The sequence below is a fragment of the Cupriavidus sp. 22TCCZM04-2 genome (assembly GCF_057798895.1).
The window spans coordinates 115175-171144 of the sequence record NZ_JBYOJS010000012.1; the positions used below are offsets into that span (position 1 = coordinate 115175).

The 55970-nt window shown below is 67.7% G+C and carries 50 protein-coding genes (1 of these 50 cut by a window edge); 17 read left to right on the forward strand and 33 right to left on the reverse strand.

Features of this window, described 5'->3' with window-relative positions; translation table 11 throughout:
- Positions 1-96: 96 nt before the first annotated feature.
- From AC3FKG_RS18565 to AC3FKG_RS18575, 3 genes are read right to left on the reverse strand one after another with little or no spacing between them, the layout of a single operon-like run.
- Positions 97-492, reverse strand: coding sequence for a hypothetical protein (locus tag AC3FKG_RS18565; protein ID WP_483714256.1), 396 nt, complete (start codon positions 490-492; stop codon positions 97-99).
- Positions 493-525: 33 nt separating this feature from the next.
- Positions 526-744 carry a hypothetical protein gene (locus AC3FKG_RS18570; RefSeq protein ID WP_483714257.1) on the reverse strand — a complete coding sequence of 73 codons (219 nt, stop codon included), beginning with the start codon at positions 742-744 and terminating at the stop codon, positions 526-528.
- A gap of 14 nt (positions 745-758) precedes the next feature.
- Positions 759-1136 (reverse strand): BON domain-containing protein, encoded by a 378-nt coding sequence (locus AC3FKG_RS18575; RefSeq protein WP_483714258.1) that lies wholly within the window; start codon positions 1134-1136, stop codon positions 759-761.
- Positions 1137-1521: 385 nt separating this feature from the next.
- Here AC3FKG_RS18575 and AC3FKG_RS18580 point away from each other — a divergent pair, with 385 nt between their 5' ends.
- Entirely contained in the window at positions 1522-2100 is a 579-nt protein-coding gene (locus tag AC3FKG_RS18580; protein WP_488743817.1) for a malto-oligosyltrehalose synthase, read from the forward strand.
- 9 nt (positions 2101-2109) lie between these two features.
- Here AC3FKG_RS18580 and treY read toward each other — a convergent pair whose 3' ends face one another.
- The 8 genes from treY to AC3FKG_RS18620 form a co-directional block, all read right to left on the reverse strand.
- Positions 2110-4803, reverse strand: a complete 2694-nt coding sequence (gene treY, locus AC3FKG_RS18585; protein ID WP_488743818.1) for a malto-oligosyltrehalose synthase — start codon at positions 4801-4803, stop codon at positions 2110-2112.
- Positions 4778-6754 (reverse strand): malto-oligosyltrehalose trehalohydrolase, encoded by a 1977-nt coding sequence (gene treZ, locus AC3FKG_RS18590; RefSeq protein WP_488743819.1) that lies wholly within the window; start codon positions 6752-6754, stop codon positions 4778-4780. The genes treY and treZ overlap by 26 nt, the downstream gene beginning before the upstream one ends.
- A 185-nt stretch (positions 6755-6939) precedes the next feature.
- Positions 6940-9486: a glycogen/starch/alpha-glucan phosphorylase gene (locus AC3FKG_RS18595; protein WP_483714263.1), complete on the reverse strand. Its 2547-nt coding sequence runs from the start codon at positions 9484-9486 to the stop codon at positions 6940-6942.
- A gap of 25 nt (positions 9487-9511) precedes the next feature.
- Positions 9512-11731, reverse strand: coding sequence for a 4-alpha-glucanotransferase (malQ, locus tag AC3FKG_RS18600; RefSeq protein ID WP_483714264.1), 2220 nt, complete (start codon positions 11729-11731; stop codon positions 9512-9514).
- The gene (gene glgX / locus AC3FKG_RS18605; RefSeq protein WP_483714266.1) at positions 11728-13938 is read right to left on the reverse strand and encodes a glycogen debranching protein GlgX; all 2211 of its coding nucleotides are present in this window, start codon (positions 13936-13938) and stop codon (positions 11728-11730) included. Before glgX ends, malQ begins: the two co-directional genes overlap by 4 nt.
- Positions 13939-13940: 2 nt before the next feature.
- On the reverse strand, positions 13941-16193 hold the full coding sequence (glgB, locus tag AC3FKG_RS18610; RefSeq protein WP_483714267.1) for a 1,4-alpha-glucan branching protein GlgB: 2253 nt from the start codon (positions 16191-16193) through the stop codon (positions 13941-13943).
- Complete coding sequence (treS, locus tag AC3FKG_RS18615; protein ID WP_488743820.1) at positions 16190-19567, reverse strand: maltose alpha-D-glucosyltransferase; 3378 nt, start codon at positions 19565-19567, stop codon at positions 16190-16192. The genes glgB and treS overlap by 4 nt, the downstream gene beginning before the upstream one ends.
- 51 nt (positions 19568-19618) lie before the next feature.
- Positions 19619-22969, reverse strand: a complete 3351-nt coding sequence (locus AC3FKG_RS18620; RefSeq protein ID WP_483714270.1) for an alpha-1,4-glucan--maltose-1-phosphate maltosyltransferase — start codon at positions 22967-22969, stop codon at positions 19619-19621.
- Positions 22970-23364: 395 nt separating this feature from the next.
- Here AC3FKG_RS18620 and AC3FKG_RS18625 point away from each other — a divergent pair, with 395 nt between their 5' ends.
- Positions 23365-23640 carry a hypothetical protein gene (locus AC3FKG_RS18625; RefSeq protein ID WP_483714271.1) on the forward strand — a complete coding sequence of 92 codons (276 nt, stop codon included), beginning with the start codon at positions 23365-23367 and terminating at the stop codon, positions 23638-23640.
- A gap of 60 nt (positions 23641-23700) precedes the next feature.
- On the opposite strand, the gene AC3FKG_RS18630 is transcribed toward AC3FKG_RS18625, so the two are convergent.
- Both AC3FKG_RS18630 and AC3FKG_RS18635 read right to left on the reverse strand, forming a co-directional pair.
- Positions 23701-24063, reverse strand: coding sequence for a hypothetical protein (locus tag AC3FKG_RS18630; protein ID WP_483714272.1), 363 nt, complete (start codon positions 24061-24063; stop codon positions 23701-23703).
- A 229-nt stretch (positions 24064-24292) separates the two neighbouring features.
- Positions 24293-24925 carry a DUF421 domain-containing protein gene (locus AC3FKG_RS18635; RefSeq protein ID WP_488743821.1) on the reverse strand — a complete coding sequence of 211 codons (633 nt, stop codon included), beginning with the start codon at positions 24923-24925 and terminating at the stop codon, positions 24293-24295.
- 247 nt (positions 24926-25172) lie between these two features.
- On the opposite strand from AC3FKG_RS18635, the gene AC3FKG_RS18640 reads away from it, so the two are divergent.
- Positions 25173-25730: a BON domain-containing protein gene (locus AC3FKG_RS18640; RefSeq protein ID WP_483714274.1), complete on the forward strand. Its 558-nt coding sequence runs from the start codon at positions 25173-25175 to the stop codon at positions 25728-25730.
- Between the two features lie 60 nt (positions 25731-25790).
- On the opposite strand, the gene AC3FKG_RS18645 is transcribed toward AC3FKG_RS18640, so the two are convergent.
- Positions 25791-26015: a DUF2188 domain-containing protein gene (locus tag AC3FKG_RS18645; RefSeq protein WP_483714275.1), complete on the reverse strand. Its 225-nt coding sequence runs from the start codon at positions 26013-26015 to the stop codon at positions 25791-25793.
- A 184-nt stretch (positions 26016-26199) separates the two neighbouring features.
- Between AC3FKG_RS18645 and AC3FKG_RS18650 the strand changes: the two genes are divergently transcribed.
- Positions 26200-26508: a hypothetical protein gene (locus AC3FKG_RS18650; protein WP_483714276.1), complete on the forward strand. Its 309-nt coding sequence runs from the start codon at positions 26200-26202 to the stop codon at positions 26506-26508.
- A 53-nt stretch (positions 26509-26561) separates the two neighbouring features.
- Here the strand turns inward: AC3FKG_RS18650 and AC3FKG_RS18655 are convergent, their stop codons facing one another.
- From AC3FKG_RS18655 to AC3FKG_RS18670, 4 genes are all read right to left on the reverse strand, one after another.
- Positions 26562-27884 carry an MFS transporter gene (locus AC3FKG_RS18655; protein ID WP_488743822.1) on the reverse strand — a complete coding sequence of 441 codons (1323 nt, stop codon included), beginning with the start codon at positions 27882-27884 and terminating at the stop codon, positions 26562-26564.
- Between the two features lie 103 nt (positions 27885-27987).
- Positions 27988-28224 carry a DUF2783 domain-containing protein gene (locus AC3FKG_RS18660; protein WP_483714278.1) on the reverse strand — a complete coding sequence of 79 codons (237 nt, stop codon included), beginning with the start codon at positions 28222-28224 and terminating at the stop codon, positions 27988-27990.
- Positions 28225-28255: 31 nt separating this feature from the next.
- On the reverse strand, positions 28256-29980 hold the full coding sequence (locus AC3FKG_RS18665) for an FAD-dependent oxidoreductase (protein WP_488743823.1): 1725 nt from the start codon (positions 29978-29980) through the stop codon (positions 28256-28258).
- A 56-nt stretch (positions 29981-30036) separates the two neighbouring features.
- A complete protein-coding gene (locus tag AC3FKG_RS18670) occupies positions 30037-30996 on the reverse strand; it encodes an MBL fold metallo-hydrolase (RefSeq protein ID WP_483714281.1) in 960 nt (319 codons plus the stop codon).
- A gap of 289 nt (positions 30997-31285) precedes the next feature.
- Here AC3FKG_RS18670 and AC3FKG_RS18675 point away from each other — a divergent pair, with 289 nt between their 5' ends.
- Both AC3FKG_RS18675 and AC3FKG_RS18680 read left to right on the forward strand, forming a co-directional pair.
- A complete protein-coding gene (locus tag AC3FKG_RS18675; RefSeq protein ID WP_483714282.1) occupies positions 31286-32080 on the forward strand; it encodes an IclR family transcriptional regulator in 795 nt (264 codons plus the stop codon).
- Complete coding sequence (locus AC3FKG_RS18680) at positions 32077-32916, forward strand: IclR family transcriptional regulator (protein WP_483714283.1); 840 nt, start codon at positions 32077-32079, stop codon at positions 32914-32916. Before AC3FKG_RS18675 ends, AC3FKG_RS18680 begins: the two co-directional genes overlap by 4 nt.
- Positions 32917-32937: 21 nt before the next feature.
- On the opposite strand, the gene AC3FKG_RS18685 is transcribed toward AC3FKG_RS18680, so the two are convergent.
- Together AC3FKG_RS18685 and AC3FKG_RS18690 are read right to left on the reverse strand one after the other, a co-directional pair.
- A complete protein-coding gene (locus tag AC3FKG_RS18685; RefSeq protein ID WP_483714284.1) occupies positions 32938-33912 on the reverse strand; it encodes a Bug family tripartite tricarboxylate transporter substrate binding protein in 975 nt (324 codons plus the stop codon).
- A gap of 139 nt (positions 33913-34051) precedes the next feature.
- Positions 34052-35260, reverse strand: a complete 1209-nt coding sequence (locus tag AC3FKG_RS18690; RefSeq protein ID WP_488743824.1) for an EAL and HDOD domain-containing protein — start codon at positions 35258-35260, stop codon at positions 34052-34054.
- Positions 35261-35692: 432 nt separating this feature from the next.
- Here AC3FKG_RS18690 and AC3FKG_RS18695 point away from each other — a divergent pair, with 432 nt between their 5' ends.
- The 4 genes from AC3FKG_RS18695 to AC3FKG_RS18710 all read left to right on the forward strand — a co-directional run bounded on the left by AC3FKG_RS18695 (position 35693) and on the right by AC3FKG_RS18710 (position 38498).
- Positions 35693-36616 (forward strand): helix-turn-helix domain-containing protein, encoded by a 924-nt coding sequence (locus tag AC3FKG_RS18695; protein ID WP_488743825.1) that lies wholly within the window; start codon positions 35693-35695, stop codon positions 36614-36616.
- Positions 36603-36920, forward strand: coding sequence for a flagellar transcriptional regulator FlhD (gene flhD / locus AC3FKG_RS18700; protein WP_483714287.1), 318 nt, complete (start codon positions 36603-36605; stop codon positions 36918-36920). The genes AC3FKG_RS18695 and flhD overlap by 14 nt, the downstream gene beginning before the upstream one ends.
- Entirely contained in the window at positions 36917-37549 is a 633-nt protein-coding gene (gene flhC / locus AC3FKG_RS18705; protein WP_483714288.1) for a flagellar transcriptional regulator FlhC, read from the forward strand. The genes flhD and flhC overlap by 4 nt, the downstream gene beginning before the upstream one ends.
- Positions 37550-37640: 91 nt before the next feature.
- Complete coding sequence (locus AC3FKG_RS18710; protein WP_483714289.1) at positions 37641-38498, forward strand: hypothetical protein; 858 nt, start codon at positions 37641-37643, stop codon at positions 38496-38498.
- 21 nt (positions 38499-38519) lie between these two features.
- Here the strand turns inward: AC3FKG_RS18710 and gabD are convergent, their stop codons facing one another.
- From gabD to AC3FKG_RS18725, 3 genes are all read right to left on the reverse strand, one after another.
- Positions 38520-39968 (reverse strand): NADP-dependent succinate-semialdehyde dehydrogenase, encoded by a 1449-nt coding sequence (gabD, locus tag AC3FKG_RS18715; RefSeq protein WP_488743826.1) that lies wholly within the window; start codon positions 39966-39968, stop codon positions 38520-38522.
- A gap of 283 nt (positions 39969-40251) precedes the next feature.
- On the reverse strand, positions 40252-40455 hold the full coding sequence (locus AC3FKG_RS18720; RefSeq protein WP_483714291.1) for a DUF3079 domain-containing protein: 204 nt from the start codon (positions 40453-40455) through the stop codon (positions 40252-40254).
- Between the two features lie 229 nt (positions 40456-40684).
- The gene (locus AC3FKG_RS18725; RefSeq protein WP_483714292.1) at positions 40685-42928 is read right to left on the reverse strand and encodes an NADP-dependent isocitrate dehydrogenase; all 2244 of its coding nucleotides are present in this window, start codon (positions 42926-42928) and stop codon (positions 40685-40687) included.
- A 357-nt stretch (positions 42929-43285) separates the two neighbouring features.
- Here AC3FKG_RS18725 and AC3FKG_RS18730 point away from each other — a divergent pair, with 357 nt between their 5' ends.
- The 3 genes from AC3FKG_RS18730 (at position 43286) to ppk2 (ending at position 45133) form a co-directional block, all read left to right on the forward strand.
- Entirely contained in the window at positions 43286-43801 is a 516-nt protein-coding gene (locus tag AC3FKG_RS18730) for a hypothetical protein (protein WP_483714294.1), read from the forward strand.
- A 177-nt stretch (positions 43802-43978) separates the two neighbouring features.
- Positions 43979-44131 (forward strand): hypothetical protein, encoded by a 153-nt coding sequence (locus AC3FKG_RS18735; protein ID WP_483714295.1) that lies wholly within the window; start codon positions 43979-43981, stop codon positions 44129-44131.
- Positions 44132-44305: 174 nt separating this feature from the next.
- The gene (gene ppk2, locus AC3FKG_RS18740) at positions 44306-45133 is read left to right on the forward strand and encodes a polyphosphate kinase 2 (RefSeq protein ID WP_488743827.1); all 828 of its coding nucleotides are present in this window, start codon (positions 44306-44308) and stop codon (positions 45131-45133) included.
- Positions 45134-45198: 65 nt separating this feature from the next.
- On the opposite strand, the gene AC3FKG_RS18745 is transcribed toward ppk2, so the two are convergent.
- Genes AC3FKG_RS18745 through phnG form a run of 7 tightly spaced genes read right to left on the reverse strand, consistent with a single transcriptional unit; the run spans position 45199 to position 51104 of the window.
- Positions 45199-46422 (reverse strand): alpha-D-ribose 1-methylphosphonate 5-triphosphate diphosphatase, encoded by a 1224-nt coding sequence (locus AC3FKG_RS18745; RefSeq protein WP_488743828.1) that lies wholly within the window; start codon positions 46420-46422, stop codon positions 45199-45201.
- Between the two features lie 42 nt (positions 46423-46464).
- On the reverse strand, positions 46465-47193 hold the full coding sequence (gene phnL / locus AC3FKG_RS18750) for a phosphonate C-P lyase system protein PhnL (protein WP_488743829.1): 729 nt from the start codon (positions 47191-47193) through the stop codon (positions 46465-46467).
- A gap of 2 nt (positions 47194-47195) precedes the next feature.
- Positions 47196-47972 carry a phosphonate C-P lyase system protein PhnK gene (gene phnK / locus AC3FKG_RS18755; protein ID WP_488743830.1) on the reverse strand — a complete coding sequence of 259 codons (777 nt, stop codon included), beginning with the start codon at positions 47970-47972 and terminating at the stop codon, positions 47196-47198.
- Complete coding sequence (locus AC3FKG_RS18760; protein WP_488743831.1) at positions 47969-48865, reverse strand: alpha-D-ribose 1-methylphosphonate 5-phosphate C-P-lyase PhnJ; 897 nt, start codon at positions 48863-48865, stop codon at positions 47969-47971. Before AC3FKG_RS18760 ends, phnK begins: the two co-directional genes overlap by 4 nt.
- The gene (locus AC3FKG_RS18765; RefSeq protein ID WP_483714301.1) at positions 48862-49998 is read right to left on the reverse strand and encodes a carbon-phosphorus lyase complex subunit; all 1137 of its coding nucleotides are present in this window, start codon (positions 49996-49998) and stop codon (positions 48862-48864) included. The genes AC3FKG_RS18760 and AC3FKG_RS18765 overlap by 4 nt, the downstream gene beginning before the upstream one ends.
- Position 49999: 1 nt before the next feature.
- Positions 50000-50617, reverse strand: coding sequence for a phosphonate C-P lyase system protein PhnH (gene phnH / locus AC3FKG_RS18770; protein WP_483714303.1), 618 nt, complete (start codon positions 50615-50617; stop codon positions 50000-50002).
- A 1-nt stretch (position 50618) separates the two neighbouring features.
- Positions 50619-51104 (reverse strand): phosphonate C-P lyase system protein PhnG, encoded by a 486-nt coding sequence (gene phnG / locus AC3FKG_RS18775; RefSeq protein WP_483714304.1) that lies wholly within the window; start codon positions 51102-51104, stop codon positions 50619-50621.
- A 234-nt stretch (positions 51105-51338) separates the two neighbouring features.
- Between phnG and phnF the strand changes: the two genes are divergently transcribed.
- The 4 genes from phnF (at position 51339) to phnN (ending at position 54681) form a co-directional block, all read left to right on the forward strand.
- A complete protein-coding gene (gene phnF / locus AC3FKG_RS18780) occupies positions 51339-52073 on the forward strand; it encodes a phosphonate metabolism transcriptional regulator PhnF (RefSeq protein WP_488743832.1) in 735 nt (244 codons plus the stop codon).
- 111 nt (positions 52074-52184) lie between these two features.
- On the forward strand, positions 52185-53402 hold the full coding sequence (locus tag AC3FKG_RS18785; protein ID WP_488743833.1) for an alpha-D-ribose 1-methylphosphonate 5-triphosphate diphosphatase: 1218 nt from the start codon (positions 52185-52187) through the stop codon (positions 53400-53402).
- The gene (locus tag AC3FKG_RS18790) at positions 53399-54118 is read left to right on the forward strand and encodes a DUF1045 domain-containing protein (protein ID WP_488743851.1); all 720 of its coding nucleotides are present in this window, start codon (positions 53399-53401) and stop codon (positions 54116-54118) included. The genes AC3FKG_RS18785 and AC3FKG_RS18790 overlap by 4 nt, the downstream gene beginning before the upstream one ends.
- Complete coding sequence (gene phnN, locus AC3FKG_RS18795; RefSeq protein ID WP_483714308.1) at positions 54115-54681, forward strand: phosphonate metabolism protein/1,5-bisphosphokinase (PRPP-forming) PhnN; 567 nt, start codon at positions 54115-54117, stop codon at positions 54679-54681. The genes AC3FKG_RS18790 and phnN overlap by 4 nt, the downstream gene beginning before the upstream one ends.
- Positions 54682-54699: 18 nt before the next feature.
- Here phnN and AC3FKG_RS18800 read toward each other — a convergent pair whose 3' ends face one another.
- The 3 genes in view from AC3FKG_RS18800 to phnE are tightly spaced (at most 36 nt apart) and all read right to left on the reverse strand, a layout consistent with a single transcriptional unit that may run on beyond the window.
- Positions 54700-55155, reverse strand: a complete 456-nt coding sequence (locus tag AC3FKG_RS18800; protein ID WP_488743834.1) for a GNAT family N-acetyltransferase — start codon at positions 55153-55155, stop codon at positions 54700-54702.
- Positions 55152-55688 carry a phosphonate degradation HD-domain oxygenase gene (locus AC3FKG_RS18805; RefSeq protein WP_488743835.1) on the reverse strand — a complete coding sequence of 179 codons (537 nt, stop codon included), beginning with the start codon at positions 55686-55688 and terminating at the stop codon, positions 55152-55154. The genes AC3FKG_RS18800 and AC3FKG_RS18805 overlap by 4 nt, the downstream gene beginning before the upstream one ends.
- A gap of 36 nt (positions 55689-55724) precedes the next feature.
- On the reverse strand, positions 55725-55970 hold the final stretch of the coding sequence (gene phnE / locus AC3FKG_RS18810; protein ID WP_483714311.1) for a phosphonate ABC transporter, permease protein PhnE. The gene runs 567 nt beyond the window's last position; only the last 246 of its 813 coding nucleotides appear in the window; the start codon falls outside the window, past its right edge — the gene reads right to left on this strand; the stop codon is at positions 55725-55727.

The following is a 55970-nucleotide window of genomic DNA, read 5'->3' on the forward strand; positions in this document are numbered from 1 at the left end:
CCGCGGCGGAGGCGAAGACAACCCCGCGGACATCACTCAACACTGACGCCCCCCGGCGCGGCCGGGGCGCTTCGTGTTTATGGGATCGATCTGGATCTAGCCGATTTTCGGCGGGGAAGGCGGACGCTCCTCGCGCTCATCGGTGCGGTCCGCCTTGTCGACCGGTACGTCAGCGGGCAGGCGCTCCGCCGCGCGCTCGACGTCTTCGCTGATCAGTTCCTCGGGAAGCGCTTCTTCGTCGGGCGGCTCATGGCGCTCATGGTCGACCTGCTTCAGTTCGGCGTCGATATCCTCGGCCGGCTCGGTCAGGTCAGGGTCGAGCGTGCTGGGCACATTGCCGCCAGTCGCCTCCCGGGAACTGCGCGCATCGCTGCGCTTGCGTTCCTCCTTGCGCGGGCGGGCGGGGGCGCTGGGCGCGCTGCCGGGTTGCGGGCGTGACGCCGCGGACGCCCGCTTGTCGGCGCGTCCTCCGGTTCGTACGGTCTTGCTCATCCTGCTCTCCGGTTGCTTTCAGATTTCAGATGTTCAGGTGTTCTCGACCGGCGGCTCCTTGGCTTCGGGATTGCCACCGCGACGCACTGATGGCGGCTCGCCGTTTTCGTCGGGAACGTCGTGCTCGCGTTCCACGCTGCGGCGGCGCTCGCGGCCGGGCTTGCCGCGCTCATGGTCGACATCGGGCCCCTTGTGGGTGGTCCGCTTCAGGTCCTGCTGGTTGTCGTGCTCGTGCTGACGGTGCGTATGCATTGTCGCTGGCCTCCTCAAAAGTGGTCGGTGCGGGCTTTCATTTCATCGGATACCGCGGTGACGCCGCGCACGCCGCGAGCCATGTCCATCACCCGCGCGCGTTGCGCGTCGTCGCGCACCGTGCCCTCGAGCCGCACCACGCCGTCGGTCGTGCTGACGCGGATATTGGCCGGGTCGATGGCCCGGCTCGACGCCAGGCGCGCCCGGACTTCCGTGGTGATGTCACGGTCAGTGCTGGCCTGGGTGTCGCGCGGCTCGGCCGTCCGGCCAGGCGATGATGGCGCCGCGACCGGATCGGTTGGCGCGGCATGGATAGCGCTGCCGGCGAACAGCAGCGCGGCTGCCACGGCTGGCGTGGTCAAGGCGAGCTTGGCGCGCAGGCATGTGTTCATGGCGAGTCCTCCGGATGACGGCCAGCCGTGCTCCAGGCGATATGCAGCGACAGCCGCGGCCACGGCCGCATGGCCCGGAGCCTGGCCGGCCCTGCCTGTATCTCTGCAAGCTTCATTCCTGCGCCAGCAACATATGCAGGCGCTGGGCCGGGCGGCGCGAACGCTGCAGCGCTGCAGTACTTTTTACCGTGGCTGAAGAAACTGCATGGGAGGCGGTCACGGCGGGAAGGTGGTGGCGCCGCCGCGTGGCGGCTACGTGTGTGGCGCGGCAATTGCGTCCAGCCACGTCTATAGTGAAGAACGATGCCGGCCTTGGAACGCTCGCGGGGTGACGTCCAGGCAGCCGGCCCGGGGGAAAAAGCGGCTCACCGAGTGGGAGGAAGCTATGCATCTGGCCGCCGTCCTGTCTTCCCTGGTTCTCGCCTCGTCCGTGGCGGTGTCGTCGACTCCCGTCGAACGGCAACTGCTCGCCATGACGCCTTCGGCCTTCTCGCAGCGCTTCAATACCGTCGCCCACGACACTGGCTCGGGGCTGACGCTTCCTTCCTTCAAGGTCAAGCCGGGTTGGCACCGGGCCGCGCCAAGCACCGGTGTCTCGGTGCTGGTGCGCGCGAGCCAGTCCGGCTATGCGCTCGACGAGGTCGTGGTGGTCTGCCAGGAAGTGGAGCGCTGCTTCCTGACCATCTGCACGGCGGCCCTGGCGATCGACAACTCGATCGATCCGCGCTTGCTGCAACGCTTCATCGTCGCACGCATTTCCACCGAGCTCGGCGAGGTCGGCCTGGTGATGTCGGGCCTGGCGTACATCGTCGTCACGCCGAAGGAAGACGACTACGTGGCACTGGTGATCCGGCCGTATCTGCCACAGCAGCAGGGTGCGTCGGCCACGGAGGCGCGGGCGGATCCACCGCCGCTGACGCCCCTCGCTCGCCAGCGCACCGCTGGCATCGCGCGCTCCTTGTGACAGGCAGCGCTAAGCCTGCAGCAGCAGAGCGACAGGCAGCCCGGCAAGCACTTCGCGCAGCGGCAACGTGCCGTCCTTCCCGGCGGTGAAAGTTCGCGCTGTCAGGGCATCCACCCAGCTTGCAGATTCCTGCTTGCCCACGTCGAGCGTGGTGTGGCCCCAGCGGGCCGGCGGGACGCGGGGCAGGTCATTGCCGATGACCGCGGCGCCAAGGCGTGACACCACGGTCAATGCTTCGAGGCTGCCTAGCCTGCGCGCAAAGGCGAGTACATGGTCCGCCAGCGGACCATGCGCCAGGCGCGGCTGGTAGTCGCCCTGCAGGAACAGCGCTGGCTGCGCACGGCGTGCAGCCAGCACGTGCCGCAACAGCTGCTGTTTCACACGCCCGTCCCGCCAGTGCGGCAGCCATGCGTCCCATCCCGGGCCGCCGTGGTCCAGTTGCGCCTGCAGGCGGCCATAGTCGGGCGGCCGGCGGTTGTCCGGATCGACCAGGCTCAGGTCCCAGTCTTCGCAACCCTGGTAGCGGTCTGGCACGCCCGGCGCCGTGAGCTGGATCAAGGCCTGCGCAAGGCTGTTCATGGCGCCGGCCGCGGCAGCGCGTGCCGCGAACCGGCCGATTGACACCAGCGGGCCGCCATGCGGCCAGTCCGCGGCTAGCCCGTGGAGGAAGGCGTCGCAAGCGTCTTCGTAGCCGGGGTCCGGTTGGGTCCAGTTGCCATGCAGCTTGGCTTCGCGAATGGCTTTGCGCTGCCACTGCCCGATGCGCTGCAGGAAAGCCGCCATCGCCTCAGGGCGCGCCAGGGCATCGGCCTGCATGGGCCAGGCGCCGACCAGCGTCTGGTACAGCATCAGCCGGTCGGCGGGGTCCGGAGCGTGAGGCAGCGACGCCAGCAGCCGCGCGCCATCGGCCTCGCAGCCGTGCACGACTGCGGCCCACTCTTGCGGCAGCTCGCTCAACACGGCCAGGCGCATGCGCGCGTCTTCGCCACGCTTGTGATCATGGGTCGCGGTTGCCAGCATCGCATGCGGAAACGTCCGGCGCCGCACGGCCATGGCGGCATGGAAGTCTGCCGGCGAGAGGGCCAGCACAGATGGATGGCTGCCGACCTCGTTGCGCGACAGCAGCGGCCCGTAGCGGTAGAACGCCGTGTCTTCGCCGGCCTTGGCGGCCAGCGCCGGCATCAGTTGCTGCACACGGCGCCGCGCCTGCGCCGGCGCGCTCGCGCCTGGCTCCGCAGTGTGCAGGCAGGCCAGGATGAAGTCGAGCGCCGCTGCCTGTTCCGGTGCGAGGGCGGCCCGGGCGCTACGGGCTGCCGCGTCGAGCATGGCCTGTTCGGCATGGAGGGCGGCAGCGTCACGGCACGAAGGTGCGCCGTCGAGGTACGTCCGATAGACGGGGATGAGTTCCAGCAGCCCGGCCAATGCCTGCCGCAGCGCCGGCCGGGTCAGGTCACGCGTGGAGGGTTCGCCAGCCGCGCAAGCGCGCAGACGCGCGCAGGCGCCTTCGAGCTCCGCGACCAGGTGATGCTGCAGGATCTGGCGGCGCGCATCGGCGAAGGCGGCCGGATAGCTTGTGGGCCGGCCGCCGGCCCGTTGCCACAAAGCCGCAAGCGGGACGGCGCCGGCCTCGGTGTGCAGCACGCCGCTGACCTGATCCATGAAGTCATAGCCGGTGGTGCCGTCGACTTCCCAGTCGGCGGGCAGGATCTCGCCCGGGGCCAGGATTTTCTCCACCACCAGCCATGGGCGCGCGCGGGCGGGCGCGGAGGGCCGACGGGCCGCATGCGCATCCAGGCATGCACGCAGCTGGCGGCAATAGGCCGCGGGATCGGCGAGTCCGTCGACGTGGTCGACCCGTACGCCATCGATCAGGCCTTCGCGCAGCAAGCGGAAGACCAATGCATGCGTAGCGGCGAAAACGGCCTCGTCTTCCTGCCGGATGCCGACCAGGTCGCTGATCTCGAAAAAACGCCGCCGGTTGAGCGCCGTTGCCGCCGTGCGCCACCAGGCCAGGCGGTAGTGCTGGCGCTCCAGCAAGGCATGCAGGCGGTCGCGGCCGGCATCGTGCGTGGCATCGAACCAGTCCGGACGGTTCGCGGCATTGTTGAGGGCGTCGTCGGGGGCCAACGGAAAATCGTGCTCGAAGTAGCGCAGCGTTGGCGTATCGCTCCCGCGAGACGGGATCACGCGCAGCTCGCCGCGCGAGAGCGTTTCCCAGTATGGCTGCCCCAGCACGGGCACCAGTACCTTGCCATGAAGCGTCAGATCGGGCGGCTGCCAGTCGATATCGAAGCAGTCGGCGTGTGGACTGTCCTGCCCGTGCGCCAGCACGTCGCGCCACCACGCGTTGTGCGTCGCGTCGGCGGCCATGTGGTTGGGCACGATGTCGAGGATCAGCCCGAGACCGGCAGCCCGCGCGCGATGGGCCAGCGCGCGCAGCGCGGTCTCGCCGCCAAGCTCGGCGCGCACACGCGTGAAATCGGTCACGTCATAGCCGTGCGAGGAGCCAGGCCGCGCCTGGCACACCGGCGAAAGATAGAGATGGCTGACGCCGAGCGCCGCGTAGTAGCCGACCACGCCCGCCGCGTCCGCGAGCGTGAAGCCAGGGTGCAGTTGCAGGCGCGCTGTGGCGCGCGGCGCTAACGGCGCACCTGGCGCGCCTGGCTCCGCAGTCCGGTCAGCGGACGCTGACGTCGACGCCATGGCCTGGCTTGCCGTGGCCGGACAGCACGGCGACGCAGCTCAGCGCGGGCAGCGATCCGCTGGCCAGCGCATCGGCGTGGCCGGCTGCGGTTTCGTGAAGCATGGCATAGCCGGGCGCCGGCGGCTGGCAGGTCACGGCCTGCCGGCCCAGGTTCAGCCAGATCGACAGGCATGCGCCGTCGCCCAGGCGCCAGCGTGCGCGCAGCGCGGCGTGTCCCAGCACGTCGACGCCCGCGCTGCGGGCGCGCGGCAGCCGGTGCATGAGCCATTCCTGGCGGATCGCAAGCAGCCGGCGGTAGTAGCGGGACCAGTCGTTCTCGATGTCCATCGGCGGTCGCGAGGCTTCGAACGTTGCCGGGTCGTTGGGATCGGGGATCGCCTGCGCCCGCGCCTCGTCGCCGAACGCCGCCACGCTGGCGAACTCCCGCCTGCGCCCCTGGCGCACGGCCTCGGCCAGTGCCGGCGGATGGCTGGTGAAGTAGTAGAACGGCGTCTGCGCCCCGCCTTCCTCGCCCATGAACACCAGTGGCACCTGCGGGCAGAGCAGCTGCAGCGCCACCGCGGCGCTCAGCGCATCGGCGTCGGCCAGCGTGGCCAGCCGCTCGCCGAAGGCGCGGTTGCCGATCTGGTCGTGGTTCTGCAGGAACGAGACAAAGGCCGCGGGCGGCAGGTGGCCGCTGGGCTGGCCGCGCCGGACCGGCGCGCGCGAATCGCCGGCGGCCGAGCGGAACGGCGACACTTCGCCCTGGTAGGCGAAGCCTTCGGCCAGTACGCGGGCCAGGTGCCGCAGCGGCGAAGACAGGCTCGGCGCGCGGCCGCTGCCGGGCTCCGCCGCGTAGTCGCGATAGTAGCCATCGTGCTCGCCGGTCAGCAGCACATGCAGTGCATGGTGCGCGTCATCATTCCACTGGGCATCGAACCCGGCCGAAAGGCGCGACGCGTCGTTGTGGTCATTCTCCAGCACCAGATGGACATGGCGACCGGCCACGCCCGGCGACGCGCGCAGGTCTGACGGCAGCGTCGTCAGCCAGCCTTCGTCGTCGATGGCATGCACGGCGTCCAGGCGCAGGCCGTCAAAGCGGAATTCTTCCAGCCAGTAGCGCGCGTTCTCGGTAAAGAAGCGGCGCACTTCCGGACGTCGGAAATCGATCGCGGGTCCCCACGGCGTCGTCCGGTCGTCCCGGAAGAAGGCGCTCGCATAGTGGTGCAGGTAGTTGCCTTCAGGTCCGAAGTGGTTATAGACCACGTCGAGCAGCACCATCATGCCAAGGCTGTGCGCATGATCCACCAGCGCGCGCAGCTGGTCCGGCGTGCCATAGCCGGATTCGGGCGCAAACGGCAGCACGCCGTCATAGCCCCAGTTGCGTGCACCGGGAAACTCGGCGATCGGCATCAGTTCCACGGCGGTGAACCCGAGTGCCGATAGCCGCTGCAGTTGCTGCATGGCGCCCGTGTAGCCGCCGCACAGGCCCACGTGAAGCTCGTAAATCACGGCCTCGTGCCACGGCCGCCCGCGCCAGTCCGGGCAGGTCCATGGATAGGTGTCGGCCTTGGGCTGGCACGCGACACTGGGGCCATGCACGTCGCCGGGCTGCCATCGCGAAGCCGGATCGGGAAAAGCGGTGCCGTCATCGAGCCGGAACCAGTAGCGGGTGCCATTGCCGCACGGCACGACGGCGCTGAACCAGCCGTCACCGCCCGGCGTCATGTGCACCGGCCCCATGCCCGCGATCTCCAGCCGCACCGACTCGCCACGCTGGGCAGCGTCCGGCGCCCACAGCCGGAAGCCGATGCGCCCCTCGGGCAGCCATACCGGGCCAAACGCATAGCCGTGCGGATCGTCGTTGGCCGCGGGCACCTGCGGCGCGCCAGCCGAAAAGCTGTCCAGCGGCGACAGCCGGGGCGTTGCCGAGGTGGCACCGGTTCCGAAGAAAAACGAATGCGGGTTCAAGATCAGCTCCAGACAGTGGTGGCCGGAAGGGCGCGGACAGTTTGTGGCAGGCGGCAGGCGCCGGGCATCGTTTCGGCGTTGCGAAGTCCATGCCAGGCCACGGGCCGCGGCACGCCGCGCCGCGGTCTTGCCGTTGCATGGTCGGGAGGCGTATCTGCGCGCGGCCTTGTAGAACATGCATGGCGCTAACGGTCCTTGTCCGCGGCATGCACGCGGCTGTCCGTATGCGGCCGCGTGCCGCTGGCGCGGTGCAGCAAGTGGACCGGCACGGGCCTGACCTTCCAGATCCGTTCGCAGTACTCGCGGATGGCACGGTCCGACGAAAAGTGCCCCGAGCGCGCACACGACAGCACCGACATGCGCTGCCAGCGCTGCGGCTGCAAATAGGTTTCGCAGACGCGCTGCTGGCAGGCGATATAGGCGTCGAAATCCGCCAGCAGCAGGTAAGGGTCATGCCGCGGATTCCCGTCGAACAGGGGACGGAAGACCGCGGGATCGCCATGCGAGAAGAAGCCTTGCTCGATCAGGTCGATCACCGCGCGCAGTTCAGGGTTGTGGTGGTAGTAAAGCGCCGGATCGTAGCCCGCAGCGCGCAGGGCGTAGACCTCGGGGGCGGTCAGCCCGAAGCCGAAGAAATTGTCGGCGCCGACGGCATTGCACAACTCGATATTGGCGCCGTCCATGGTGCCGATGGTCAGCGCACCGTTCATGGCGAGCTTCATGTTGCCGGTGCCCGACGCTTCCTTGCCGGCCAGCGAAATCTGCTCCGACAGGTCCGCGGCCGGGTAGATGCGTTGACCGTAGGTGACGTTGAAGTTGGGCAGGAACACCACCTTGAGCCGGTCACGCACCTGCGGGTCGCGGTTGACGACGTCGGCTACGCTGGTGATGAAGCGGATCATCAGCTTGGCGTACTGGTAGCCCGGCGCCGCCTTGCCGGCGAACAGGAACGTGCGTGGCGCCAGGTCGAGGTTCGGTGCGGATTTGATCCTGTGATAGAGCGCGATGATGTGCAGCACGGCCAGGTGCTGGCGCTTGTACTCGTGGATGCGCTTGACCATGACGTCGAACATCGACGACGGATCGATGACCACGCCCGTGCTGTCGCGCACCAGTTCCGCGAGAGTCATCTTGTTGGCGTGCCGCACGGCCTGCCATTGCTCGCGGAACCCGGCGTCGTCGGCGAAGGGCTCCAGCACGCGCAGCCGCTCCAGGTCGGTGACCCAGCCCTCGCCGATGGCATCGGTCACCAGCCGCGACAGGCGCGGGTTCGACAATGCCAGCCAGCGACGCGGCGTGACACCGTTGGTGATGCTGGTGAATTTCTCCGGCCACATGTCGTGGAAGTCCCTGAGCACGTCTTCGCGCATCAGGCGCGAGTGCAGTTCCGCCACGCCATTGATGGCGTGGCTGCCGACGCATGCCAGGTGCGCCATGCGCACATGCCGCTCGCCGTGCTCGTTGATCAGCGACAGGCGCGCCAGGCGCGAGTCGTCGCCATAAAAGCGGATGCGGACCGCCTCCAGGAAGCGCGTGTTGATCTCGAAGATGATTTCGAGATGGCGCGGCAGCACGCGGCCGAACAATGGCAGCGGCCATTGCTCCAGTGCTTCGGGCAACAGCGTGTGGTTCGTATACGCGAAGGCGCGTCGCGTGACGTCCCAGGCCTCTTCCCATGGCAGGTCATGCTCGTCCACGAGCAGGCGCATCAGCTCGGCAATGCCGACCGCCGGGTGCGTGTCGTTGAGCTGTACCGCGAACTTATCGTGGAAGCGCGACACCGGCATGCGGTCGGCCGCCAACAGGCGCAGCATGTCCTGAAGCGAGCACGCGACGAAGAAGTACTGCTGTTCCAGCCGCAGTTCCTTGCCCTGTTCGGTCTCGTCGTTCGGATAAAGCACCTTGGTCAGGTTTTCCGAGGTGATTTTCTTGCTGACCGCGCCAAGGTAGTCGCCGCGATTGAAGGTCGGGAAGTCGAACGCCTCGGTGGCATCGGCGCGCCACAGCCGCAGCGTGTTCACGGTATTGACGCGGTACCCCAGGATCGGCGAATCGAACGGCACGCCCACCACCGTCTTGGCCGGCACCCAGCGTACGCGATAGTGCCCGCGGTCGTCGGTGTAGTGCTCGGTATGGCCTCCCAGGCGCACCTGCACCGCCCATTCCGAGCGCTGGATCTCCCACGGGTTGCCATGGCGCAGCCAGCTATCGGTCTTCTCGACCTGCATGCCGTCGATGATGGCTTGCTGGAAGATGCCGTATTCGTAGCGGATACCGTAGCCCAGCGCCGGGATCTCCAGCGTGGCCATCGAATCCATGAAGCAGGCGGCCAGCCGCCCCAGGCCGCCGTTGCCGAGGCCGGGCTCGATTTCCTGCGCGAGGATCTGCTCCAGGTTCAGCCCGAGCGCCTGCATCGCGGCCTCCACCTCGCTGTAGATGCCCAGGTTGATCAGGTTGTTGCCGAGGTGCGGGCCCATCAGGAACTCGGCGGACAGGTAGGCGACGGTGCGCGACGGCTGGTCAAGGTAGGCCTCGGCGGTACTGATCCAGCGCTGCACGAGCCGGTCGCGCACCGTATGCGCGAGCGCCTGGTAGAGGTCGTTCTGGCTGGCATGCTCCGGCGGCTTGCCCTGGGTATGGAACACATGGTCCAGGAAGGCGCGGCGGATCGTGGCACTCGACAGGGCGGTGCGGGTATCGTCGGCATGTTCGGACCGGCTGGCTTCCGTCATGGGGCGACCTCCGTATCAAGGCGGCTCAGCGCGCGCGCGCCGCGCCGGGCAGCCGGCCCTGGCGCACCGCGCGTGCCCGTGCACGCAGGGCCGGCGTCTCGAAAAGGCGCCGCACATCGGCATCGAGCCTGCGCTGCCAGTTGGGATGGCCGGCCGTGGTGCCGGGCAGGTTGGCTTGTTCGGCTACGCCAAGGAGATCCTCCAATGGCAACAGGCGTAGCGGCGTGCGGGTGCGGCCAAGCCAGGCCAGCACGGTATCAAGCGGCGGATGTTCCGGGCCGGGCATGTCCGCGCCGGCAAGCCCAGCGTCGCGCAGCGCTTGCCACAGTGCGGTGCGCTCGCGCACACGCGCGTCACGCACGCCCTGGGGCGTTTCGTCCGCCGCGAGCAAGCCAAGACGTTCGCGCCATGCCAGGTCTCGCCCTTGCCACCAGCCCGCGACCGTCGGCAGGTCGTGGGTCGAGGTCGTCGCGACCGCATGCCTGGGCCAGTCCTCGGCGCGCAGGAACGGCGGCGTATCCGTCGACGCCACTTCGGCCGGTGCATCGGGTTCGGTGCCGTCTGCTTCCCTCACTGCCGGTTCGGCACGAGCAAACCACAGTACGTCGATGCCAAGCACGCCGCGCGCGGCCAGCGCGCTGTCCAGGTGCGCCGGCACCGTGCCCAGGTTCTCGCCGATGATGATGGCGCGGTGCCGCCATGATTCCAGCGCCACCAGCCGCAACAGGATCTGCAGCGGAAATTCGAGATACGCCCCCTGGCGCGCCGACGCGCCCGCCGGCACCAGCCACATGCGCGCCAGGCCCAGCACATGATCGATGCGCAAGCCGCCGGCATGGGCCAGGTTGGCGCGCAGCATCTCGATGAAGGCGCCATAGCCGTGCCGGTGCAGGCTTTGCGGCGAAAACACCGTGACGCCCCAGTCCTGTCCGTGCGGATTGTAGACATCGGGTGGCGCGCCGGCGTGGAAGCCGTCCAGGAAGTCCTGCTGGCGCGACCATGCCTGGCTGCCGCCGGGGTCCGCCCCCACGGCCAGGTCGGCAATCACGCCGATCGCCATGCCTGCATCGCGCGCGGCCTGCTGCGCGCGCGCGCGTCCGTCGTGGGCCAGCCATTGCAGGAACGCGTGGTAGTCGATTTCCTGCGGGTGGGCCATCGCGAATGCGGTCACGGCCGCACCAGCGGGGGAGCGCAGCGTCACCGGCCAGCAGCGCCAGTCCGCAGCGCCGTTGGCATTCATGCCGTTGGCCGCTTCGGCCAGGCGTGCGGCCTGAATCGCTTCATAGCACGCGTGCGCATGCAGCGCGGTGCCGCCGCGCGCGCGGAACGCCGCACATGCGTCCAGCGCCGAAGGCGGTAGCAACTGCTCGCGGTGTTCCCACAACCAGCGCAGCACGGACAGGCGCAGCCGCGACAGGTGCGGCCAGTCGATCTCGCTGCGGGCCTCGTGCTGCGCGAAGGCCGCGCGCGCGTTCAGTGCCGCGATGGCGCTCTCGACAGCGTCCTGCCCGAAGACGGCGGCGGGGTCCGCATAGAGCGGATTGTGGAACAGCCGGCTGGACGGCGAATAAGGACTGTAGCGCTCCGGCAGCGCGGCAAAGCCCGCATGAAGCGGGTTGATCGCCACCGCGTCGGCGTGCTCGGCGGCGGCGGCCTGGCAGCACTGCGCCAGGGCCGACAGGTCGCCCATGCCAGTCGGCGCGCCGCGGCGCAGGCCATAGAGCTGCACCGCCAGGCCCCACGCGCGTTCGCCTGCCGCCAAGGTCGAGCGGCGGCCCGCTGCGCGCAGCGCATCGTCCACGCCAAAGCAGCGTTGCGGGGCCACGGCCAGCACGGTCTGCGCATCGCCAATGCGCAGACCGTGGTAGCCGCATGCGAGGACCGGCGCGAGGCACAGCGCCCCGTCCGCGGCGGGCTCCGCCGTGCCGTCGAGCTGGCCGCCGTCTTCCAGCTCGATCCGGTACGGCCGCGCTTCGGCGGCATCGCGCCAGGGCACCGCGACGGGCCGCCCCTGGTCCGCAGTGATCAGCGGGGGCAGGCCAAGGGCGGCGTCTTCGGCGTCCATCCGTGCCCCGGAGGCACGGCACTGCGCGGGCGTGTCGCAAGGCAGCGCCATGCCTTGCAGCAAGCGGCGCAGCGTCGCATCCGCGACCCGCTGCGGGTGGCCCCAGGCATCGAGCCAGTGCGGCTGCAGGCCGGCGCGCCGAGCCAGCGCGTGCAACGCCGAGGCGGTCGGCGCGGTCATGCGTTGGGCTCCTGCGCGGGACTGCGTGGCGGGACGGCCGGGCGCGCATGCCGCTGCGGCTCGGTCTGGGCGGCGAGCAGGACCAGGGCGTGGGCGGGCACGGCCTGCAACGTCACGCCGGCCGCCGACCGGCCGGCTTCGGGCAGTTCCGGCTGGCTGCTGTCAAAGAGCAACTGCCAGTCCAGCGCGGGCTCGGGCAGGCGGAACACCGCATCCGTGTCGCTGGCATTGAGCAGCAACAGCGTCACCTGCACCGGCCCTCCCTGGCCGTTGCGCACGGAGCGCCGGGCCGGCTCCGGGCGTTCCGCCCGGCGCAGCGCGAGCGTGCGGATTTCAGGGTCGGCCCAGGCGTCGGGGCTTGGCGGCTGCCCCTCCGTGTCGAACCACGCAATATCGCCGATGCCCGGCATCGGCTCATGGTTGCCGTGCGCGAAGCGGTGGGCGCCGATGGCGTACAGCCGGCGCCGCAGCGACAGCAGGCGGCGCACCATCTCCTGCAGGGTCTGGCCTTCGGGCGTCTGCGCCTGCTTCCAGTCCAGCCAGGACAGCGCATTGTCCTGGCAGTACGCATTGTTGTTGCCATCCTGGCTGCGGCCCCATTCGTCGCCGGCGGTCAGCATCGGCGTGCCCTGGGCCAGCAACAGCGTGGCCATCATGGCCCGGGCCACGCGCGCGCGCAGTTCGAGGATAGCGGGATCGTCCGTGGGGCCTTCGACGGTGCCGTCCGGGCTCCAGTTGGCGCTGTGGTTGTTGTCGGTGCCGTCGCGGTTGTCTTCGCCGTTGGCTTCGTTGTGTTTCCCGTTGTAGCTGACCAGGTCGGCCAGCGTGAAGCCGTCATGCGCGGTGATGAAGTTGATGCTCGACCACGGCCGCCGGTAGCGGCGGTCGAACAGGTCGGCCGAGCCGGCCAGCCGCGCCGCCAGTTCGCCGCGCTGGCCGGCGTCGCCGCGCCAGAAGCGGCGCACGGTGTCGCGGAACTTGTCGTTCCACTCGGCGAAGCCGGGCGGCTGGTTGCCGAGCTGGTACCCGCCCGGGCCGAGGTCCCACGGCTCGGAGATCAGCTTGACGCGGCTGAGCACCGGGTCCTGCAGCACCGCACCGAAGAACGTGGCGCCCGGGTCGAAGCCGTTCTGCTCGCGGCCCAGCGTGGTGCCCAGGTCGAAGCGGAAGCCGTCGACGTGGTAGCACTCGACCCAGTAGCGCAGCGAATCCAGCACCATCTGCAGCACGCGCGGATGGGGCAGGTTGAGCATGTTGCCGCAGCCGGTGTCGTTGAGATAGTGACGTTCGTCGCCGGGCACGAGGTGGTAGTAGCTGGCGTTGTCCAGCCCGCGCCACGACACCGTCGGGCCGAACTCATTGCCTTCGCAGGTGTGGTTGTAGACGACGTCGAGGATGACTTCGATGCCGGCCGCGTGCAGCCGCCGCACCGCGACCTTGAGTTCGTGGAGCTGGCTCGTGGCCAGGTAGGACGGCTCCGGCGCGAAGTACGCCAGCGTGTTGTAGCCCCAGTAGTTGCGCAGGCCGCGCTCCAGCAGGAAGCGGTCCTGCAGGATGGCGTGCACCGGCAGCAACTCCACGGCGGTGACGCCCAGGCTCAGCAGGTGGTCCAGGAAACGAGGATCGCACAGCGCGGCGAAGGTGCCGCGCTGGTGCGGCAGGACATCTTCGCGCAGCATCGACACGCCACGCAGATGCGCCTCGTAGATGACCGTGTCGCGCCACGGCACGTCGGGCGGCCGGTCGTTGCCCCAGTGGAAGCTCTCGTCGACCACCACGGCCTTGGGCATCGTGGGGGCGCTGTCGCGGCGGTCGGGCGTCAGGTCGCCGCGCGCGCTGTGCAGGCGGTAGCCGAACAATGCGTCGGACCACCGCACCGGTCCGCTGAGCTGGCGCGCGTAAGGATCGAGCAGCAGCTTGTGCGCGTTGAAGCGGTGGCCGCGCACGGGGTCATACGGCCCGAAGGCACGGTATCCGTACAGCGTGCCCAGCGCGGCGTTGGGCAGGTAGCCGTGCCAGACCTCGTCGGTGCATTCGGGCAGCGGCATGCGCGACAGTTCCTTGCGCCCGTTGCCGGAGAACAGGCACAGGTCGATGCGCGAGGCATTGGCCGAGAACACGGCAAAGTTCACCCCGAGGCCGTCCCAGTGGGCGCCGAGCGGGTAAGGCTTGCCGGCCAGCAGGCGGTCCGCGGGCTGGATCGCCATGGTCATGCCTGCGCGCCGGCATGCTGGAGCACCAGCATGCCCAGCGGCGGCAGGGTGAGCGAGAGGGAGGCCTCCTGCCCATGCGCCGGCACGGGTTCAGCCAGGAGCGCGCCTTCATTGCCGACATTGCTGCCGCCATAGCAGGCCGCATCGGTATTCAGGCGTTCGTGCCAGCAGCCGGTAAAGGGCACGCCGATGCGGTAGCCGTAGCGCGGCACCGGCGTCATGTTGGCCACGGCCAGTACCACGTCGCCGCTGCCGGGCGCCGGGCGGCGCAGCCAGGCGAACACGCTGTTCTGGTGATCGTCGCCGACCACCCACTGGAATCCCGTGGGCGAATGGTCGAGTTCGTGCAGCGCGGGCAGTTCGCGGTACAGGGCATTGAGGTCGCGCACCAGCGTGTGGACGCCGCGGTGCATCGGCTGCTCGAGCAGCGCCCAGTCGAGTTCCGCGTCGTGGTTCCACTCCTGCCACTGCGCCAGCTCGCCGCCCATGAACAGTAGCTTCTTGCCAGGGTGCGCCCACATGAACCCGTAGTACGCTCGCAGGCCGGCAAAGCGCTGCCAGTTGTCGCCAGGCGCCTTGCCGATCATCGAGCCCTTGCCGTGCACGACCTCGTCGTGCGACAGCGGCAGCACGAAGGCCTCGGACCACGCGTAGACCGTCCCGAACGTCATGTCCTGGTGGTGCCAGGCGCGATGGATCGGGTCCAGCGACAGGTAGCGCAGCGTATCGTGCATCCAGCCCATGTTCCACTTGAAGTCGAAGCCGAGTCCGCCGCTGGCGGTGCTGGCCGTGACGCCGGGCCACGCGGTCGACTCCTCGGCGATGGTCAGCGCGCCAGGGCAGCGCTCATGCACGACCGTGTTGAGTTCGCGCAGGAACGCCACGGCTTCCAGGTTTTCGCGGCCGCCGAAGCGGTTGGGCACCCACTGGCCGGCCGCACGGCTGTAGTCGCGATAGAGCATGGATGCCACCGCATCCACGCGCAGCCCGTCGATGTGGAAGTGCTCGAGCCAGTGCAGCGCGCCGGCCAGCAGGAAACCGCGCACTTCGTTGCGGCCCAGGTTGTAGATCAGCGTGTTCCAGTCCTGGTGGAAGCCCTCGCGCGGGTCCTGGTGTTCGTAGAGCGCGGTGCCGTCGAAATGCGCGAGCCCGTGCGGATCGGTCGGGAAATGCGCCGGCACCCAGTCCAGGATGATGCCGATGCCGCTTCTGTGGCAACGGTCGACGAACGCCGCGAACGCCTGCGGCGGCCCGAGGCGCGCCGTGGGCGCGTAGAGCGACAGCGGCTGGTAGCCCCATGAGCCGCCGAACGGGTGCTCGGTCACCGGCAACAGCTCGATGTGCGTGAAGCCGAGTTCGCAGACATAGGGAATCAGCCGCTCGGCCAGGATGTCCCAGCCGTGCGCGGGATCATTGGCCGCTCGCAGCCAGGACCCGGCATGGACTTCATAGATCGACAGCGGCGCCGCGTACGGCTCGACGGCATTGCGCAGGCGCATCCAGTCATCGTCCTGCCAGGGGAAGGGCGGGGCGGACACCGCGGGCTCGGCCACCACCGACGCAGTGGCCGGGGGCGGCTCGGTGGCCAGCGCGAGCGGGTCCGCCTTGTCGGGCAGTTCGGCGCCGTGCGGGTCGAGCAGGTCGAACTTGTAGTGGCAGCCGGGCTTCGCGCCCATGGCCGCCGGGATGAACAGCTCCCAGACGCCGCTCGGTTGGCGCAGGCGCATCGGGTGACGGGCAGGGTGCCAGCCGTTGAAGTCGCCGATCACCGATACGCGCCGCGCATTGGGCGCCCACACGGCAAAGCGCACGCCCTCGACGCCGTCGATCCGGCGCCACTGCGCCCCCAGGCAGGAACCCAGCTCGAAGTGCCGCCCCTCGGCGATCAGGTGCAGGTCGAGTTCGCCGAGCAGCAGGCCGAAGGCATAGGGGTCGCGGCTGAGCTGGGTCTGGCCGTCGGGCCAGCGCAGCCGCAACTGGTAATCCGGGTTGCCGGCGGCAATGCGTCCGCTGAACACGCCGCCATCGTGCAGGGCCGTCATCTCCGCCAGCAGCGTGCCCTGCGCATCGGTCAGCGTCACGGCTTGCGCGCCCGGCACGCAGGCGCGCACCACCAGCGTATTGTTGTCCTGGTGCGGCCCCAACACGGCGAACGGGTCGCCGTGGCGGCCCGCCAGCAGCGCATTCAGCGCGTCATCGGGGAGGGTATCGGACCGGCGTTCGGCGGCCTGGATGTCGACGCGGCTCATTGGACCTCCAGGTTCCCGGCCAGCAGCTTGCGCACCATGCGCGCAAGCCCGCTGGCGGGCAGGTCGATCCACGCCACGCGGTTGGCGGCTTCATATTCGACTTCGTAGGCGGCGCGCTCCAGCAGGAACAGGTCGAGCATCGGCTGGAGTTGCTCCGCTTGCACCCAGGGCGCACCGGAGGCCTCCATGTGCTGGCTGTAGCAGGCCAGGAACGCGTCGCTGGCGGTCGAGCGGAATTGCTCCAGCAGACCGCCGCGCCGCTCGGCCAGCGCCGGAGGCAGTTCGGCATGGGTGCGCTCCTGCCGATCGGTGCCGACCGTGGCCGCGGCGTAATCGATCGAACGCAGCAATCCGGCCACGTCGCGCAGCGGCGAAGTCTTGCGGCGCCGCCAGTCGAGCGGCAGCCCGGGCTCGCCCTCGAAGTCGACAAGGTAGGTGTCGTTCTGCGCGATCAGCACCTGGCCCAGGTGGAAGTCGCCATGGATGCGGGTCTGCAAGCTTCCGGGCGCGGCGGCCGCAAGCCGCGCCACCAGTTCGGGCAGGGCTTTGCGGGCCTTCATCAGCGTGTCGACATCGACCTCGAAACGCTTGCTGGCGGCTTTCGGGTCGTCGTGCGGACGCTTTTCGAGCAGCGCGAGCGCGCGCGACAGGGCCGCCATCGCCTGTTCGGCCCATTGCGCCGTTTCCGCCTCGGTGGCGGCTTGCGGCGCGAAGGCCGGGTCGTCCGTGGGCCGCGCCAGCACGGCATGCAGCTCGGCCAGCCGGCGCCCGAGCGTGCCGGCCATGGCGACGTAGCCGTTCATGGCCTCGGTGAACTCGTCCTGGCTTTCGTCGGCGGGGAGCGCGTCGTCGATGACGCGGCTCAGGTAGTCCAGCGTCCAGTCCCAGCCATTGCCCTGGTTGAGGATATAGCCCTGCACCAGCATCAGCGTGTGCGCAATGCCGTCACTGCCGGTGCGCGACACTTCGCCGAGCAGCGGCGCCGAATGCGGATAGCCCTGCGCCGTCAGGTAGCGCGTCATCTCGACTTCCGGGTGCATGCCACCCGACAGGCGCCGCACCAGCTTGAGCACGGCGGTGCTGTCGTAGGACAGCGAGCTGTTGGACTGCTCGGCCGACATCCACTGGATCTCTTCCTGTTCTGGCTGGAGCGCCGACAAGCCCGGCTCCGCACGGAAGCGGATGGTTTCCTGCGGGCCGTGCAGCTCGACGCCGGCGCGCAAGGCCTGGATCACCTCGCGCGCGAACGGCTCCAGCACGAAGCCATCGGTGGCCAGGCCGATGCGGCTGCCCTGGCGCACGCGGGCCATCGACAGCCCATGTGCAAGCTGGGACACGCCATCGGCGCTCTCGCGGTCCCACAGCAGCCCCACCGGAAGCTGGTAGCGCTCGGTGCGCCCGCCGGATAGCCGGACCTCGACTTCGCCAAGATAGATCTCTTCGCCCGCGGCGCCCCGCGCAAACGGCACCAGGTACGCCAGCGAGGCGCTGTGGATGCTCTCGTCCTTGGCACCGAACCAGCGCCGGCGGCGGATATAGGGCGGCAGCACTTCCGCGTTCAGGATCTGGCGCGATGCCTCGGTCAGTTCGAGCCGCCCCTTGTTCTGCAGGACCAGCGTGATCTGGTCAGGCAATTGTTCAGGCGCGCTCACGTGCCACGCGGGCGGATGCGCCTCGTCGCTGAGCACGAACCAGTAGAAGCCATACGGCGGCAGCGTGAGCAGGTAGGTGAGCGTGCCAATGGCCGGGAACGGCGTGGCCCCCATCATCTCCACGGGCACGCGGCCATTGAAGCTGGCCAGGTCGAGTTCGACGGCCTGCGGCGCGCGCGACAGGTTGGCCACGCACAGGATGTGCTCGTCCTCGTACTCGCGCAGGTAGGCCAGGATCTTGCGGTTGCCGGGGAACAGGAAGCGCAGCGTGCCGCGGCCGAAGGCGCGGTGCTTGCGCCGCAGCGCCAGCATGCGGCGCATCCAGTTGAGCAGCGAATGCGGATCGCGCGCCTGCGCTTCGACATTGACCGCCTCATAGCCATAGAGCGGCCCCTGCAGCGGCGGCAGCACCAGCCGTTCGGGGTCGGCGTGCGAGAAGCCGCCATTGCGGTCCGGCGACCACTGCATCGGCGTGCGCACCCCGTCGCGGTCGCCCAGGTGGATGTTGTCGCCCATGCCGATCTCGTCGCCGTAGTAGATCACCGGCGTGCCGGGCATGGAAAACAGCAGGCTGTTCATCAGCTCGATGCGGCGACGGTCGCGTTCCATCAGCGGGGCCAGCCTGCGCCGGATGCCAAGGTTGATGCGCGCGCGCCGGTCGGAGGCGTAGACCTCCCAGAGATAGTCGCGCTCGCTGCTGGTCACCATCTCCAGCGTCAGCTCGTCGTGGTTGCGCAGGAAGATGGCCCACTGGCAGTCGGTGGGCAGCTCCGGCGTCTGGCGCATGATGTCGGTGATCGGGAACCGGTCCTCGCGCGCGATCGCCATGTACATGCGCGGCATCAGCGGGAAGTGGAAGGCCATGTGGCATTCGTCGCCGCGATCGCCCGTGCCGGAATCCGCGTTCGTGCGGCCGAAATATTGCTGGGCGTCCTCGGGCCACATATTGGCCTCGGCCAGCAATATGCGGCCGTGGTAATGCGAATCCAGGTGGGCGCGCACATGGCGGATGACCGCGTGGGTCTCGGGCAGGTTCTCGTTGCTGGTTCCCTCGCGCTCCACCAGATAGGGCACGGCGTCCAGGCGCAGCCCGTCCACGCCGATGTCCAGCCAGAAGCGCATGACCGACAGCACTTCGTTCATCACCTGCGGGTTGTCGAAGTTCAGGTCCGGCTGGTGCGAATAGAAGCGGTGCCAGAAGTACGCGCCCGCCACGGCGTCCCAGCTCCAGTTGGACTTTTCCGTGTCGCAAAAGATGATGCGCGTGCCGGCGTAGGCCTGGTCGTTGTCGGCCCAGACGTAGTAGCGGCGCGCGGCGGAGCCTGGCTTGGCCTTGCGCGCGCGCTGGAACCACGGATGCTGGTCCGAGGTGTGGTTGATGACCAGTTCAGTGATCACGCGGATGCCGCGCGCATGGGCCGCCGCCACGAAGCGGCGCGCTTCGGCCAGCGTGCCGTAGTCGGGATGCACGCTGCGGTAGTCGGCGATATCGTAGCCGTCGTCGCGGCGCGGCGACGGGTAGAACGGCAGCAGCCAGATGGTGTCGACGCCAAGGTCGACCAGGTAGTCCAGCTTGGCCAGGAGGCCGGCGAAATCACCGACGCCATCGCCATTCGCATCGTAGAAGGACTTGATGTGGAGCTGGTAGATGACGGCGTCCTTGTACCAGAGCGGATCGGCATTGAGCAGCAGGGCGTTGGCGGGTTCGGTCAGGCGTTTCATCCGTGTCTCCGTGCCTTGGTTCTGCCAGGTATGCCAGTGTCTGTCGCCGCGCTACGCGCCGTGCGGATCGTAAGCCGGCGACGGTATGGCTTCGCGCCGTACCGGCTGCCCGATTGGGGTCAGGTGCCACAGCGCAAACGGCAGCCGCGCCGGATCGAGCCGGATGCGCTGGCGCTTGCCGTGCCACGCGAAGCGGTGCTCGTCCATCAGGTCCTGCACGGCGACGCTGCCGTGGTCGGGCAGGCCCCATTCCCACAGCGGGATATCGACGGTGGCTTCCTGCGCGGCGAACGGGTCCATGCTGATCGCGGCCAGCAGCACGTCGTCGCCGAAGGTCGAGCCCGTGCCGGGAACGAAGCGCGCGAAGTACAGCACCGCGTCGTTGCCGGCCGGATAGATGCGCAGCCCCAGGTGGCTCTGCAGCGCGGGGTGGCCCAGGCGGATGTGGTTCAGCCGCGTGATCTCGGCCACGATGTTGCCCGGCTGGTGCCAGTTGCGCGCGCGCAGCTGGTATTTCTCGGAGTCCAGGTATTCCTCGCGCTCCTTGCCGTCGAGCACGAGCGGCGCGGACTCGCACAGCTCGAAGCCGCTGTACATGCCCCACAGCCCCGACAGCAGCGTGGCCAGCGCCGCGCGGATCAGGAAGGCCGGGCGGCCGCCGCGGTGCAGGAAGTACGGGTTGATATCGGGCGTGTTGACGAAGAAATGCGGCCGGAAGAACTCGCGCAGCGGGCCTTGCGTCAGCTCGGTCATGTACTCGGCCAGCTCGGCGCGCGTATTGCGCCATGTGAAGTACGTATAGGACTGGCTGAAGCCCAGCTTGGCCAGCCGCGCCATCATCTTGGGGCGCGTGAAGGCTTCGGCCAGGAAGATAGTGTCGGGGTGCCGTGCGCGCACGTCGGCAATCATCCATTCCCAGAACGGCAGCGGCTTGGTGTGCGGATTGTCCACGCGGAAAATGCGCACGCCGCGCTCGACCCAGAACATCACCACGTCGCGCAGCGCCTGCCACAGCGCGGCGGCCGCGGGCGCCGCCGCGTAGAAGTCGACGTTGACGATGTCCTCGTATTTCTTCGGCGGGTTCTCGGCATAGCGCAGCGAACCGTCCGGACGGCGCGTGAACCATTCCGGATGCTGCCTGAGCCACGGATGGTCCGGCGAGCACTGGATCGCAAAGTCGAGCGCCAGTTCCAGCCCTGCCGCGGCAGCGGCAATGCGCAGGCGCTCGAAGTCCTCGAAGCTGCCGAGCTGGGCGTGCAGGGCATCGTGGCCGCCATCGTCGGCGCCGATGGCGTACGGGCTGCCCGGGTCGCCGGGCTGCGCGCGCAGGCTGTTGTTGCGGCCCTTGCGATGGGTCTTGCCGATCGGATGGATGGGCGTGAAGTACAGCACGTCGAAGCCCATAGCGCGGATCGACGGCAGTCGGGCGATCACATCATCGAAGGTGCCGTGGCGGCTTTCGTCGTTGCTGGCGGAGCGCGGGAACAGTTCGTACCAGCTTGCAAAGCGGCTGGCCAGCCGTTCCGCTTCCACGGGCATCGGCACCGGATGCCGGCTCGCGAACGGACGTCCCTCGGGCTTCTGCATGGCGGCATGCATGGCCGCGGCGGTACGCGGCGACAGCAGGATATCGAGCCGCGCGTTGTCGTCGCCGGCGCTGGCGGTCAGTTCATCGACCAGCACGGACAACTCGCTGTCGGGCGGCGTGTCGCCCTGCGCGGGCATCAGGGCGTCGGCTACGAGCCGTGCCCCTTCCTCGATCTCCAGCGAAATATCCACGCCTGCCGCGCGCTTCTTGCCGATCTCGTCGAGCCAGCTGGCAAAGGTGTCGCGCCAGGCTTCCACCGTGAAGGTGTGACGGCCCAGCCCGACCAGCGGGAAACTGCCGACCCAGCGGTCATTGACCAGCGGCCGCATTGGCGCTTCCTGCCAGGTTTGCTCGCCCGGCGCGCGCCACAGGACGGCGGCGGCCAGCTTGTCATGGCCATCCATCCAGATATCCGCACTGACCTCGACGCGCTCGCCAACCACGCGTCGCACCGGGAAGCGTCCGCTATCGCACCCAGGCTCGACCGCTTCGATCGCAATGCGCGGCGCCTCCAGCGCGGCCACCACGCTGCCCAGGCCGCTCGCGCTGACGGCGTCGCCGGGCTGCGGCAGGCGCGGGGCATTGCGGGTGTGCGCGGGGACGGCGCGATAGAGTCGGATGTCGGCGGGGGCCAGCGTCATGTCGGCCAGCGCATCAAGTGCGGCGTCCGGGTCCACGCTGCCGCCGGGGCCGCCGTCCGACAACGCCAGTCGGGACGACGCAGCCGGCAGCGTCGCCAGCACGCGGTCGACGCCGAGCGTGCCGGGTTCCTGCGTGTCCGGGTTGACCACGATCGTCAGCGTGGATTCCGTCGGGGCGGCGCTGTCGCCGTCGCGGCTGTCCGGCGCCTGCAGCCGCGCCAGCACGGTCAGCCCGGCGTCGGGCCCGCTCAGCAGCCTGACCGACACCGCCGGAGCGGACGGGCGCGTGGCCAGCCAGGCGTTGGCCTGCAGCACTTCATGCGTGATGTCGTACGGCGCGCCGTCCCGGGCGCCGCCATCATCGGCCAGCGGATCACGGGCTTTCGTGCCGCCGGTCTCGAAGCCCTCGGGCACCAGCAGGCCATCGCCGATCGCGGCGGCGGTCCACAAGGCGCGTCGGGCGGACAACGCGTCCTGGCTGGCCGGCGACTGCGATGGCGCCGCCAGCACGCGCCCGAACGGACGCAGGCGCGCCATCTCCTCGGTCAGCCACGGGCTGCGGAAGTCCCACCATGGCAGCGAGCAGAAGGCGCCGTCGAACTGCTCCGGCATCAGGTCGTCGAGTTGTGCCGGCGTCAGGCCCGGCGTCCAGACCAGGAAAATCGGGCGCGGGCCTTGCGGCGCGAGGCCATCGCCGCGCAGCGCGGTGGTCAGCGTGGTCCAGCATCGGCCGGGCACCCGCGCCGGCGCACGCAGACAGAAGCCGGCAACGCCGGCCGCGAGTGCGGCGCGCAGTTGCGTGGCCCACCACTCCACCAGCGCTGCGGCCACCGCGGGCGACTGCCACCGCAGGCGCACTCCGGGCAGGTGGTTGTCGGTATCGTGCGGCGTAAAGGCCGGCGCGGCGCGATCGATCCATGTCGGATCGATACCGTTGCCATGCTCCGGAATGCGGTCCAGCGAGATATCGAGCAGCGGGGTGAGGCCTTGCCGCACGCTGTCCGCGCAGAGCGCCGCCAGCGCGGACAGCGTGTCGGGGTTTCCAGGCAGGACAGCGGCGCGGCCGGACAGCAGGACATGGTCGAATCCCAGCGCGGCGACGCGCCGGAGCGTGTCGTGCTGGGATTCGGAGAGGTCGGTGATTCGGTCGATATTGAGCAGGCAGATCCGCACGTAGTATTCCCTTGGCTGTTGGCCAACAAGGGCAGGCCGACATCCGGCGCCATTCCCGATTCAGATACCGGTGCCGCTACCGATACCGGCCCGCATGCCCACATCCCCAGCGGGATGAAATTAGACAGAGCCATGCGAAGCGCGTGCCAAGCGCGGCGCCTGCCAGCAACGGGTCCGTCATATCCGAGCGTGGGCAAGGGCAACAACGCCGGGCTTGCGGTGGCGGGCCGCGACGCAACAACGGTGTGCGGCGTGTAAAAACTTCAGGCAGTTCGGCCGGCATTGCAAAAATTGCCTTCGCGGCACCGCGCGTGCATTGCGCGTGGCCGATCCGGCCGGGGCGGATGGGTACGATTCATGCTCGGTCCGGGGCCGGACGCGCACGGAGGGAACCCATGCAGGACTGGCTGGAAGCGATGCAATGGCCTGCCATGGTGGCCACCGTGATGGGGACGTGGCTGGTGGGGTCGCGCTCGGACGCGCGCAGGCGTGCCGGGTTCTGGGTGTTCCTGTTCAGCAATGTCCTGTGGATCGCATGGGGCTGGCAGGGCGACGCGTACGCGCTGATGGTGCTGCAGGTCGCGCTGGTCGCCATGAACGTGCGCGGCATGCGCAAGGCCGCAAAGGCCTGGCAAGACACCGCTCGTGCCGGTGCTCGGCGGTCCGGGTGAGCAACGGTGCGTCGCGCGCCATTCGGCACGGGACGCACCGCTGTTCACGCTGCGCGCGGATTACTGCTTCGGCAGCGGGTCAGGCGAGTCCCCCTTCGGGCCGCTCGGGGCCTCGGCTGTCGGCGCGGGCGGCGTGCCTTGCTCGCGTGGCTTCTTGTAGCGCGCGGTGGTGCCGGATTGCGTGCTGCTGTGCTTCTTGGCCTTGTGCTTGGGCTGGTCCGATGCCATGCCGGTGCCGCTTTGCATGTCGGTCGAGCCAGGGGCTGCCATCGCGGGCGCGTTGCGAGAGGTGCCCGCGCCTTCTGGGGCTGGCGGGGCGCTCGGGTTTGGCGCATTGGGGGATGCCGGGGCTTGCTGGCCAAAGGCTGGCAGGCAAAGCGCGGCGCCGATTACCAGTGCAGTGGTGGCGAGGGTCCGTTTCATGTCGGTCTCCGGTTGTCGTCAGGCGACGAAAGTACGGCGCTGGTGTTCTGGCAGCCACGGCTGGTGTTGCCACGTCGGGCCAGTTCGCAGTAGTGGCACAGCCGCCCCAGCGCCCAATCGGCGGCGGCCTCGCGCACGGTGATGCGCCGCACGTCGTTGCCAGGCACTGGGCCGGGCGCGGACGGCGGCGCGAAGGCAGGTCGGTGCAGGTGCGGGCCTCGGGGCATACTCATCGTCCGGAGCAGCGGGAGACCGACGTGCCATTGACCTTATCGGCGTTTTCAACGGTATGCCGTGAGACTGGCGTGTCTTGGTCGCTGGCATGGGCCTGCTTCGCGCAGCCATCGGTCGCCGATGGTTTATTCGCTTCACGCACGAAGGTCAGGGCGCCATCGCGCTCCAGCACCACGCGGGTGACGCCCTCCAGCGATTCCTTCTGCAGCGTCGCGCGCAGGTTGGCCTTCAGGTCTTCCTCGCTGACCATGGCCTGCGCGATGCGCGCCCGGTCGACATGGCCGTCGTCGATCAAGTCGATCGCGTAGCCGCCCGTAATGCGGTCGAACGCGGCGTAGCGCGACGACAGCCATCCGACCGCCCGATGCATCAGCACCAGCGTGAGGGACGCCGCAAACGCGGTCGCCAGGGCGGTCGCGCCGATGATGGCGCGCGATAGCACCGCGCCCAGCAGCAGCACCACGCACAGGTCGAACGCGGTTTTCTGGGCAAACGCGCGGCGCCCGGCCACGCGCAGCAGCAGCCAGGTGATCAGGAAGACCACGAAGGCGCGGACCGCGCCCTGCCACCACGCGAGGTGGTCGCCTTCTCCCATCAGGGCAAGCATGAGGCTGGTCAGTGAATCCATTGCACATTGCGTTGGTTGCCGATGACCGACGCGGCGGCAGTTTCCGTGCCAGCCGTGTCAGGCACATCGTCGCGCGCTGCTGCTGCATGGACACGCAGGGCAGAAGAATGTACGTGCAAGGGCGCAATGGATCTTGTAATTCCTGCCGCGCACCGGCATGCGCGCAGGACAGTACCCGCGCCGGACAATGTGGCGTCCATCTTGCATGGCAGGACCTGTGTTCCCGCAGTGACCGCCGGAGACAGATATGGACCGAAGCCGCCCCGCCTTACCAGACACGCCGTGGCGTGAACCACCGCTGCCCGAAGATGCCGACTGGCGCAGCCATTACGTTGGGGCGTATGGCGTCTTCGATTACGACCAGCCGGTGGATCCCGCGGAGTTCGCGGGGCTACGCGAGGAAGGCCGCCAATGGCCACGCGCGCGGCCGGCGCCGCAGCAACAGCCTTCGGAGGGCTACGGGTCCGAGCAGGCCTATCAGCAGTTCACGGGGTTCAATGAACGCGCGTCGCGTAGCGGACAGGGGGCTTCGCCGCGCTATCGGCCAGTGGGGCCACGCGGCTACCAGCGCAGCGATGCGCGGATCCTGGAGGACATCTGTGACCGCCTGACGCGCAGTGGCCGCCTCGATGTACGCGACGTCGAAGTGCGCGTGGACAGCGGCGTGGTCAGGCTCGAAGGGAGTGTGCCAGACCGTCTGCAGAAGTACCGTGTCGAAGATATCGTGGACGACGTCTTTGGCGTGCGCGACCTGGTCAATCGGTTGCGCGTCTGCCGTGGCAAGCCGGGAAAACGGCCGTCCTGAAGAAAAAGCCGGCCGCCCCGGCATGACCCGGTGCGGCCGTGCTCGCGGTGGCGAGGCTGCCTAGCCGGCAATGGCGCTAAGGTCGCGGCCCGCATAGCTGCTGCGCGCCCGCACGCTGCCGTCTTTCGCATGAATCAGCAGTTCAACCTTCTTGCGCCGCGCCAGCGAAGTGGCGGCGTGGATCGCGGCCTCCTGCGTCGCGTGGTGGGATTCCGCGTAACGCGCGCCTTCGTGAATGACGTCCCACCCATTTCCGTAAGGCACGACGTGTAGGTTGCTGCCCATCTTTGTCTCCTGAGGCGCCGGCGCAATGCGTCGGCTCTTTCATTGTGGCCTCATTGGCGCCGCTGTCTATCGGTCACCCTCTGACAAGCCAGGAGCAGCAAGGGCGACTTGCGGTCGAAAATATCTGGTCATTTGGGCTTGCTCTTGTAAGCTGGACTGGAACTCGCCTGTAAAGGAGCTAGCCATGCGTGCAAGTTTTGCGCGGGGACTGACACAGTCTCCAGTGACTGTGGTGGCCCGCGCTTCCGACGGCGAAGTCGGCTGGATGCCCCGGATCGGGGACCTGGTAACGGTCTACAGCCAGGACCAGGACACGGAGTTCGACATCCGCCTGAGCGAAGTCGTTGCCTCCGGGCGCTGGCGCGGCGTGGTCTATGCGATCAGCCGTGGAAAGGAAGTGCTGGTCACCGCGGAAGGGCTGGAGATCGACGACGTGGTGGAAGTCATGCGCGAGGAGATCGCGGGCGTGATTCCTTGCAGTCATCCGCATTAGTGGAATCCCCGTCCGCAACCCGCAGGAAGACGGCCAGGCGCGGCCACTGGCCGTCAGGATTGATCCGGCTGGCGTGGCACGCCAAGCCACATCGACAGGCCGCTCGCCAGCAGCAACGCAGCCAGCAGGTATAGCGCATTGTCGAGGCTTCCGGTCTGCACCTTGATTTGCCCGATCACCCAAGGGCTGACGATACCGCTGGTAATCCCCACGCTGCTGATGAAGGCAATGCCGGCGGCTGCGCCGCTGGCGGGCAGATAGCTGGGCGGCAGCGACCAGAACACCGGCAGCGCGGCAAAGATCAGGACCGCGGCCACGGACAGGATGGCCAGCATCGCGGCCAGGCTATGCAGGTGCAGTGTGAGCGCGGCCAGCGCCAGTGCGCCGCCTGCCGTGCACAGCAGGAAATGCCGGTGGCGTTCGCCGCTGCGGTCGGAATGCCGCGCGATCAGGATCAGGCCGATTGCGCCCACCGCATTGGGCACGACGGAGTAGAGGCTGATCGAGACCACATCGGTGACGCCGAAGTCGCGGATCATGAGCGGCATCCAGAAGCTCAGTGCCAGCGAGCCACAGGTCAGCGAAAAGTAGATGAACGCGAACAGGTAGACGCGCGGGTTGCGCAGGACTTGCAGCAGCGCCTGCAGCGAATGCGCCTTGATGTCATGGCCTTCGGTGCGGGCCCGTGTCAGGAATGCTTTTTCACTGTCGGTGAGCCAGCTTGCCTGGCGCGGTTCATCGACCAGGACAAAGGCGGCGAGCCCGCCGAGCGCGATGGCCGGCGCGCCTTCGAGGGCGAACATCCACTTCCAGCCCTGCATGCCGAGTACGCCGGCCATGTCGCGCATGATCCAGCCCGAGACCAGCCCGCCCAGCACACCGGCAACGGCGACGCCCGCGAAGAAGATGGCCATCACGGCGGCGCGCCGCTTGGCCGGGAACCAGTAGGTCAGGTAGAGCACGATGCCGGGAAAGAAGCCCGCTTCGAACACGCCGAGCAGGAAGCGCAGCGTATAGAACTGCGCCGGCGAGGACACGGCCATCATCGCGACCGAGGCCACGCCCCACAGCACCATGATGCGCGTGAACGTGCGGCGCGCGCCAAAGCGTGCCAGCAGCATGTTGCTGGGCACCTCGCACAGCACGTAGCCGACGTAGAACACCGCGGCGCCCAGGCCGTACATGGCGTCGCTGAAGCCCAGGTCCTCCTTCATCTGCAACTGGGCAAAGCCGATGTTGATGCGGTCCAGGAATGAAACCACGTAGCACACGAACAGGAACGGGATCAAACGCAGCCAGATCTTGCGGTATAGCGCGTCTTCGTCATGCGCGGCGTAAGCGGGGGCCGCAATCGCCCCTGAGGCCAGATTGCTCATTGCTTTGTCTCCGGTGTGAGCGCCACCCCGCGCAAGCCTTTTGGCAGGCCTTCGCTACGGGTCCGGCGGGAAAGGGTGGGGCACGCGTGCGCGTGCCCGCAGGTCAGGTTGTGGCGGTGGTGTTGCCGGCGATGCCTTCGCGGGCGGCCTGCATGGCCGCGAGCAGCACCTGGTGATCGCCGATATGGTTGGCGAGCAGGAGGATGAGCTGGGCGTTGGCGGCCTGGCTCTGCGCGTCGTCCAGGTCGCGGTGCATGTCGATCAGCGCTTCGTAGAAGTCGTCCGGACGGGCCAGGTTGGGTTGGGTGTTGAGCGCGTGTGCCTCGGTTTGGCTTGGCATGGCGTGGTCTCCGAATGTTGTGTCCGACGGCTTATGCCGCCATGGCGGCCAGTTGCTTCGCACTGCCAGGCAGATGCGCCCCGCTGGCGCGTGCCAGCGCATCGCCAATGCATTGCGCGTCGATCTTGCGCCAGCGTGCGCAGACATGCTGGTCCGGGCGGATCAGGTAGAACGTGCCCGGTGCGGCGCTGTAGCGCTGCGCCGCAAGCCCTTCATCATCGCGCAGGACAGCGCTGCCCGAGGCGGTCTGCGCCGGCGTGCCGAGGTACAGGAGGCGAATCGGCAAGCCAGACTGCTCCAGTTGGGCGAGTGCGGCGCGGCTGTCGCTGTCGAGGCTGTCCGGCGTGCCGAACACCATCCCGGTGAACTCTCCACCAAGATGCTGGAGCAGCCAGCCCGCGCCCTGCGCATCGGAAACCGGGGCGTCCACGCAGGCCGCGCCGGGCACCATGGTGCCGCCCAGGCCGTCCGCGTCGGGCGTGTTGAGCGGCGATCCGTGCAGCACCGCCGGCACCGACAGTCGGCCGCTATTGACCAGGCCGCGTGCAAAGGCATGGCGACGGGACAGGCCGAGCACGGCATCGCGGAACAGCCGGCTCACCGGGCTCTTGGGCGTGATGAAATCCGTCGCGCGGGTGGAGTTCAGCAGGTTCTCGTCGGCGGCGTACTCGCGTTCGCTGGCGTAGGTGTCGAGCAGGCTGTCCGCCGCGCGGCCCTGCAGCACGTAGGCAAGCTTCCAGACCAGGTTCTCGGCGTCCTGCACGCCACTGTTGGCGCCACGCGCGCCGAACGGCGAGACCCCGTGCGCGGAATCGCCGGCGAAGAGCACCCTGCCGTGGCGGAAGCTGTCCATGCGCAGGCACGAGAACGTATAGACGCTGACCCATTCCAGCGTGAATTTCGCGTCCGGGCCCAACAGTGCCTGCACGCGCGGGATCACGCGCTCGGGCGTTTTTTCCAGGACGGGGTCGGCATCCCAGCCGAGCTGGAAGTCGATGCGCCAGACATTGTCGGGCTGGCGGTGCAGCAGCACCGACTGGTTCGGGTGGAAGGGCGGGTCGAACCAGAACCAGCGCTCGGTCGGGAAGTCCGCTTCCATCTTCACATCGGCGATCAGGAAGCGGTCCTTGAAGGTCCGGCCCTTGCTATCCAGGCCGAGCAGCTTGCGCACCGGGCTGCGGGAGCCGTCGGCCGCCACCACGTAGCGCGCTGCCAGCGCGTAGCAGCCGTCCGGCGTTTCAATCGTCAGCGCGACATTTTCGTCGGCCGTGCCCGATTGGCGTTGTTCGAGCCCGACGACCTTGTTGCGCCAGCGGATCTCGATGTTGGGCAATTCCAGCGCGCGTTCCAGCAGGTAGCCTTCAACGTAATACTGCTGGAGGTTGATGAAGGCGGGGCGGTGATGGCCCGCCTCGGGCAGCAGGTCAAAGCTGTACACCTGCTGGTCGCGCAGGAATACGCGGCCGACGTTCCAGCTGATGCCGCTGTCGACCATGCGCTGGCCGCAGCCCAGGCGGTCAAAGATGTCCAGCGTCCGCTTGGCAAAGCAGATGGCGCGCGATCCGGTCGACAGCGTGCAGTCGTCGTCGACCAGCACCACGCGCACGCCGCGTTGCGCCAGGTCGATCGCGGTAGCCAGGCCGATGGGCCCGGCACCGACCACGACAACGGGATGGACCGTGCCGCCCGCTTGCCCGTCGCGTTGTTCCGCGCAAGGCTGGTACTCGAATGACAGGCGCTGGTAATCGATGGTCATGCCTAGGTCTCCGTCCACTCTCGTTCAGTCTTCTGTCTTATCGTGAGGTGCGCGCCTCAGTCCTGCAGCGCCGCCCACATGTCCTTGTCGCGCTGCGCGGTCCAGATGCGCGGATGGCGGATGCCGCTGGCTTCGTCGAACGCGCGCGACACATCGAACGGCAGGCAGTGTTCATAGATGAACACCTGGCCGAACTTCGGGTCCATCGCGCGGCGCGTGTGGGCCATGGCGGCCTTCAGGTCGAGCTTGTCGGCCACAGCTTCCTTGCCGGCCTGGAACAGCGTGGTGACGAAGTCCTTGGTATAGGCAATGCCCTTGCTGACGTCTTCGGGCGTGGTCAGCGCCGGGCCGCGGCCGGGCACCAGCTTCTCCGGCTGCAGCGCAGCCAGCGCGTCGAGCGTGGCCGGCCATTCGGCAAGCTGGGCGTCGCCGCAGTAGCAGGCCGCGTCGTACTCGACCAGGTCGCCCGAGAACAGCACCTTCTGCGACGGCAGCCACACCACGGTGTCGCCCTTGGTATGGCCCGAGCCGAGGTGGGCAATGCGCACCTCCAGCTTGCCCAGGAACAGCGTGATTTCCTTTTCGAACACCAGCGTGGGCCAGGTCAGGCCCGGCACGGTCTCGACGCCGGCGAACAGGCGCGGGAAGCGTTCGATTTCCGACTTCATGTCGGCTTCGCCCCGCTCCACGATCATTTCGTAGGTGCCGCGGCTGGCGATGATCTGCTGCGCGCCTTCGGCGAAATACGCGGACGCGCCCAGCACACGCACCGCGTGGTAGTGCGAGAGCACGACGTACTTGATCGGCTTGTCGGTGACCGAGCGGATCCTGGCGATCAGGTCCTGCGCCATGGCCGGGGTGGCCGTGGTGTCGATGATGATCACGCCATCGTCGCCGATGATCACGCCGGAGTTCGGGTCGCCTTCGGCCGTGTAGGCATAGGCGTTCTCGGACAACTGGGTGAAGGTGATCTGCTTGGCTTCCAGGTCGGCCTGGGATGCGAATGCCTTGCTCATGCTGTCAGTCCTTTTCATGGGGGCGGGCGGGACAGCGGCACGCAATGCCAGTGCGCGGTATGGCGCGACTGTCTCGCCCCGTTCGTTGATCTCGGTTGGGTCGCGGCGCGTACGTTGCGCTGCGCGACGGGGTAGTGCCATCTTAGGAAACCATTAAAAATTAATCAATAGCTAAGCGATTAGCCTATGGATAATTATAGGGTTGAGGCGACGAATCGCGGGTAAACACCGATCGAGAGGGCTGACCCCGGTGACGTTCGATTAATATCTGGGCTTTCCGGAGAGCACGATGGCAACAGCGGGGCGCAAGGCGGCGCAGGCAGAGCGCGAGGAGAAGGTGCAGCGCGGCATCCAGAGCGTGGAAGTCGCCGGCCGCTTCCTGGGCGCGCTCGCGGCCGCGCGGGCGCCGATGATGCTCGCCGAACTGGCGGAGGCCGCGGAACTGGCGCCGGCGCAGGCCCATGCGTACCTGGTCAGCCTGACGCGGCTCGGGCTGATCAAGCGCGACTATTTGTCCGGCCGCTACGAGCCAGGCCCGCTGTCGCTGCAGCTCGGCATGATGCACCTGGATTCCGACCCGGCCTACCGCGCCGCCGTGCCGCGCGTGGACGAACTGGCCGAGGCCACGGGGTTCAGCGTGGCCATCAGCATTGCCGGCCCGCAGGGGCCCGCCATCGTGCGCTATGTGCCGGCCGCGGCGCCGCTGCACGTGAACCTGCACGTCGGCACCGTGATGGCGCTGGCCGCCACCGCAACGGGTCGCGTCTATTGCGCGTTCCGGCCGCGCGCGGATTGGGACGCGAGCTGGCGGCAGCAACAGCCGCAGGCGAGCGCCGCGGATCGCGCCGCATTCGATGCCACGCTCGAAGCCATTCGCGCACGCGGCATCGAACGCAGCGTCGACGCCCCGAGCCCGGCCATCAGCAGCCTGAGCGTGCCGGTGCTCGATGCGGGCGGCACGCTCAGGCTGGTGCTGACCATCGTCGGCTCCACCGGCACCATCGATGTGGACTGGCAGGGACCGGTGGCGGCGGCGCTGCGGGCGACTGCCCATGCCATCGGCACGCACCTGGGACAAGCATGAGCACGCAAGCGGCCCCGAACGATGACCGGACCGGCGATGCCGGCAAGCCCCAGCGCGGCATCCAGTCGCTCGACAGTACCGGACAACTGCTGGCGGCCCTGGTGGAGGCGGGCCGGCCGCTGTCGCTGCGCGACCTGGCACAGGCGGCCGGCATGGCGCCGGCCAAGGCCTTTCCGCACCTGGTCAGCCTGCAGAAGACCGGGCTGCTCGCGCGCGATGCCGCCGGCAACTTCCTGTGCGGGCCGCTGAGCCTGGAACTGGGGCTGATCGCCCTGCAGCGTCTGTCGCCCACGCGCGAAGCCGAACCGGAAATCATCGAACTTGCAGGCGCCACGGGCCTGAGCGTGGCGATGGCGGTGCTTGGGCCGATGGGGCCTACCGTGGTGCGGCTGGAGGAATCGGCACGTCCGCAGCATGTGAGCCTGCGCGTCGGCACGGTCCTGTCGCTGGTCCATACCGCGATCGGCCGCACCATGGCGGCGTACTTGCCCGAGAACGTGCTGGCTGGCCTGCTTGCGCGCGACGACCTGCGCATGGCTGGCGCCGCGCCGTCCGAGGTGCTCGGCGATGACGGGAAGCTTGCTTCGGACTATGCCGGCCGGCTTGCGCGAGTGCGCCGCGAGCAGGTCGACAACGCGCTAAGCCGCCCCGTGCCGGGCATCGACACGCTTGCGGCGCCGGTGTTCGACCATACGGGCAGCCTCGCCCTGGTGGTGGCGGTGATGGGCTCGACCGGCAGTTTCGACAGCGGCACGCAAGGTGCCACCGCAGGACTGGTGCGCCAGGCGGCGCACCGGCTTTCGTGGCGCTTTGGCGCCATGCAGTCGCCGGCCTGAACGTTTTGGCGGCGGACCGGCTTATTGGTCCACGCGGATATGGGCTGACTTGATCAGCCCATCCCATTTCTCGTACTGGGCCCGGATATAGCTGCCGAACTGGGCGGGCGTGGCCGGGAACGGCACCGTGCCCTGGCTCGCCAGCTTGCTGGCCATTTCCGGCTGCTTCAGTGAAGCCACGATCTCGGCATTGAGGCGGTCGACTACGGCCTTGGGCGTGCCGGCCGGCGCCACGACGCCGAACCAGGCCGTCAGTTCGTACCCCGGTACGCCGGCAGCCGCCATCGTCGGCACCCCGGGCAACTGTTCCGACGGTTTCTGCGTGGTGACCGCCAGCGGGCGCACGCGGCCGTCGCGGATATACGGCAACGCGGTCGATACGCTGTCGAACATCATGGTCAGGCGGCCCCCGATCAGGTCCGTCATGGACGCGGCGCTGCCCTTGTACGGGATATGCGTGATCTCGACCCCTGCCATGTGCGTGAACAGCTCACCCGCCAGATGGGACGACGAACCGTTGCCGAACGAGCCATAGGCCAGCTTGCCGGGCTCCTTGCGCGCCAGCGCCAGCAGCTCCGGCACGGTCCGCGCGGGCACCGACGGGTGCACGACCAGCACGTTGGGCAGATAGGCGACGGAGGCCACCGGGGCGAAATCCTTGAGCGGATCGTAGCCAGGCTTGTCGTAGAGGCTCTTGTTGACGGCCAGCGAGCCGAAGGTGCCGAACAACAGCGTATAGCCGTCGGCCGGGGCACGCGCCACGGCAATCGCAGCGAGATTGCCGCCGGCGCCCGGGCGGTTGTCGACCACGACCGGTTGTCCCAGCCGCACCGACAGCGCATTGCCGATCTCGCGCGCCAGGAGGTCCGTGGCGCCGCCGGGCGGGAACGGCACCACCAGCCGCACCGGCTTATCCGGGTACGCCGCGAAAGCGCTGCCGGCAGCTGCCAGTGAAACTAGCAGCCCTGCAGCTGCATGCTTGAACCAGCTCTTCATCGCTGTCTCCCCTTGTCGTGTTGTGGCGATGGAAAGCGGCAGTGTGTCGCAGCACGCGGGGACGCGGGTTTCGAATTGGCGAAGGCGGGGTTTGCGGCCGCGTGGTGGCGAAGTTTCGCCGCCACGCGGCGTGAGGCCGTTACGTGATGGGCGGGCCCAGCGTGGACATTGCATCGCCGCCGCACTCGCAATCCCGGGCGGCCTTCAGCAGCGCGCCCAGCTCGCCATGCCCGTGGAGAACGGCATCCCGGATGGTCCGGGTCACTGGAAATGTGTCCTGGATATCGCGCCGCGTACCGTGGGGCGGCAGCGGGGCCAGCGACAGTACGCCGGTCAGGATGGCAGCTTCGGCGAACGCCGTATCGTGCGGGCGGACCCGGCGCGCCGCCTGTTCCATGAAGGTCCCGCGCCGGTGTGCCGCCTGACTGCGCACGCTCGGTTCGCCGGGCAGGCGGAATCCATCGGAGATCTGCAGCAGCCGCACCCAGCGCTGCAGGCTGTCGGGACCAATCGCCGCCAGCAGCCCGCGCACGCTGGCAAACCCGACGCCCGGCTGTACGCCGGTCGCGACCGAAAGCCGCAGCAACTGGGCCACCATGCCGGGAGCGGCCTGCAGTTCGGCAAGCAGTGCATCGGTGTCCGCGCCTTGCATCAGCAGCGCCTGCAGCCGCGCCAGCGTGCCGTGATCCAGGTGTGGCCATGGCGCCGTCAAGGGTTCGGGGCGCGCGAAGTGGAAGCCCTGGAACAGGTGAAATCCAAGCTGTTGCGCCAGTGCGAAGTCGTCGGCGGTTTCGATCTTCTCGCCAATCAACAGGCGGTCCGCGCTCAGCACCGCATCGGCCAGGCGTGGAAGACCGGTGCGCCGGGCAAGCCGGAAATCGACCTTGACGAAGTCGACCGCAGGCAGCGCTTTGCGAACGTCGTCGCTCAGCGCCGCGACGTCGTCGAGGGCCAGGCGGTAGCCGGCCTCTCGCAGCCACGCCAGCCGGCGCAACACGCAGGCATCCATGGGCACGCTTTCGAGTACTTCAAGCACGAAGTGCCCCGGCGGCACCAGCAACAGCAGATCGTCGAGCAGCAGCTGGCGACCAAGGTTCACGAAGCCCGCATGCTTGCGCAAGGTCCAGTCCAGGCCCGTGTCGCCCAGCGCCCGCGCGATCACGTGGGCGGTTGCCGCGGTGTCGTCGATGACGTTCGCCCAGTTTCGGCCGGCTTCGCGGTACAGCAACTCATAGGCCTGCGGGTCGCCGGCGGCACTCACGATGGCCTGGCGCCCGAAGTGCAGCACCTCGGCATCGCGAGGACCTGGCATGGGCAGGTCGGACAAGGCGGGAAGCGGGACTTGCATGGGAATATTCCAGAAGGAAGCCGGCAATTTCCTGATGCGGATTTATGTGCCGAATGCGCGGAATGCATTTCACGGTGCCCTTTAACGGCACTGCGAAAATAAATTTCGAATCTGAGGCAGCAGGAATCAATAAGAAATCGCCGCGATGATAGGAAGGACATTCCGCAACGTCCTTGATCCGCGCCAACAATGCCGGCGCGGCGCGACTTTCCGGCCGATTCCGAGGACCGTCGAGGACTTTGCCGCAGTAGAGTAGGAAAACTCCTAATGGATATTCAGAAACTACAGATTGTTCTGCAGGTACACGTCAATAGAATTCAATTTAAGGTTTTCGTGATTTGATTTCCGCAGCCAATCCAATTGACTAGGAACCACCTCCGAACGGTCGCCGGAAACCTTTCCCTGAGATTTTCTTCTTCCGAGGCGCCCACCATGACCCTGACAACCAGCCCGCAACCGCCTGATTCGATCCCGTGCTGTGTCGGATGCTCCATGGCGCGCTTCTGCCTGGTTGGCGAGCGTGCGCCCGGCGGCATCGAATTGGCCGACATGCTCGCCCAGCGCGTGGTTCGTTTGCGCAAGGGCGAGCCGCTCTATCTGCTCGGCGATGCGGTGGCGGCCGTGTTCGCGATCCGCGTGGGTACGATCAAGACGCATGTCGCCACGGAAGACGGACGCACACAGGTGGTCGGATTCCATTTCCCAGGCGAAATGGTCGGCCTGGACAGTATCGGCCGCCGCCAGTACGCCTCTTATGCGACGGCGCTGGAAGACACCAAGGTTTGCATGATCCCTATGGATACCCTGCGCGCACGGGCCGCGAGCACGCCGATCTTCGCCAGCCGGGTGTTCCTGGCACTGGACCGCCACGCGCAGCGGACGCGCGCGTTGCAGACCCTGCTTGCGCTGATGACAGCGGAAGAGCGCCTCGTGACGTTCCTGCTGTGGATCTCCGAAGGACAGTCGGCGCGCGGATTTTCATCGAGCGAGTTCATCCTTCGCATGAGTCGCGAAGAAATCGGCAGCTATATCGGCCTGACGCTCGAGACGGTCAGCCGTCAATTTTCCCGGCTTGCGGAAGGCGGCCTGATCCGGGTCAAGCACCGCAGCGTGGCGCTGGTCGACAAGGCGGGGCTGCGCGCCATTGCCGCCCGTCCGGCGATCTCTGCGGTAGGGCCTGCTTCCACTGGCCGGCGTGCGGGCGAACCGCGCGTGGCGGCGCAGGGAGCGGGAGCGTTGGTGTCCGCTCAGGCGTGGGCGGCTCGGGCCTTGCCCCAATCCGCCGCCGGGGCCCGGCATGCGTGCAGTGTGAAGATAATTCCTTTCGCTTGGGAGGCTGACAATGGACAGCAGTGACCTGGTAGGTGAGATCAAGGACGTCAATCTGGCCTATCTGCTGCTGGTGCAGCGGCTGATGCGCCAGAACGAGCCCGAGGCCCTGTTGAGGCTCGGCATCCGCAAAGAGGTTGCGCAAGCACTGCTGGCGTTGACGCCGGCGCAATTGCTGGGTCTTGCGCGCTCGAGCATGGTGCTGTGCCGCTTCCGCCTTGACAACTGTTCGTTGCTCGAAGCGCTGGCGGGTATCCGGCCGCGTCACGAATTGTGCAATATGCATACGGCCATCGTGTTGGCCGCGCAAGCCCTGGAGGAGGGGCGATGAAAACCACCGCGCAATCTGCACCGGCACGCAGTGCACTGCAGGATGCCAGCGACACCCAGCTTGCCATCGAGCTGATCGGCCTGGGGGCCCGGCCCCAGGTCGTGGAAGCGGAAGTGGCGCTGTCGCGCAGCCGCGTGTACCGGCTGTATCGGGAGCTGACGGGGGGGTCGCCGCCAAAAGGCATGCTGCCGTTCTCGGCTGACTGGTTCGTGACCTGGCGGCCCAACGCGCACGCGTCGTACCTGCTGAGCGTCCATGAATTCATGCAGCAACGGGCCGGGTTGCCGGGCATACGCGCGGTGCTCAACAGCTACCGCGTCTATGCGGGCCATATGCGCGCCAGCGACGAGGCATGCCTGATCAGCTTCACGCGCTTCTGGACGCTGGTGCGCTTTCGCGAAGGCGGGTTGCTGCAGTTGTCCACGTGTCGTTGCTGCGGCGGACGCTATGTCACGCACGCCCATGAACCGCAGGGCTCGTTTATCTGCAGCCTGTGCGAGCCCCCATCGCGGGTGCGCCGCGGGGCGCGCCGCCCGGCCCCGGGCAGCATGGCGGAGCCCGCCTCGTCCATCCTCGGTAACCTGCCCGCCGTCGTGGGACCGGCATTCGGCATGGTGCCCGTCCTATGAGCGCAGCGGTACGATCGCGATTGCCCCCGGCATCGCTGCTACTCGATACACGCCCGGAAGTCCGGGCCGCCCCACTGACACCGGAGGCCTAATGACAGTCAATGGAACGAGCTACCCCGAGACACTGCTGCTGCCGGCGCGTGCCGGCGCATCGCACCGGCTCGGACCGACGATGCACCCGATCACGCGCACTGAGTTCCTCGGGCCCACGAGATCGCGGGACATCGTCAACGCGTTGGGTGGCGACGATGAGCGGGAACGATGCGTACAGGTTGGCCTGGAGGTGCTGGAAAGCGCCGGCCACAATCCGGTCCGCACCGTGATCACCACGGGCCCGGGCCGCTGGATCAGCCTGGATTTCTATCTCGACGCCGACTGCGGAACCTGCTGCGAACTGGACGGCGCGCTGCAGACCCGACTGGCCGAATGCATCACGAGCGTACTGCCGCCGGGGCTGTCCCTGGGCATCCGTCCGCTGGTGGAGTACGCGCGCCAGGCGGGAGCGCAGAGCGATCATGGCACCGCCGAGCATTTGCGGGCCTGCGCGCACGACCTGTTGCTGCGCGAGGGAGAGATGAACCAGCGCTTGTCGGTGGTCTGCGCCTACCTGTCCGCGATGTACGAGGCGCGCACCGCGGCGGGTCGCCTGGGCTATCTCGACCAGAGCCTGCTGGAGGATGGCCAGGAGGCCCTGAGCTGGCGGCTACGGCGGCATCGCAGCGTAGAAGGGCGCGCCCTGGCCCAGCGGCTGGAGCGGCTGTCGCACGCTGCCGAAGGTGCGCTCTCTGAGTTTGGCACCGGCTTCACTTTCGAAAGAGCGTCCTACCAGTTCGAGTTGATGCGGCGCTTCCACGACCAGCTCGAACGGTTCCGCAAGACCTGCATGCCGGGCACCGGCGACTGGGCCGACCTGACTCGCGACATGGCCTGCGCCAACGGCAAACGCTGAACGCGAGGAGGCGGGCTTCGCTCAGATGCCCGCCATGCAGGTGTACTTGATCACCAGATAGTCCTCGATGCCGTAGTGCGAGCCCTCGCGGCCCACGCCGGACTGCTTCACGCCACCAAACGGCGCGACCTCATTCGAAATCAGTCCGGTGTTCACGCCGACCATGCCGTACTCGAGCCGTTCCGAGACACGCCAGACGCGGCCGAGATCGCGCGCATAGAAATAGCTGGCCAGGCCGAACTCCGTGTCGTTGGCCATGGCCACGACATCGTCCTCCGTCTCGAAGCGAAACAGCGGCGCCAGTGGGCCAAAGGTCTCCTCGCGCGCCACCAGCATGCCGGGCGCGACGTCGGCCAGGATGGTCGGCTCGAAGAACGTGTGCCCGAGCGCGTGCCGGTGGCCGCCCTCCAGCACGCGCGCGCCCTTGCCAAGGGCGTCGGCGATATGCTCTTCGACCTTGGCCACGGCCTTGTCGTCGATCAGCGGCCCGATGCGCACGCCTTCGTCCATGCCATTGCCGACTTTCAGCTTCGCGACCGCCGCGACCAGCTTCTCGGCAAACGCATCGTAGACCTTGTCCTGGACGTAGATCCGGTTCGCGCAGACGCAGGTCTGGCCCGCGTTCCGGTACTTGGAGATGATGGCGCCTTCAACGGCGGCGTCCAGGTCGGCATCATCGAACACGATAAAGGGCGCATTGCCGCCAAGTTCCATCGATACCTTCTTGATGGTCGATGCGGTCTGCGCCATCAGCACGCGGCCGACCTCGGTGGAGCCCGTGAAGGTCAGCTTGCGCACCAGCGGGTTGCTGCTCAGTTCGCCGCCGATGGCACTCGCCGACCCGGTCACCACCGACAGCACCCCGGCCGGGATGCCGGCGCGTTCCGCCAGCACGGCAAGCGCCAGCGCGGTCAGCGGGGTTTGCGACGCCGGCTTGACCACCATGGTGCAGCCGGCGGCCAATGCCGGGCCGGCCTTCCGGGTGATCATGGCCGCCGGAAAATTCCACGGCGTGATAGCCGCGCACACGCCCACCGGCTCCTTCGTCACGACAATGCGCTGCGTGCTGATCGGCGCCGGAATCGTTTCCCCATAGACGCGCTTGCCTTCCTCGGCAAACCATTCGATGAACGACGCCGCATAGGCGATCTCGCCCTTGGCCTCGGCAAACGGCTTGCCTTGCTCGGCGGTCATGATGCGGGCCAGGTCATCCTGGTTGGCCAGGATCAGCTCGAACCACTTTCGCAGCAGCGCCGAGCGCTCCTTGGCCACGCGCGCGCGCCAGGCCGGCAGTGCGCGGTTGGCGGCCTCGACAGCCTGGCGGGCTTCCGCGGCGCCGAGCTGCGGCACCTGTGCCACGCGTTCGCCGGTGGCGGGGTTGGTGACGTCAATGTGGCGTTCGCCGTCGGTCCAGCGTCCGTCGAGATAGCACTGCTGGCGCAGCAGGGTGGGGTCTTGGAGCTTCAGCATGGTCGTTCGTCCATTGAAAAGACTGCCGGAAGGGTTGGCGCGATTCAGGCATTGTAATCGCCGCCAGACATGGTGGAGGGCTGGCCTGGCGTAACGCTTGCAATGCTTTGTGGTGTGCGGGAGTTGTGGATGGCTAGCGCAAGCCCGGCCCGGAACTGCCTGGATGCGATGGTTCATGCATGGATCGCGCCACCCCGGCGGAACATGGATGCGGGATAGCCTCGCCGATGGACGGAGGGAGGGAAGCTACAGGCGTTGAGCAGGCGTGCAGGCTGTGATCGCGCTAACGCAAGTCAACTGCCTTGGGTTGATCGGGATCGATGCCCCAATCGCCAAATTCCAGCCAGTCATCGCCGAGCAGTTCGGAGGGATGTTGGGTGCGGCTGGACCCATTGCCACAACCCATGGCGTCGACCGGGCAATACTTGTCGCAACCCCAGCAGATGCGTTCGGGATGGCTCGGGTGGATCGGGAATTTCTTTGCCATGATGCGGTGGGCAGGACGCTGTGCCGGTGCAACGAAAATGTTGCGATCAGTATGGCGCGCCGGGCGGCTACATGGTTTGGCCGAGATCAAGTCCGGCCGGGGGCGGGGCAGGGCTTTCAGGCTGAATGTGGCGTCGTAGCCAGAAAGAAGGAGCCGGAGGCGGCATCGGGATGCCAACCTCCGGCTTCAGGCAGGCACCTGGCGGCGCCTGCGGGATCGGATGTGCCGATCAGGCCTGGACCGATGCCAGGGCTGCGTTCAGCGTCTTGCTCGGGCGCATGACGGCGGACAGCTTTTCCGCGTCCGGCATGTAGTAGCCACCGATGTCCACGGGCTTGCCTTGTACGTCCGACAGTTCGCCAATAATGGTCTTCTCATTTTCGGTGAGCTGCTTGGCGAGCGGCGCGAACGTCGCGGCCAGGCCGGCGTCTTCGGTTTGCGCGGCGAGTTCCTGGGCCCAGTACATGGCCAGGTAGAACTGGCTGCCGCGGTTGTCGAGCTGGCCGGTCTTGGGTGACGGGCTCTTGGCGTTGTCCAGCAGCTTGCCGGTAGCGGCGTCCAGCGTCTTGGCCAGGACCTTGGCCTTGTCGTTGCCCGACTTGATGCCCAGCTCTTCCAGCGACACGGCCAGCGCCAGGAATTCACCGAGCGAGTCCCAGCGCAGGTGGTTTTCTTCCACGAGTTGCTGCACGTGCTTCGGCGCCGACCCGCCCGCGCCGGTTTCGTACATGCCGCCACCGGCCATCAGCGGGACGATCGACAGCATCTTGGCGCTGGTGCCCAGTTCCATGATCGGGAACAGGTCGGTCAGGTAGTCGCGCAGGATGTTGCCGGTCACCGAGATGGTGTCCAGGCCGCGGATCACGCGCTCGAGCGTGTAACGCATGGCGCGCACCTGCGACATGATCTGGATGTCGAGACCCTTGGTGTCGTAGTCCTTGAGGTAGGTTTCGACCTTCTTGATCAGCTCGGCCTCGTGCGGACGGTACGCATCCAGCCAGAACACGGCCGGCATGCCCGAGTTGCGGGCGCGCGTGACGGCCAGCTTGACCCAGTCGCGGATCGGGGCGTCCTTGACCTGGCACATGCGCCAGATGTCGCCCTGCTCGACCTGTTGCGTCAGCGCCGCCAGCACTTCACCGGTGGCGTTGTCGACGATGCGGGCTTCGCCGTCTTCGGCGATCTCGAAGGTCTTGTCGTGCGAACCGTACTCTTCGGCCTTCTGCGCCATCAGGCCCACGTTCGGCACGGTGCCCATCGTGACCGGATCAAAGGCGCCGTTGGTCTTGCAGAAGTTGATGATTTCCTGATAGATGCGAGCGAAGGTCGATTCCGGGATCAGGCACTTGGTGTCCTTGGTGCGGCCATCGGCGCCCCACATCTTGCCGCCGATACGGATCATGGCCGGCATCGAGGCGTCGACGATCACGTCGTTCGGCGCGTGCAGGTTCGAAATGCCCTTGGCCGAGTCCACCATCGCCAGTTCCGGACGATGTTCGTGGCACGCGTGCATGTCACGGATGACTTCTTCCTTCTTGGATTCCGGCAGCGTCTCGATCTTGGTGTACAGGTCCACCAGGCCGTTATTGACGTTCACGCCCAGTTCGTCGAACAGCTTCTGGTGCTTGGCGAAAGCATCCTTGTAGAAGACCTTGACGGCGTGGCCGAACACGATCGGGTGCGACACCTTCATCATCGTGGCCTTGACGTGCAGGCTCAGCATGACGCCGGTCTTGCGCGCGTCTTCCATCTGGTCTTCGTAGAAGGCCAGCAGGGCCTTCTTGCTCATGAACATGCTGTCGACGATCTCGCCGGCCAGCAGCGAAACTTTCGGCTTGAGCACGATGGTCTTGCCGCTCTTGGTCAGCAGTTCCATGCGCACTTCACGCGCCTTGTCCAGGGTGATGGACTTCTCGCCGTGGTAGAAGTCGCCGTGCTTCATGTGGGCCACGTGCGTGCGCGAGGCCATGCTCCATTCGCCCATGCTGTGCGGGTGCTTGCGCGCGTAGTTCTTGACGGCGGCCGGGGCGCGGCGGTCGGAGTTGCCCTCGCGCAGGACCGGATTCACGGCGCTGCCCAGGCACTTGGAGTAGCGCTTCTGGATGGCCTTTTCTTCCTCGGTCTTCGGGTCTTCGGGGTAATCCGGAATCTTGTAACCCTTGCCCTGCAGTTCCTTGATGGCGCTCATCAGCTGGAACACCGACGCGCTGATGTTCGGCAGCTTGATGATGTTGGTGTCGTCCAGCTGGGTCAGGCGGCCGAGTTCGGCGAGGTTGTCCGGCACGCGCTGCTCTTCGGACAGGAACTCGGGGAACTCGCCCAGGATACGGCCGGCCACCGAGATGTCGCTGGTCGTGACTTCAACGCCGGCCGGCTTGGTGAACGTGCGGATGATGGGTAGGAAAGCACTGGTCGCCAGCAGGGGGGCTTCGTCAGTCAGGGTGTAAATGATGGTGGGTTGCTGCGTACTCATTGCTTGCCTCTTGATCGGGGGGATGTCAAAGAATAGAACCACGCGCCGGTAGCTGGACCAATCAGCCGCCCGGCAAACTCAGAATTTTGCCTGACTTTGCTTTCAGGCGGCTGACTTCCAGCGCATTTCTTGCGCGTGAATCGCCAATTTGCCCAATTTTGGTGCGAAAATTGCGTGACAATCAGGTCACTTCCGGTGGCCGGGACGGAATTTTCGCGTTCGCGCCGCCTTGACCGGAATCTTCTAGGCGCTGCAGGTGTTTACCCGTAGGGCCGTCCGGCAAAGCCACGGCCGGAGGACTATGCTCAGGTCGTGGGCCACCGGCGCCACGGCGCTGGCCGACACTGGAGAAAGGTCATGCAATTCCGAAATGGCAGTTGGCTGGCAGCCGCCGCGCTCGTGCTGGGCGCGTGCGCGACACTGCAGCCGGTCGAGACCGGCCAGAAGATGATCGGCAGCACGCAGGCCAGCGTGCGCGATGCCTTTGGCCAGCCTACGGAGACCTTCCCGCTCAATGACGGCCGCAGCCGCTGGATCTACTCGAAGCAGCCGCTGGGCTTCGCCGTGTACGCGGCCGACTTCGATGCCGGCGGCAAGCTGACGAATTTCCGCCAGATGCTGACGGAGGAGGAGATCTACAGCGCGCGTCCCGGCGTCTGGACCAAGCGCGATGTCGCCGAACGCTTCGGCTCGCCGCGTGAACCGGTGCAGTATTACCCATTGATGAAGCGCGAGGCGTGGTCGTACCGTCTCTACGTCGCCGGTTACCAGCCGGCGCACTTCAGCGCCTATTTCGATGACCGGGGCGTACTGGACCGCACCATGATCATCGTGGACCCGCTGGGCGGCGATGCTCGCGACGGCAGCAAGTAAAGCCGGGGCGACGCGTCTGATCACGACCTACCTGAGGGCGGCATACGCCTTGGCGCCGCCGAGCAATCGGTATCGAATTGCCCGGCCGATGCGTTCTCCGCGCCGCTGCAGCAAGAGCCGGTAGGCTCGGCCTTGCTGTCCGCGGTGCCTGTCGTGCGGGGTGTCGACGCTTATCCCGTGCAATGGCTTCGCGGCCTGTACCGGCCGCCCTGCTATGACTACCGCATGACGCTGACGCGGGCCGGCGAAGCCACCGTGCGCATCTGGCTGGCGGGCGATATCACGGCCGGGACCCGCCAAGCGGTGGCGGCGCAAGACGGACACGAATGAGTCTGCGTGAATCGGCCCGGCACACGGCCCGGTCCCGATTACCTGCGGCGTGCGCATACGCCTGATGCCAGGGCGCGCGCCGCCCGGCAGCGCAACGAAGACTTGCCCTATGGCGTCCGAGGCACCAAAGTAACAAGTGGGCCGGCACGGCCGGTCATCCACGGGAGACTGGGTATGGGCAAGAAGAAGCAGGGCGAGCGCGATGCAAACCATGCCGGCGCCGCCGGCGGGAAGATGAGCGGCAAGCAGTATGACGAGGAGCTGTTCCGGCTGCATGTCGAGCTGGTCAAGCTGCAGGACTGGGTCAAGGCGACCGGCGCCAAGGTCTGCATCCTGTTCGAGGGCCGCGACGGCGCCGGCAAGGGCGGGGTGATCAAGGCCATGACCGAGCGCGTGAGCCCGCGCGTGTTTCGCGTGGTGGCGCTGCCGGCGCCGACCGAGCGCGAAAAGAGCCAGATGTACGTGCAGCGCTATATCCCCCACTTGCCCGCCGCCGGAGAGATCGTGATCTTCGACCGCAGCTGGTACAACCGGGCCGGCGTGGAACGGGTCATGGGATTCTGCAGCGAGGAGCAGGTGGACGACTTCTTGCGAGGTGTACCGCTGGTCGAGCGGGCCATCATCCAGTCGGGCGTGGTGTTGCTCAAATACTGGCTGGAAGTCAGCGAGGAAGAGCAGACACGCAGGCTGGAGGACCGCATCACCGACCAGCGCAAGACCTGGAAGCTGACCGACATGGACCTCAAGTCGTACTCGCGCTGGTATGACTATTCCCGCGCGCGCGATGCCATGTTCGCGGCCACCGACACCGACGAATCGCCGTGGTTCGTGACCCGCTCCGACGACAAGCGGCGCGCCCGGCTGAACATCATCAGCCATCTCCTCGACCGCATTCCCTACGAAGCGATTCCGCGCAAGAAGCCGAAACTGCCGGCCCGGCAGAAGCCGGAGGGCTACAAGGAGCCGAGCCACGCGTGCCGGCGCGTGCCCGAGCGCTTCTAGCACATCACCATCGATCGAGCGCCGGCTACACCTGCTCCAGGGGGCGGTGCTGTAGCCGCGCCACATCAGGCAATCTCGCGCTCGGCCGTGTGTGGCACCGCCACCGGCGCGTGCGCGCGCGCATGCTGCACCGCCGGATAGCCAGCCGAAAACACCAGCCGGCCGGCGCACCAGGTATGCGTCACCAGCGGCTGGCCGGCGATGGCCGCCACGGCGATCACGTCGGCGCGCGCGCCCGCCAGCAGCCGGCCGCGGTCGTTCAGCAGGCAGGCATCGGCCGGATTGGACGTGACCAGCGCGAGCGCTTCGTTCAGCGGCAGTTCCGCCTGTTGCGCCGCGGCGAAGGCCGCGGCGATCAGGGTCGATGGCTGGTAATCCGAACAAAGGATATGGCCGACGCCGGCATGGATGGCATCGATCGCGCGCATCGAACCGCTCTGGCTCTGGCCGCGCAACACATTGGGTGCCCCCAGGATCGTCGGCAGCGCTCGATCTGCCGCTGCTTGCGCGGTTTCGACATTGATCGGGAACTCGCTCATGCGCACGCCCAGCGCATGCATGGCGGCAATGCGCTGCGGTGAATCGTCATCGTGGCTGGCGGTCGGGATCTGCAGGCCCTGCGCCCCCGCCAGCAGGCGCTGCACGCGCTCATTGGCGCCTTCGAGCTGCGCGGTTTTCCTTTGCGCGGCGTCGACGGCTTCGTCGCGGCTCATGCCGTGGTTGCCCATCATGTACGACAGGTAGGCGTCCAGCGTCTTGAACTGGCCTTGTCCGGGCGAATGGTCCATGACCGAGAGCAGGTCAACCACGCCTTCCGCCATCAGCGCTTCAAGCACTGGCACGGCGGAGGCATCAGTCACCTCGTAGCGGCAATGGATGCGGTTGTCGACCAGGCTGTGGCGGCGGTACGCAGCGACGGCGCGCACCAGCGTGGAAGCGGTCTCGTTGTTGCGCACGCCGAACTGGTTGCTGGCGAACGACAGCGCGTGGTACGGCGTGGTGATACCGGCCGCTGCATTGCGGCGGTCGACCTGGGCCACGGCAAAGTCCAGCGGGAACATCACGCCAGCGCGTGGCTCGGCTTCTTTCTCGATGGCATCGGAGTGGACGTCGATCAGGCCGGGCATCACGGTGTGGCCATGCAGGTCGACGACCTGTGCGGAGGCGGGCACGGCATGCGGTGCAGGCTCGATGGCGGCAATGCGGCCATGCTCGATCAGCAGCGCGCTGTCATGCAACACGCGGTCGGGCAAGACCAGGGTGGCATGCGTCAGGTAGGTGGAAGACATTTCCAGTTCCAATTCGGGTTCCTGTTTCGGTAGGCAGGCAATTCAGGCGATGGCGGTGGCCGGCTGCAGCGGCAGCAGGCGCGTCGCCACGGCTTCGCGCACGGCGTCGTCGTGGAAGATGCCGATCAGGCAGCGGCCCTCAGCCAGGGCCTCGCGGATCAGGGCCACCACCACGGCGCGGTTGTCGGCGTCGAGCGAGGCCGTCGGCTCGTCGAGCAGCAGGATCGGGTGTCCGCCGATCAGCCCGCGCGCGATGTTAACGCGCTGCTGTTCGCCGCCCGAGAACGTGGCCGGGGGCAGATCCCACAAGCGGCGCGGCAGGTTCAGCTGCTCCAGCAGCGCGGCGGCGCGGGCACGGGCCTCGTCGCGGCCGGTGCCGCGCTGCTGCAGCGGGTCGGCCACGACATCGAGCGCCGCCACGCGCGGGATGGCGCGCAGGAACTGGCTGACATAGCCGATCACGTCGCGGCGCAGCTTCAGGATGACCTGTTCGGGCGCATGGCTGAGCATGACCCACGGCGCGTCCGGCACAGCGGTATCGCGCAGGCGGATCGTGCCTTCGGTGGCCAGGTAGTTGCCATACAGGCAGCGCAGCAGCGTGCTCTTGCCGGTGCCGGACGGCCCGGACAGAACCAGGCATTCGCCGGCTGCCGCATCGAAATCAATGGCGCGCAGCACGGGCAGGCGGATGCCGTCCTGGTTGTGCAGCGTGAACATCTTGCCGAGGCCGCGGACCTCGATCATGGCTTGCTTGGGTTCGGCTTGTGTCATTGTCAGCCCTGCAGGATGGACGAAACCAGCAGCTGCGTGTACGGATGCTGCGGGTCGTCGAGGATCTGGTCGGTCAGGCCTTGTTCCACCACGCGGCCGCCTTGCATGACCAGCGTGCGATGCGCCAGCAGGCGGGCCACGGCCAGGTCGTGCGTGACCAGGATGGCGGCCAGGTCGAGATCGGTCACCAGGCGGCGCAGCAGGTCCAGCAGGCGCGCCTGCACCGAGACATCGAGCGACGCCGTCGGCTCGTCCATGAACACCAGCCGCGGATGCGTGACCAGGTTGCGCGCGATCTGCAGGCGCTGCTGCATGCCGCCCGAGAACGTGGACGGTACGTCGTCCAGGCGCGCCAGGTCGATTTCCATCTTCTCCAGCCATGCACCGGCGATCTCGCGCAGGTCGCCATAGTGGCGTTCGCCGACGGCCATCAGCCGTTCGGCGATATTGGCGCCGGCGCTGACCTGCATGCGCAGCCCGTCTCGCGCATGCTGGCGCACGAAGCCCCAGTCGGTCCGCGCCAGCAGGCGCATGCGCGCGCTGGAAAGCGTGGCCAGGTCGGTCAGGCCGCTTTGGCGCATGTCGTAGCTGACGGTGCCGCGCTGCGGCGGCGCCTGCATCGACAGGGCTTGCAGCAGCGTGCTCTTGCCCGAGCCCGATTCGCCTACCACGCACAGCACTTCGCCGGGGTAGAGATCGAAATTCACGTCGTGGCAGCCATGTACGCCGTCCCAGGTGCGCGTGAGGCCGCGGACGGAAAGCAGTGGCGTGGCGCTCATTGTGCGGCTCCTTCAGCCTGCTGCGCGGCGACGCGGTCGCCGCAATACTCGGTGTCCGAGCACACGAACATGCGCGTGCCAGCGTCATCGGTAATGATCTCGTCGAGGAAGCTGTCGGTCGCGCCGCACTGGGCGCAGCAGTGGCTCCACTTCTCGACCGTGAACGGGTGGTCGACGAAATCGAGGCTCCTGACCGAGGTGTACGGCGGTACCGCATAGACGCGCTTCTCGCGCCCGGCGCCGAACAGCATCAGCGCGGGGCTGCGATCGAGCTTCGGGTTGTCGAACTTGGGAATCGGCGACGGCCGCATCATGTAGCGCTGATTGACGATTACGGGATAGTCGTAGGTCGTGGCGATATGCCCATGATGGGCAATGTCTTCGTACAGCTTGACGTGCATCGAGCCATACTCGGCCAGCGCATGCATGGTGCGGGTCTCGCGCTCGCTCGGTTCCAGCCAGCGCAGCGGCTCGGGAATCGGCACCTGGAACACCATCACCTGGCCCGCGTGCAACGGCGACTCGGGAATACGGTGGCGGGTCTGGATGATGCTGGCCGCGGCCGTGCGCTCGGTGGTCTTCACGCCCGTCACGCGGCCGAAGAAGCGGCGGATATTGATGGCGTTGGTGGTGTCGTCCGAACCCTGGTCGATCACCTTGAGCACGTCCTGCGTGCCGATGATGGCGGCCGTGACCTGGATGCCTCCCGTACCCCAGCCATACGGCAGCGGCATTTCGCGGCTGCCGAACGGCACCTGGTAGCCAGGGATGGCGACGGCCTTGAGCAGCGCGCGGCGCAGCATGCGCTTGGTCGACTCGTCGAGGTAGCCGAAGTTGTAGTGGTCGTCGCGGGCCAGGGTGGCCGGCGCTGCGGTAGCGTTGGTCTGACTCATGCCAGCGTCTCCTCCTGAGGCTGGGTATCGGACGTAGCTGCGGCAGGCACCGCATCGGGCCGGGCCGCTTCCTGCTCCGCGCGCAGCCGGCGCAGCAGTTCCAGGTTGGCCTGGAAGTCCACGTAGTGGGGCAGCTTCAGGTGCTGCACGAAGCCGGAGGCCTCGACGTTGTCGCTGTGGTAGAGCATGAATTCCACGTCATTGGCCGGCGCGTCGGCGGCTTCGCCGAGCTCGCCGGCGCGCATGGCGCGGTCGGCCAGCGCCATCGACATTGCCTTGCGTTCGCCGTAGCCGAACACCAGGCCGTAGCCGCGCGTGAAGCGCGGGGCCTCGCTGGCGTTGCCGGTGAACTGGCTGACCATCTGGCATTCGGTCAGCTCGACTTCGCCGATCGTCACCGCAAAGCCAAGCTCTTCCACGAACAGCTCGACTTCGGCCGTGCCATAGCGGATCTCGGCCGCGAACGGGTGCGAGTTGCCGTAGCCGCGCTGCGTGGAGTAGCCCATCGACAGCAGGAAGCCTTCATCCGCACGTGCCAGGTTCTGCAGCCGCGCGGCGCGGCCCGCCGGCAGCGTCAGCGGTTCGCGGGTCAGGTCGGGCGGGGCCGGGTCGCCGGCAGGGATGGCATCGGCCTCGACCAGTTCATCGGCTTCGAGCAGCGCGGTCACGCGCGGCATGTCGGAGGCCAGCGGTTGGGGCGACGGTGGCAGCGGCGCCGGATCGCGTTCGGCTTCGAGCGAGAAGTCCAGCAGGCGCTGCGTGTAGTCGTAGGTCGGGCCGAGTACCTGTCCGCCCGGAACGTCCTTGAAGGTCGACGAAATCCGGCGTTCCAGGCGCATCTTGCCCGTATCGACCGCCTGCGTGTAGCCGAAGCGCGGCAGCGTGGTGCGGTAGGCGCGCAGCAGGAAGATCGCTTCGATCTGATCCCCAGCGGCTTGCTTGAGCGCCAGCGCGGCCAGGTGCGGATCGTACAGGGAACCCTCGGCCATCACGCGCGACACAGCCAGCGGCATCTGCTCGCGGATCTGCGCCAGCGTCAGCTCGGGCAGCGCGGTGTCGCCACGGCGGTAGGTATCGAGCATCTGGTAGGAATTGAGGATGGCACGTTCGCCCCCTTTGACGGCTACGTACATGTCAGTCCTCCAGTTGCGTGGTGCGGGCCAGCGCGCAGAATTGGTCGCCGCTGGTCAGCAGCAAGTCGACACCCAGCGGGAACGCAGCATGGTTGGCGCCCCATTGCGTGCGGAAGTCCTCGGACAGGCCCGTCACCCGAAGGGCTCGGGAGGTCTCGATGCCAGGGCCGCGCAGCGACAGCGCTTCACCGTCATCAAGCGACGCGACTTCCACGATGAGCGTGGCGGACCGGTCCGGATAGGCGGGCTCGCCCTGCGCGCAAGCGGACAGCGGCGGCTGGGCGTGGCCGGCGGGAACGCAGACAAAGGTGGCGGCGCCCGCGTCGCCAACCAGCGGGCAGCCGCAGTGGAAACGCAGGAAGGCGCGCACCGCGGCGGGCACGCCCGCTGGCAGCCAGACCGGTGTGTCGGCGTCCGCCAGTGTCAGGAGCAGCGCGGCCTGGGCCGGGGATAGGCCTTCCGGCACGCCGCTGGTCACCGCCAACGTCTGCACCGTGCCGGGCCGTGCCATGGCATCCAGCGCGCGGCGGAACACCTGCTGGGCGTCTTCGACCGGGGTGCCGAAGCCGGGCAGCAATGCCGCGCTCGCAGCGGCGGAGGTTGTTTGAAGCGTTTGCATGTCAGTCTTCTCCGCGAACCATGGTGAAAAACTCCACGCGCGTCTGTGCGGCAACGCCCGCGCGCCTGGCCGCGCGCTCGGCGTGAGCCCGGGCGAGCGGCGCGAGCACCACGTCGTGCACGCGCCGGTGCCAGTCGGAGCGCTGGAGCAGGGCGTCCAGCACGGCTGCCTGCTCGGCATGGCGCGTGCCGCGCCCTTGCACGTAGGCAACGCCCGCCGTGCCGCCGTCGGCGCCGCCTTCGAGCACGACGGCGCAGCGCGTCACCGAGATTTCGCCCAGGTTGAATTGCGCACCGGTACCGCCGGCACGGGCGCGCACCATCGCCATGCCGGCTTCCGGCTTGCGCAGCAGCCGGTATGCGGGCAGGGCTCCTTGCGCGGAAAGTTGCGCGTAGGCCGCATCGAGCACATCCGGCGGTGCCAGCGCCAGGACGCGCAGCCACGCAGCGCGGGCTGCGTTGTCATCCGCCGTGGTATCGTGTTTCATCGTCACCCCTATACGTCTATACGTTTAGATGTTATCAGTCTCAACACGGCGACACTAGAACACACGGGTATGAAGCTTTTGTGACGGACCCGCCCAATGCTCGGACCCGAACGTTGCGGGCCGGGGCTGAGGCACAATTGCGGGGATGGAACGGATCGGTGCGGGGAAGTCTTTGCCTCCCTCTAGTGGAATCCGCTCCGGTGAATGCTTGATGACAAAGGGCAAGGCAAGACAATGTCTGATCGAGAAGTCGAACGGGGTTCCGGCGTTGCGGTATGGCGCCAGATTGGCGAGGCGTTGGCGGAAGACATCCGCAACAAGCTCTATGGCCCCGGTGAACAACTGCCGCCGGAGCCGGAGCTGGCCAGCCGCTTCGCGGTCAACCGCCACACCATCCGCCGCGCCATGGGCGAGCTGGAACTGAACGGGCTGGTGCGGATCGAGCAGGGCCGCGGCACCTTCGTGCAGGAACACGCGATCGATTATGCGATCGGGCGCCGCACGCGCTTTTCGCAGAACCTTGCGGCGCAGGGCATGCGCGGCCATATCGAGATCCTGGACAGCCGCGTCATGCGTGCGCCCGACATGGCAAAGAACCTTGGCCTGCCGCGCACGGCGGATATCCTGCATGTACAGATGATCGGCAAGGCGGAAGACCGCACCATCGACGTCGCCGACCATTACTTCGACAACAAGCGCTTTCCCGGCCTGGCCGAGCAAGTGCGCGAGAAGCTGTCGATCTCGCGCGGGCTGGCGCATTTCGGCATTGCCGACTACACGCGCAAATGGTCGCGCATCACCGCATCGATGCCCACCGCGCCCGTTGCGCGGTTGCTCAACCAGCCCAAGACGCGCCCCGTGCTGCAGGTGGAAGCGCTGAACGTCGATATCGACGGCGCGCCACTACAGTACAGCATGACCCGTTTTGCCGGTGACTGGGTGCAGCTCACCGTTTCCGACAACGAATAGCCCATCGAGCCACGCGCATCGGCAGCACCTTCATGACGGCCACGAACGATCCCGACCTGAAGCATTGGTCTAGACATCTGGCTGTCACGTGCCGGCGCTAACGTATCGACCATGCCTATCACTAGCCCATCCACTACGTCCCCGCTTGCGGGGATCACCAGCCGCCGCGTACTCGGCACGGGCGGCATCGTCCCGGCCACGCTGGGGTTCCGCGACGGCTGCGTGGCGCAACAGGTGCCGCAGGCGGGGACTTGCCTCGACGCAGGCGACCTGCTCGTGCTGCCCGGCATCGTCGATCTCCATGGCGATGCCTTCGAGCGTGCCGTGATGCCGCGCCCCGGCGTGAGCTTTCCCTATGCGGGCGCGCTGCTCGACGTCGATCGCCAGTTGCTCGCGCACGGCATCACGACCGAGTTCCACGGCGTGACGCTGTCGTGGGAAGGCGGCCTGCGCGGCGAGGCCTACGCGCTGCGGATGTTCGAAGCGCTGGCCCAACTCGAGCCGGTGCTCGGTGCCTCGCACAAGGTGCACCTGCGTTTCGAGGCCTATCACCTCGATGGCGTCGAAACGGCCCTGGCCTGGATGGAGGCGGGGCGCGTCGGGCTGCTGGCGATCAACGACCACCTGCCAACCATGGCCCGCCGCATCGGCGACGAGCGCAAGGTCCTGCAGTACGCGGAGCGCGCGGAGTGCGACATGGAGACGTTCCGCAATCGTCTGCGCACGGCCAGCCGCCACGCACAGGACGTGCCGGCCGCGATGTCCCGGCTGGTTGCGGCAGCCCGCAGCGCTGGGCTGCCCGTGGCATCGCATGACGACCCGGACCTCGCCACGCGGCAGCACTACCATCGGCAGGGGTGCCACATTGCCGAGTTCCCACTGACGGTCGAGACCGCGCGCCTGGCGCGCCAGCTCGGCGACGATGTCGTGTTCGGCGCGCCCAACGTGGTGCGTGGCACCAGCCACACCGGCGCGCCCAATGCCACGGAAATGGTATCGGCCGGCCTGTGCACGGTGCTCGCGTCCGACTATTACTATCCGGCGCCGCTGCAGGCCGCGTTCCGGCTGGTGCAGCTCGGTGTGGCGGATCTTCCCATCGCCTGGAAGCTGGTCTCGCGCAATCCGGCGCGTGCCGCGGGCCTGCGCGATCGCGGCACGCTGGCCCCGGGCCTGCGCGCCGACGCGATCGTGGTCGATGACCGCCAGCCCAGCCTGCCGCGCGTCGTCGCAACGATCGTTGGCGGCGAGGTCAGGCACGCCGCCATGCCGCTGCCCGTCATCGATATCTCCGATGCCCGGTTCGCCGGCAACGACAGCAAGGCGGCCTGATCATGCAAGCGCATCGCTACGCCATCTACCTCGCCCCCGGCGAACCGTACCGCGCCTTCGGCAGCCAGTGGCTCGGCCGCGACGCCGACACCGGCACCGCGCTGCCTGATCCGGACCGGCCGCAGGCATGGATCGACGCGCCGGCGCACTACGGCCTGCACGCCACCCTGAAGCCGCCGTTCAGGCTGGCCGCGGGCAGGTCGGCACCGATGCTCGACGCCGCGGCCCGCGCCTTTGCCCAGAAGCACGCCGCGTTCGATGCGCCGCTGGTCTTGCGCTCGCTGCGCGGGTTCCTGGCCTGGTGCCTGGACGAGAGCACCGCCGGCGCCCGTGCGACACACGCACTGGCCGATGCCTGCGTACAGGCCTTCGAGCCGTTCCGCGCACCGGCCACTGCCGAGGAACTGGCCCGCCGCAAGCCCGATCAACTCACGCCCGCGCAGCGCCAGATGCTGGAGATATGGGGCTACCCCTATGTCTTCGACACCTTCAAATTCCATATCACGCTGACCGGCATGCTGACGCCGGAGGAGGCCGGCGCCGCGCTTGCCAGGCTGTCCGCCGATTGCCGCACGCTGCTGCAAACGCCGTTGCACGTTGACGGTGTGAGCGTCTTCGTGCAGCCGAAAGCCGGCGAAGACTTCGTCGTCGGCAGGCACTACCGCTTCGACGGCGGCGTAGTGGACGGCGTTGGCGCCGCCTATCTAGAACCATGAGCCCGCCCGTGCGCATCGACGGCAACGGCCTGTTCTACGTGATGGGACCTTCAGGCAGCGGCAAGGATTCGCTGCTGCGCGCGCTGCATTCGCGGCTGGGGCCGGATGACCGGGTGGTCGTGGCCCATCGCTACATCACGCGTGATGCGGACGCCAACGAGGCCTCCGTCTCCCTGACCACTGGCGAGTTCGAGCGCCGGGCCGGCCTGGGCTGCCTGGCGTTGCACTGGCGCAGCCATGGCCTGCACTACGGCATCGGCGTGGAAATCGAGCCGTGGCTGGCGCGGGGCCTGAGGGTCATCGTCAACGGCTCGCGCGAGTACCTGCCGCATGCGGTGGCGCGCTATCCGGCGCTATGCGCCGTCCATGTCCGCGTCGAGCCGGAAGTGCTGGCGGCACGCCTGCGCCAGCGCGGCCGGGAATCGGAAGAGGCGATCGCGCGGCGCCTGGCACGCGCGACGGAAGACTTTGCCGTGCCGGCGCAATGCCGGCTGGTGGAGATTGACAACAGCGGCGCGCTGGCCGATTCGACGGAAGCCTTCGCGCGCCTGGTCGGCGTCTGATTGCGTAACGGCGAGCGCTTATAGCGCGGTACTGAAGCTGATGCCGTGCTCGGTGAACCCGAGGCCGCGATAGAACGCATGGGCGCGCAGGCGCCGCGCGCTCGAGGACAGGGCCAGCTTGCACGCCCCGGCTTCACGCGCCAGCCGCATGGCTTCAAGCATCATGGCCTTGCCGATGCCCGTGCCGCGCATGGCGGGGGCGACCACCACGCCTTCGACGATGGCTTCCGGACGCCCGTCGTGGACCATGACCGGAAACAGCAGAAGGCTGAAGGTGCCCAGCGGCACGCCTTGCGCACTGACCATCAGGTAGCAGCTGTAGAACGGGAACGCCTGCATCGCCGCGAAGCGCTCGCGCAGGGTGGCGAGCGGCAGTTCCGGCTCGTTGTCCATGGTCGCAAGCAGGGCGGCAAGCTGCTGAAGCTCTTCGTCGCTGCCCTGCACCTCGCGCAGCGTCATCGCCGGATCGCTCATGCCGCGGCGCGCGTGCAGCGTGCGGCCATCTCGAGGTAGTAGGCGAGCGAAGGCGTGGGCAAGTCCACCACCTTGGCCAGGTCGTCGTAGCGGCGCAGCCGCACCGCTGCGTCGGCATGCGGGCCCGCGGCGAACGTGGCGGCCTGGGTCGCGTCGTAAGGGCCGCCCTGCAGGGCCAGGCTGTGGACCGACGCCGGCGACAGCGTGCCGAAGTAGCCCGCATCCACCGTGCACAGGTAGCGCTTGGCCGCGACGTGCAAGCGGATCGGCTCGGTTACGGACGCGTCAAAGAGTCCGGCCAGCGCGTCGGCGGCTGCTTCCTGGTGCCGCATGTCGGTGGTGCTGCTTTCGGCCAGCATGAGGTGGCCGACGTCATGCAGCAGCGCGGCGACGATCAGCGGTTCCGGTTCGCCGGCCTGTTCGGCCAGTTGCGCGCATTGCAGCGCGTGCGCGGTCTGGCTGATGGCCTCGCCGCCGTAGTAGGCGGTGCCGTGGCTGGCAAACAGGGATTCAATGCGGGGCAGGGTCAGCATGGAGTTCTGCTAGAGGTCGGACTTGAGTTCGTGAGGTCAGACCAGCACTTTGCGGATCTGCGCCGAGACCACGTCGATCGCGATCACGAACACAATGATAATGACCATCACGGCGCACGTCTGCCCGTACTGGAAGCTGCGGATGATTTCCCATAGCACGGTGCCAATGCCGCCCGCGCCGACGATGCCCACCACCGAAGCCGAACGCACGTTCGACTCGAAGCGGTACAGCGCGAACGACAGCCATAGCGGCAGCACCTGCGGAATCACGCCGTAGACGAT

Bases quoted from the DNA above. Each gene is read 5' to 3' on its own strand.
- AC3FKG_RS18565 (WP_483714256.1), bottom strand. From the start codon at position 492: ATGAGCAAGACCGTACGAACCGGAGGACGCGCCGACAAGCGGGCGTCC.
- AC3FKG_RS18570 (WP_483714257.1), bottom strand. From the start codon at position 744: ATGCATACGCACCGTCAGCACGAGCACGACAACCAGCAGGACCTGAAG.
- AC3FKG_RS18575 (WP_483714258.1), bottom strand. From the start codon at position 1,136: ATGAACACATGCCTGCGCGCCAAGCTCGCCTTGACCACGCCAGCCGTG.
- AC3FKG_RS18580 (WP_488743817.1), top strand. From the start codon at position 1,522: ATGCATCTGGCCGCCGTCCTGTCTTCCCTGGTTCTCGCCTCGTCCGTG.
- treY (WP_488743818.1), bottom strand. From the start codon at position 4,803: ATGGCGTCGACGTCAGCGTCCGCTGACCGGACTGCGGAGCCAGGCGCG.
- AC3FKG_RS18595 (WP_483714263.1), bottom strand. From the start codon at position 9,486: ATGACGGAAGCCAGCCGGTCCGAACATGCCGACGATACCCGCACCGCC.
- malQ (WP_483714264.1), bottom strand. From the start codon at position 11,731: ATGACCGCGCCGACCGCCTCGGCGTTGCACGCGCTGGCTCGGCGCGCC.
- glgX (WP_483714266.1), bottom strand. From the start codon at position 13,938: ATGGCGATCCAGCCCGCGGACCGCCTGCTGGCCGGCAAGCCTTACCCG.
- glgB (WP_483714267.1), bottom strand. From the start codon at position 16,193: ATGAGCCGCGTCGACATCCAGGCCGCCGAACGCCGGTCCGATACCCTC.
- treS (WP_488743820.1), bottom strand. From the start codon at position 19,567: ATGAAACGCCTGACCGAACCCGCCAACGCCCTGCTGCTCAATGCCGAT.
- AC3FKG_RS18625 (WP_483714271.1), top strand. From the start codon at position 23,365: ATGCAGGACTGGCTGGAAGCGATGCAATGGCCTGCCATGGTGGCCACC.
- AC3FKG_RS18630 (WP_483714272.1), bottom strand. From the start codon at position 24,063: ATGAAACGGACCCTCGCCACCACTGCACTGGTAATCGGCGCCGCGCTT.
- AC3FKG_RS18635 (WP_488743821.1), bottom strand. From the start codon at position 24,925: ATGGATTCACTGACCAGCCTCATGCTTGCCCTGATGGGAGAAGGCGAC.
- AC3FKG_RS18640 (WP_483714274.1), top strand. From the start codon at position 25,173: ATGGACCGAAGCCGCCCCGCCTTACCAGACACGCCGTGGCGTGAACCA.
- AC3FKG_RS18645 (WP_483714275.1), bottom strand. From the start codon at position 26,015: ATGGGCAGCAACCTACACGTCGTGCCTTACGGAAATGGGTGGGACGTC.
- AC3FKG_RS18650 (WP_483714276.1), top strand. From the start codon at position 26,200: ATGCGTGCAAGTTTTGCGCGGGGACTGACACAGTCTCCAGTGACTGTG.
- AC3FKG_RS18655 (WP_488743822.1), bottom strand. From the start codon at position 27,884: ATGAGCAATCTGGCCTCAGGGGCGATTGCGGCCCCCGCTTACGCCGCG.
- AC3FKG_RS18660 (WP_483714278.1), bottom strand. From the start codon at position 28,224: ATGCCAAGCCAAACCGAGGCACACGCGCTCAACACCCAACCCAACCTG.
- AC3FKG_RS18665 (WP_488743823.1), bottom strand. From the start codon at position 29,980: ATGACCATCGATTACCAGCGCCTGTCATTCGAGTACCAGCCTTGCGCG.
- AC3FKG_RS18670 (WP_483714281.1), bottom strand. From the start codon at position 30,996: ATGAGCAAGGCATTCGCATCCCAGGCCGACCTGGAAGCCAAGCAGATC.
- AC3FKG_RS18675 (WP_483714282.1), top strand. From the start codon at position 31,286: ATGGCAACAGCGGGGCGCAAGGCGGCGCAGGCAGAGCGCGAGGAGAAG.
- AC3FKG_RS18680 (WP_483714283.1), top strand. From the start codon at position 32,077: ATGAGCACGCAAGCGGCCCCGAACGATGACCGGACCGGCGATGCCGGC.
- AC3FKG_RS18685 (WP_483714284.1), bottom strand. From the start codon at position 33,912: ATGAAGAGCTGGTTCAAGCATGCAGCTGCAGGGCTGCTAGTTTCACTG.
- AC3FKG_RS18690 (WP_488743824.1), bottom strand. From the start codon at position 35,260: ATGCAAGTCCCGCTTCCCGCCTTGTCCGACCTGCCCATGCCAGGTCCT.
- AC3FKG_RS18695 (WP_488743825.1), top strand. From the start codon at position 35,693: ATGACCCTGACAACCAGCCCGCAACCGCCTGATTCGATCCCGTGCTGT.
- flhD (WP_483714287.1), top strand. From the start codon at position 36,603: ATGGACAGCAGTGACCTGGTAGGTGAGATCAAGGACGTCAATCTGGCC.
- flhC (WP_483714288.1), top strand. From the start codon at position 36,917: ATGAAAACCACCGCGCAATCTGCACCGGCACGCAGTGCACTGCAGGAT.
- AC3FKG_RS18710 (WP_483714289.1), top strand. From the start codon at position 37,641: ATGACAGTCAATGGAACGAGCTACCCCGAGACACTGCTGCTGCCGGCG.
- gabD (WP_488743826.1), bottom strand. From the start codon at position 39,968: ATGCTGAAGCTCCAAGACCCCACCCTGCTGCGCCAGCAGTGCTATCTC.
- AC3FKG_RS18720 (WP_483714291.1), bottom strand. From the start codon at position 40,455: ATGGCAAAGAAATTCCCGATCCACCCGAGCCATCCCGAACGCATCTGC.
- AC3FKG_RS18725 (WP_483714292.1), bottom strand. From the start codon at position 42,928: ATGAGTACGCAGCAACCCACCATCATTTACACCCTGACTGACGAAGCC.
- AC3FKG_RS18730 (WP_483714294.1), top strand. From the start codon at position 43,286: ATGCAATTCCGAAATGGCAGTTGGCTGGCAGCCGCCGCGCTCGTGCTG.
- ppk2 (WP_488743827.1), top strand. From the start codon at position 44,306: ATGGGCAAGAAGAAGCAGGGCGAGCGCGATGCAAACCATGCCGGCGCC.
- AC3FKG_RS18745 (WP_488743828.1), bottom strand. From the start codon at position 46,422: ATGTCTTCCACCTACCTGACGCATGCCACCCTGGTCTTGCCCGACCGC.
- phnL (WP_488743829.1), bottom strand. From the start codon at position 47,193: ATGACACAAGCCGAACCCAAGCAAGCCATGATCGAGGTCCGCGGCCTC.
- phnK (WP_488743830.1), bottom strand. From the start codon at position 47,972: ATGAGCGCCACGCCACTGCTTTCCGTCCGCGGCCTCACGCGCACCTGG.
- AC3FKG_RS18760 (WP_488743831.1), bottom strand. From the start codon at position 48,865: ATGAGTCAGACCAACGCTACCGCAGCGCCGGCCACCCTGGCCCGCGAC.
- AC3FKG_RS18765 (WP_483714301.1), bottom strand. From the start codon at position 49,998: ATGTACGTAGCCGTCAAAGGGGGCGAACGTGCCATCCTCAATTCCTAC.
- phnH (WP_483714303.1), bottom strand. From the start codon at position 50,617: ATGCAAACGCTTCAAACAACCTCCGCCGCTGCGAGCGCGGCATTGCTG.
- phnG (WP_483714304.1), bottom strand. From the start codon at position 51,104: ATGAAACACGATACCACGGCGGATGACAACGCAGCCCGCGCTGCGTGG.
- phnF (WP_488743832.1), top strand. From the start codon at position 51,339: ATGTCTGATCGAGAAGTCGAACGGGGTTCCGGCGTTGCGGTATGGCGC.
- AC3FKG_RS18785 (WP_488743833.1), top strand. From the start codon at position 52,185: ATGCCTATCACTAGCCCATCCACTACGTCCCCGCTTGCGGGGATCACC.
- phnN (WP_483714308.1), top strand. From the start codon at position 54,115: ATGAGCCCGCCCGTGCGCATCGACGGCAACGGCCTGTTCTACGTGATG.
- AC3FKG_RS18800 (WP_488743834.1), bottom strand. From the start codon at position 55,155: ATGAGCGATCCGGCGATGACGCTGCGCGAGGTGCAGGGCAGCGACGAA.
- AC3FKG_RS18805 (WP_488743835.1), bottom strand. From the start codon at position 55,688: ATGCTGACCCTGCCCCGCATTGAATCCCTGTTTGCCAGCCACGGCACC.